General features: G+C 71.2%; 46 protein-coding genes and 1 pseudogene (1 of these 47 running past the window's edge). 37 read left to right on the top strand and 10 right to left on the bottom strand.

From position 1 onward, the window contains the following. From ABZY57_RS11575 to ABZY57_RS11550, 6 genes are all read left to right on the top strand, one after another. Positions 1-262: the 3' end of a DegT/DnrJ/EryC1/StrS aminotransferase family protein gene (locus ABZY57_RS11575; protein ID WP_356510631.1), read on the top strand. 875 nt of this gene lie to the left of the window's left edge; only the last 262 of its 1,137 coding nucleotides appear in the window; its start codon lies beyond the left edge, outside the window; the stop codon is at positions 260-262. 128 nt (positions 263-390) lie between these two features. Beyond that, complete coding sequence (locus tag ABZY57_RS11570) at positions 391-2,400, top strand: FAD/NAD(P)-binding protein (protein WP_356510629.1); 2,010 nt, start codon at positions 391-393, stop codon at positions 2,398-2,400. After that, a complete protein-coding gene (gene pcaB / locus ABZY57_RS11565) occupies positions 2,397-3,854 on the top strand; it encodes a 3-carboxy-cis,cis-muconate cycloisomerase (RefSeq protein WP_356510627.1) in 1,458 nt (485 codons plus the stop codon). Before ABZY57_RS11570 ends, pcaB begins: the two co-directional genes overlap by 4 nt. Before the next feature lie 294 nt (positions 3,855-4,148). After that, entirely contained in the window at positions 4,149-5,279 is a 1,131-nt protein-coding gene (locus ABZY57_RS11560) for a type III polyketide synthase (RefSeq protein ID WP_356510648.1), read from the top strand. Between the two features lie 29 nt (positions 5,280-5,308). Further along, on the top strand, positions 5,309-6,274 hold the full coding sequence (locus ABZY57_RS11555; protein WP_356510625.1) for a class I SAM-dependent methyltransferase: 966 nt from the start codon (positions 5,309-5,311) through the stop codon (positions 6,272-6,274). Positions 6,275-6,674: 400 nt separating this feature from the next. Further along, entirely contained in the window at positions 6,675-7,712 is a 1,038-nt protein-coding gene (locus ABZY57_RS11550) for an AfsR/SARP family transcriptional regulator (protein ID WP_356510624.1), read from the top strand. 26 nt (positions 7,713-7,738) lie between these two features. On the opposite strand, the gene ABZY57_RS11545 is transcribed toward ABZY57_RS11550, so the two are convergent. Then, complete coding sequence (locus ABZY57_RS11545) at positions 7,739-9,655, bottom strand: FtsX-like permease family protein (RefSeq protein WP_356510623.1); 1,917 nt, start codon at positions 9,653-9,655, stop codon at positions 7,739-7,741. Between the two features lie 108 nt (positions 9,656-9,763). Here ABZY57_RS11545 and ABZY57_RS11540 point away from each other — a divergent pair, with 108 nt between their 5' ends. Further along, positions 9,764-11,074, top strand: a complete 1,311-nt coding sequence (locus tag ABZY57_RS11540; RefSeq protein ID WP_356510621.1) for a sensor domain-containing protein — start codon at positions 9,764-9,766, stop codon at positions 11,072-11,074. A 32-nt stretch (positions 11,075-11,106) separates the two neighbouring features. Then, the gene (locus ABZY57_RS11535; protein WP_356510646.1) at positions 11,107-11,748 is read left to right on the top strand and encodes a response regulator transcription factor; all 642 of its coding nucleotides are present in this window, start codon (positions 11,107-11,109) and stop codon (positions 11,746-11,748) included. A gap of 83 nt (positions 11,749-11,831) precedes the next feature. Here ABZY57_RS11535 and ABZY57_RS11530 read toward each other — a convergent pair whose 3' ends face one another. Next, positions 11,832-12,875, bottom strand: a complete 1,044-nt coding sequence (locus tag ABZY57_RS11530) for an SMP-30/gluconolactonase/LRE family protein (RefSeq protein ID WP_356510619.1) — start codon at positions 12,873-12,875, stop codon at positions 11,832-11,834. 77 nt (positions 12,876-12,952) lie between these two features. Here ABZY57_RS11530 and ABZY57_RS11525 point away from each other — a divergent pair, with 77 nt between their 5' ends. From ABZY57_RS11525 to ABZY57_RS11510, 4 genes are all read left to right on the top strand, one after another. Then, complete coding sequence (locus ABZY57_RS11525) at positions 12,953-13,390, top strand: MarR family transcriptional regulator (RefSeq protein WP_356510617.1); 438 nt, start codon at positions 12,953-12,955, stop codon at positions 13,388-13,390. A gap of 131 nt (positions 13,391-13,521) precedes the next feature. After that, positions 13,522-14,853, top strand: coding sequence for an alpha/beta hydrolase-fold protein (locus ABZY57_RS11520; protein WP_356510615.1), 1,332 nt, complete (start codon positions 13,522-13,524; stop codon positions 14,851-14,853). A 333-nt stretch (positions 14,854-15,186) separates the two neighbouring features. Further along, on the top strand, positions 15,187-16,242 hold the full coding sequence (locus ABZY57_RS11515) for an alpha/beta hydrolase-fold protein (RefSeq protein ID WP_356510643.1): 1,056 nt from the start codon (positions 15,187-15,189) through the stop codon (positions 16,240-16,242). Then, a complete protein-coding gene (locus tag ABZY57_RS11510; RefSeq protein ID WP_356510613.1) occupies positions 16,158-17,048 on the top strand; it encodes a trypsin-like peptidase domain-containing protein in 891 nt (296 codons plus the stop codon). The genes ABZY57_RS11515 and ABZY57_RS11510 overlap by 85 nt, the downstream gene beginning before the upstream one ends. Positions 17,049-17,096: 48 nt before the next feature. Here ABZY57_RS11510 and ABZY57_RS11505 read toward each other — a convergent pair whose 3' ends face one another. Together ABZY57_RS11505 and ABZY57_RS11500 are read right to left on the bottom strand one after the other, a co-directional pair. Then, positions 17,097-17,987, bottom strand: coding sequence for an EamA family transporter (locus tag ABZY57_RS11505; RefSeq protein WP_356510611.1), 891 nt, complete (start codon positions 17,985-17,987; stop codon positions 17,097-17,099). 93 nt (positions 17,988-18,080) lie between these two features. Continuing rightward, the gene (locus ABZY57_RS11500) at positions 18,081-19,199 is read right to left on the bottom strand and encodes a threonine synthase (protein ID WP_356510609.1); all 1,119 of its coding nucleotides are present in this window, start codon (positions 19,197-19,199) and stop codon (positions 18,081-18,083) included. Positions 19,200-19,419: 220 nt separating this feature from the next. Here ABZY57_RS11500 and ABZY57_RS11495 point away from each other — a divergent pair, with 220 nt between their 5' ends. The 8 genes from ABZY57_RS11495 to ABZY57_RS11460 all read left to right on the top strand — a co-directional run bounded on the left by ABZY57_RS11495 (position 19,420) and on the right by ABZY57_RS11460 (position 29,270). Beyond that, positions 19,420-20,994: a S8 family peptidase gene (locus ABZY57_RS11495; protein ID WP_356510607.1), complete on the top strand. Its 1,575-nt coding sequence runs from the start codon at positions 19,420-19,422 to the stop codon at positions 20,992-20,994. A gap of 105 nt (positions 20,995-21,099) precedes the next feature. Further along, positions 21,100-22,239, top strand: a complete 1,140-nt coding sequence (locus tag ABZY57_RS11490) for a DUF4190 domain-containing protein (protein ID WP_356510605.1) — start codon at positions 21,100-21,102, stop codon at positions 22,237-22,239. Between the two features lie 150 nt (positions 22,240-22,389). Then, entirely contained in the window at positions 22,390-23,142 is a 753-nt protein-coding gene (locus ABZY57_RS11485) for a GntR family transcriptional regulator (protein ID WP_356510603.1), read from the top strand. Between the two features lie 172 nt (positions 23,143-23,314). Continuing rightward, positions 23,315-25,000: a hypothetical protein gene (locus tag ABZY57_RS11480; RefSeq protein ID WP_356510601.1), complete on the top strand. Its 1,686-nt coding sequence runs from the start codon at positions 23,315-23,317 to the stop codon at positions 24,998-25,000. Between the two features lie 160 nt (positions 25,001-25,160). After that, positions 25,161-25,364, top strand: coding sequence for an SPOR domain-containing protein (locus tag ABZY57_RS11475; protein ID WP_254382854.1), 204 nt, complete (start codon positions 25,161-25,163; stop codon positions 25,362-25,364). Between the two features lie 42 nt (positions 25,365-25,406). Next, the gene (locus ABZY57_RS11470; RefSeq protein WP_356510598.1) at positions 25,407-25,889 is read left to right on the top strand and encodes a (deoxy)nucleoside triphosphate pyrophosphohydrolase; all 483 of its coding nucleotides are present in this window, start codon (positions 25,407-25,409) and stop codon (positions 25,887-25,889) included. 166 nt (positions 25,890-26,055) lie between these two features. Then, complete coding sequence (locus tag ABZY57_RS11465) at positions 26,056-26,484, top strand: ATP-binding protein (RefSeq protein WP_356510596.1); 429 nt, start codon at positions 26,056-26,058, stop codon at positions 26,482-26,484. Positions 26,485-26,669: 185 nt separating this feature from the next. Continuing rightward, positions 26,670-29,270 (top strand): SpoIIE family protein phosphatase, encoded by a 2,601-nt coding sequence (locus ABZY57_RS11460; RefSeq protein WP_356510641.1) that lies wholly within the window; start codon positions 26,670-26,672, stop codon positions 29,268-29,270. 48 nt (positions 29,271-29,318) lie between these two features. Here ABZY57_RS11460 and ABZY57_RS11455 read toward each other — a convergent pair whose 3' ends face one another. The 6 genes from ABZY57_RS11455 to ABZY57_RS11430 all read right to left on the bottom strand — a co-directional run bounded on the left by ABZY57_RS11455 (position 29,319) and on the right by ABZY57_RS11430 (position 36,957). Beyond that, a complete protein-coding gene (locus tag ABZY57_RS11455) occupies positions 29,319-30,038 on the bottom strand; it encodes a PspA/IM30 family protein (protein WP_356510594.1) in 720 nt (239 codons plus the stop codon). A 75-nt stretch (positions 30,039-30,113) separates the two neighbouring features. Further along, positions 30,114-32,198 (bottom strand): TPM domain-containing protein, encoded by a 2,085-nt coding sequence (locus ABZY57_RS11450; RefSeq protein ID WP_356510639.1) that lies wholly within the window; start codon positions 32,196-32,198, stop codon positions 30,114-30,116. 898 nt (positions 32,199-33,096) lie between these two features. Then, positions 33,097-33,870, bottom strand: coding sequence for a succinate dehydrogenase/fumarate reductase iron-sulfur subunit (locus tag ABZY57_RS11445; RefSeq protein WP_356510592.1), 774 nt, complete (start codon positions 33,868-33,870; stop codon positions 33,097-33,099). Next, complete coding sequence (locus ABZY57_RS11440) at positions 33,867-35,795, bottom strand: fumarate reductase/succinate dehydrogenase flavoprotein subunit (RefSeq protein WP_356510590.1); 1,929 nt, start codon at positions 35,793-35,795, stop codon at positions 33,867-33,869. Before ABZY57_RS11440 ends, ABZY57_RS11445 begins: the two co-directional genes overlap by 4 nt. A 1-nt stretch (position 35,796) precedes the next feature. Next, positions 35,797-36,621 carry a hypothetical protein gene (locus tag ABZY57_RS11435; protein ID WP_356510588.1) on the bottom strand — a complete coding sequence of 275 codons (825 nt, stop codon included), beginning with the start codon at positions 36,619-36,621 and terminating at the stop codon, positions 35,797-35,799. Positions 36,622-36,717: 96 nt separating this feature from the next. Further along, a complete protein-coding gene (locus ABZY57_RS11430) occupies positions 36,718-36,957 on the bottom strand; it encodes a hypothetical protein (protein ID WP_356510586.1) in 240 nt (79 codons plus the stop codon). Positions 36,958-37,319: 362 nt separating this feature from the next. Between ABZY57_RS11430 and ABZY57_RS11425 the strand changes: the two genes are divergently transcribed. The 17 genes and pseudogenes from ABZY57_RS11425 to ABZY57_RS11345 form a co-directional block, all read left to right on the top strand. Next, entirely contained in the window at positions 37,320-39,665 is a 2,346-nt protein-coding gene (locus ABZY57_RS11425) for an ABC transporter family substrate-binding protein (RefSeq protein WP_356510585.1), read from the top strand. Between the two features lie 318 nt (positions 39,666-39,983). After that, positions 39,984-41,888: a translational GTPase TypA gene (typA, locus tag ABZY57_RS11420; RefSeq protein ID WP_356510583.1), complete on the top strand. Its 1,905-nt coding sequence runs from the start codon at positions 39,984-39,986 to the stop codon at positions 41,886-41,888. A 440-nt stretch (positions 41,889-42,328) separates the two neighbouring features. Next, positions 42,329-43,963, top strand: a complete 1,635-nt coding sequence (locus ABZY57_RS11415) for an ABC transporter substrate-binding protein (RefSeq protein WP_356510581.1) — start codon at positions 42,329-42,331, stop codon at positions 43,961-43,963. 174 nt (positions 43,964-44,137) lie between these two features. Then, positions 44,138-45,070: an ABC transporter permease gene (locus tag ABZY57_RS11410; RefSeq protein WP_356510637.1), complete on the top strand. Its 933-nt coding sequence runs from the start codon at positions 44,138-44,140 to the stop codon at positions 45,068-45,070. After that, entirely contained in the window at positions 45,063-46,010 is a 948-nt protein-coding gene (locus ABZY57_RS11405) for an ABC transporter permease (RefSeq protein WP_356510579.1), read from the top strand. Before ABZY57_RS11410 ends, ABZY57_RS11405 begins: the two co-directional genes overlap by 8 nt. Positions 46,011-46,021: 11 nt before the next feature. After that, complete coding sequence (locus ABZY57_RS11400) at positions 46,022-47,077, top strand: ABC transporter ATP-binding protein (protein WP_356510577.1); 1,056 nt, start codon at positions 46,022-46,024, stop codon at positions 47,075-47,077. Continuing rightward, on the top strand, positions 47,070-48,119 hold the full coding sequence (locus ABZY57_RS11395) for a dipeptide ABC transporter ATP-binding protein (protein WP_356510575.1): 1,050 nt from the start codon (positions 47,070-47,072) through the stop codon (positions 48,117-48,119). The genes ABZY57_RS11400 and ABZY57_RS11395 overlap by 8 nt, the downstream gene beginning before the upstream one ends. Before the next feature lie 127 nt (positions 48,120-48,246). Continuing rightward, positions 48,247-49,197 (top strand): GNAT family N-acetyltransferase, encoded by a 951-nt coding sequence (locus ABZY57_RS11390; protein WP_356510573.1) that lies wholly within the window; start codon positions 48,247-48,249, stop codon positions 49,195-49,197. Between the two features lie 108 nt (positions 49,198-49,305). Continuing rightward, a complete protein-coding gene (locus ABZY57_RS11385; RefSeq protein ID WP_356510571.1) occupies positions 49,306-50,934 on the top strand; it encodes an ABC transporter substrate-binding protein in 1,629 nt (542 codons plus the stop codon). 31 nt (positions 50,935-50,965) lie between these two features. Then, the gene (locus ABZY57_RS11380; RefSeq protein ID WP_356510569.1) at positions 50,966-51,889 is read left to right on the top strand and encodes an ABC transporter permease; all 924 of its coding nucleotides are present in this window, start codon (positions 50,966-50,968) and stop codon (positions 51,887-51,889) included. Beyond that, complete coding sequence (locus ABZY57_RS11375; RefSeq protein ID WP_356510567.1) at positions 51,882-52,889, top strand: ABC transporter permease; 1,008 nt, start codon at positions 51,882-51,884, stop codon at positions 52,887-52,889. Before ABZY57_RS11380 ends, ABZY57_RS11375 begins: the two co-directional genes overlap by 8 nt. A gap of 12 nt (positions 52,890-52,901) precedes the next feature. Continuing rightward, the gene (locus ABZY57_RS11370; protein ID WP_356510565.1) at positions 52,902-53,876 is read left to right on the top strand and encodes an ABC transporter ATP-binding protein; all 975 of its coding nucleotides are present in this window, start codon (positions 52,902-52,904) and stop codon (positions 53,874-53,876) included. After that, the gene (locus ABZY57_RS11365; RefSeq protein ID WP_356510563.1) at positions 53,869-54,918 is read left to right on the top strand and encodes a dipeptide ABC transporter ATP-binding protein; all 1,050 of its coding nucleotides are present in this window, start codon (positions 53,869-53,871) and stop codon (positions 54,916-54,918) included. Before ABZY57_RS11370 ends, ABZY57_RS11365 begins: the two co-directional genes overlap by 8 nt. Positions 54,919-55,276: 358 nt before the next feature. Then, entirely contained in the window at positions 55,277-55,471 is a 195-nt protein-coding gene (locus ABZY57_RS11360; RefSeq protein ID WP_250741735.1) for a hypothetical protein, read from the top strand. A gap of 91 nt (positions 55,472-55,562) precedes the next feature. Next, on the top strand, positions 55,563-56,471 hold the full coding sequence (mshB, locus tag ABZY57_RS11355; RefSeq protein WP_356510561.1) for an N-acetyl-1-D-myo-inositol-2-amino-2-deoxy-alpha-D-glucopyranoside deacetylase: 909 nt from the start codon (positions 55,563-55,565) through the stop codon (positions 56,469-56,471). Further along, positions 56,468-56,851 carry a DUF6113 family protein gene (locus tag ABZY57_RS11350; protein WP_356510559.1) on the top strand — a complete coding sequence of 128 codons (384 nt, stop codon included), beginning with the start codon at positions 56,468-56,470 and terminating at the stop codon, positions 56,849-56,851. The genes mshB and ABZY57_RS11350 overlap by 4 nt, the downstream gene beginning before the upstream one ends. A 390-nt stretch (positions 56,852-57,241) precedes the next feature. Next, a pseudogene (locus ABZY57_RS11345) lies at positions 57,242-57,671 on the top strand (hypothetical protein); the annotation flags it as partial.

Raw genomic sequence — 57,671 nt, 5'->3', positions numbered from 1 at the left:
CTACATGGTCACCCTCGACCCGCGGGTGGACCGCGCCGGCCTCGCCGCCGCGCTGCGCGCCCAGGACATCGGCTGCGGCCACGGCACCTGGGCGACCCACGTGCAGCCCGTGTACCAGTCCAAGCGCAAATGCCCTGTCTCGGCCGATCTCTTCCAGCGCAACCTGGCCATCCCGATGCACGCCGAGCTGAGCGAGGCCCAGGTCGAGCGGGTCGTGAGCGTCCTGCGGACCGAGCTGCGCACCCACGCGCGCGGCCGCTGAACCCCGGGCGCGGCAGCAGGACTCGGCTGCTGCCGCGCCGCCTCGTGAAGCGCGTCCCCCCTCTGCGACGCCCGCGCCTCTCCCCGTACGTCCCTGACCGAGCCGGAACCTGTGTTTGAGGAGTGTTGGTGCTTACGGTCTCCCTTGTCGGCGCGGGGCCGCGCGGTTTCGCGGTCCTGGAGCGGCTCTGTGCCAACGAGCGCAAATCCCCGTCCCACCACGCGGTGACCGTGCACGTCGTCGAGCCGCACGCACCGGGCCCCGGAAGGGTGTGGCGCACCGAGCAGCCGCGCCAGCTGCTCATGAACACCGTGGCCTCGCAGGTCACCGTCTACACCGACCACAGCGTGCTGATGGACGGCCCCGTCGAGGAGGGCCCCAGCCTGTACGAGTGGGCGGCCGACCTCGCCCGCAGCGCCGAAGAGCCCGCGGTACGGGACCGGTTCCCCGCCGAGGCGCTGGCCGAGGCCCGCCGGCTGGGCCCGGACGACTACCCCACCCGCGCCTTCTACGGCGCCTACCTCGAGGACGCCTTCCGCGTGGTGACCGCGGCCGCGCCCGAGCACGTCACCATCGTCGAGCACCGCACCCGCGCCGTGGCCCTGACCGACGAGGCCGGACACGGCGGTCCGCAGACCCTGGAGCTGGCGGACGGCACACGGCTCACCGGCCTGGACGCCGTCGTCCTCTCCCTGGGCCACGTGCCCGCCAGGCCCACCCCGGGCGAGAGCGCGCTCGCGGAGGCCGCCGCCGCGCACGGGCTGACCTACATAGCCCCATCGAACCCCGCGGACGTGGACCTGTCCGTGGTGGCGCCGGGCGAGACGGTCTTCGTCCGCGGCCTCGGGCTGAACTGCTTCGACGTCCTCGCACTGCTCACCGAGGGCCGCGGCGGCTCCTTCGCGCGCGAGGGCGACGTGCTGCGCTACCTGCCCTCGGGCCGGGAGCCGAAGATCGTCGCGGGCTCCCGGCGCGGAGTGCCGTACCACGCACGCGGAGAGAACCAGAAGGGCCCGTACGAGCGCCACGAGCCACGGCTGCTCACCCCGCAGGCCATCGACCGGATGCACCGGCGCGCGGCGGACGGCGAACGGCTGCACTTCCTCACCGACCTGTGGCCGCTGATAGCCAAGGAGGTGGAGGGCGTCTACTACGGCGCCCTGCTCGCGGCCCGGGGACGGGAGCGGCAGCGTGAATCCTTCGTCGAGCACTACCTGGCCGCGCCGGACGCCGAGTCCGAGGGCCGGCTGCTGGACTCCGCCGGCATCGCCCCGGAGGACCGCTGGGACTGGGAGACACTGGCCCGGCCCTACCGCGGCCACGACCTGGGCGACCGCGCCGGCCACCGGGCCTGGCTCCTCGGCCACCTGGCCGAGGACGTGCGCCAGGCCAGGGCCGGCAACGTGCACGGCCCGCTGAAGTCCGCCCTGGACGTCCTGCGCGACCTGCGCAACGAGATACGCCTGGCCGTCGACCACGGAAAGCTGGAGGGCGCCTCCTACCGGGACGACCTGCAGAGCTGGTACACCCCGCTCAACGCGTTCCTGTCCATCGGGCCGCCCGCCTCGCGCATCGAGGAACTGATCGCACTGATCGAGGCGGGGGTCGTGGAGGTCCTCGGCCCCGGCGTGCGGCTGCACGCCCCGTCCGCGGAGCCGTCCCCGTCCGCGGGCGCCCGCGACGGCGCGGACCGGGCCGTCTTCACGGTCACCTCCGACCTCGTTCCCGGCCCCCCGGTCGCGGCCACGGCCCTCATCGAGGCCCGGCTGCCGGAGCCCGACCTGCCGCGCACGGCGGACCCGCTGCTGCGGGACCTGCTGGAGAGCGGGCAGGCCGCCCGCCACCGCATCGAGGGCGCCTGCGGCATCGCGTACGAGACCAAGGGCCTGGCCGTGACCGAGCGCCCCTACCGGCTGGTCGACGCCGAAGGCCGGGCACACCCGCGCCGGTTCGCCTACGGCGTGCCCACCGAGGCGGTGCACTGGGTGACCGCAGCCGGGAGCCGCCCCGGGGTCAACTCCATGACGCTCGGCGACGCGGACGCCATCGCCTGCGCCGTACTCGCCCTGTCCGCCCACGCCGGTCCGCCCGGAGGGCACCGGCACGCCCCCACCGAACCCGTCGAGGTGAACGCATGACAGCCGACGACCGAGCGGGCGCGCCGGGCACGGCGCCGGCCGGGGCCGGGTACGGCCCCGACGCCGGACTGCTGTCCCCGGTCCGGGCCGGCACGCCCGCCGAGGCCGCCACCTCCGACCAGGCCTGGCTGCAGGCCATGCTCGACGCCGAAGCGGCCCTCGCCCGCGCCCAGGCCGAGGCCGGCACCGTGCCCGCCGAGGCGGCCGCCGTCATCAGCCGCGTGGCGCGGGCCGAACTGCTGGACGTGCGCGCGCTCGCGCTGGTCGCGCGGGAGACCGCGAACCCGGTGGTCGGACTGGTCCGGGAACTCACCCGGCTGGTCGCAGTGGAGTCGCCGGAAGCCGCCGAGTTCGTCCACCACGGCTCCACCAGCCAGGACGTCTTCGACACCGGCGCCATGCTGGTCGCCGACCGCACACTGCGGCTGATCCGCGCGGACCTGGAACGGTCCGCCGAGGCCCTGGCGGTCCTCGCCGCCCGGCACCGCGACACCGCCATGGCGGGCCGCACCCTCGCCCTGCACGCCGTACCCACCACCTTCGGCCTGAAGGCGGCCGGCTGGCGCAGGCTCCTGCTGGACGCCCGGGACCGGGTGGCCGCCGTACTCGACGGAGGCCTGCCGGTATCGCTGGGCGGGGCCGCCGGCACCCTGGCCGGATACCTGGAGTTCGCCGAGCCCGGAGCGGGCCACGCCTACGTGGACCGGCTCCTGGACGCCTACGCGGCCGAGACCGGCCTGGCCCGCCCCCCGCTGCCGTGGCACGCGCTGCGCACCCCGATGGCCGACCTCGCCGCCGCCCTGGCCTTCGTCACGGGCGCCCTGGGCAAGATCGCCGTGGACGTGCAGTCGCTGACCCGGACCGAGGTCGGTGAGGTCGGCGAACCCGCCGTGGAAGGGCGCGGCGCGTCCTCGGCGATGCCGCACAAGCGCAACCCCGTCCTGGCCACCCTGATCCGCAGCGCCGCACTCCAAGTGCCGGTGATCGCAGCCGGGGTGACGCAGTGTCTGGTCTGTGAGGACGAGCGCTCGGCCGGAGTGTGGCACGCCGAGTGGCAGCTGCTGCGCGAGTGCCTGCGGCTGGCCGGCGGCGCCGCGCACACCGCCGTGGAACTGACCGAGGGGCTGGTCGTACGGCCCGAACGGATGCGGGAGAACCTGATGCTGACAGGAAGCCAAGTGGTCTCGGAGCGCATGTCCGCCGTCCTGGCCCCCCGCCTCGGCAAGGCCGAGGCGAAGGAGCTGCTGACCCGGGCCTCGGCCGAGGCGGACCGCACCGGCGGCTCGCTGGCCGCCGTCCTGGGCGCGCTGCCCAAGGTGAGGCGGCACCTGACGGATGCCCAGATCATCCGGCTGCTGGACCCGGAGCGGTACACCGGTGCCGCATCGGCCCTGGTGGACCGGGAGCTGGCCGACGCGGGCGGAGCTCCGCAGGCGCAGGCGCAGGCGCAGTAGCGGGAGCGGACAGGGCGGCGCCGGGATTCCCGGCGTCGCGAGGAGCCCCGGCCGGGGGCGGACGACCTTGAGGGTCGCCGTCCCCGGCCGGGGCTCCGTCGTTTCCGGGTCCCGCAGACGGCGAGTTTCGGCCAACTTGACCGCGGGCCGATCCGCCCCAATCCGCGCGGTGAAAGGCCTCGGTGAACGGCAAGTCACCGCCAAGCCAGTAGCAAGCGCCATACGCGATGTTGGGGAACGTACACGCTGTGAGGGCAGCAGAAATTCTCTACATCAGAGAGATAGATGCCAGGTATGCCAATTCTATGTAAGCCTTCGGTGAGCGTGCCGGAACACATCATCACGATGGAAGACACTCTGGCATTCGCCAGGGAAGCACACGCGGGCAAGCCGCAGCTTCCGCTGGCCCTTCGACTGATAGAGAACACGGGGGTGCGGAAGCGGCACCTGGTCCAGCCGATCGAGAAGACGCTGCGCCACCCCGGATTCCAGGAACGCAACCGCATCTACGAGATCGAATCGAAGAAGCGGTGCCCGGAAGTCATAGAAAAGGCCCTGGAGAATGCGGGCCTGGTGGCGACGGACATCGACGCGATCATCTACGTCTCGTGCACCGGGTTCATGATGCCCTCGCTCACCGCGTGGCTGATCAACGAGATGGGGTTCCGCTACGACACGCGACAGCTCCCCATCGCGCAGCTCGGTTGCGCGGCGGGTGGCGCGGCGATCAACCGCGCCCACGACTTCTGCGTGGCGCACCCCGAGAGCAACGTCCTGATCGTCTCCTGCGAGCTGTGCTCGCTGTGCTACCAGCCCGATGCCGACGATGTCGGTTCCCTGCTGTCGGACGGGCTGTTCGGTGACGCGGTCGCGGCCGCGGTGGTGCGGGGCAGCGGCGGCGCCGGCGTCCTGCTGGAGCGCAACGCCTCTTACCTCATTCCGAACACCGAGGACTGGATCTCGTACTCCGTCCGCGACACCGGATTCCATTTCCAGCTCGACCGGCGGGTCCCCGGGACGATGGAACCGATCGCTCCGGTGCTGGGCGATCTGGCCGCGCTCCACGGCTGGGACATCGGTGATCTGGATTTCTACATCATCCACGCCGGCGGCCCCCGCATTCTGGACGACCTCGCCAAGTTCCTCAACGTGGACCGGACGGTCTTCCGTCACAGCTGGTCCACGCTGACCGAATACGGGAACATCGCCAGCGCCGTCGTCTTCGACGCCCTTCGCCGGCAGTTCGAAGAAGCCGAGCGCCTGACGACGGGATCCACCGGTGTGATCGCCGGATTCGGTCCCGGAATCACCGCCGAAATGGTCCTGGGGAGCTGGGTTCCGGCCGCCCCGCAGCACACGGAAGCGAAGCCGGCCACCCTGTCGGTGCCGCGTCAGCTCTCGGGAAGCATGGTGGGGACGGCATGACGGACAGCCAGCCGACGTCTGATCGGATCATGCAGCTCATCACGGGGTACTGGGCGACCGGCATCCTGGGTACGGCGGCGAACTACTCCCTGTTCACGCACCTGGAGGACGGCGCCAACTCCGCCGCCCACCTGGCCGACCTCGCCGGGATCTCGGAGCGGGGCGCGCAGGCGCTCCTCGACGGTCTGGTCAGCATCGGCCTGGTCGAGGTGGACGCGAACGGCTACCGCAACACCGCCGAGGCGTCCGCCTTCCTGGTGGAGGGACGGGCCGAGTCGCTGAGCGGGTTCGCCAAGCTCAAGATGGGCCACCTGGCCAGTCTTTCGGTGCTGCCCGAGGTCGTCCGCGCCGGCGGCCCGCTGGCCGACGCGGTCGTGGAGGTGGCCGACAACCCGCACTGGGAGAACCTCGTCCAGGCCATCGCCGCGCAGTCGGTTCCCGTCGCCAAGATCGCCGCCGAGACGCTGCGGCTGTCGGAGGCCGGGGAGATCTCCATCCTCGACATCGGCGGCGGCTCGGGCATCTGTTCGGGCATCTGGCTGGAATTGAACCCCGAGGCGCGCTCCACCCAGCTCGACTGGGAGCCGATCAACTCGATCGCCCGCCGGCTGCTCGGGGAGCGGGGCGTGGGCGATCGCATGAGCTACATCGACGGGGACTTCCACACCACCGGATTCGGGGACTCCGCGCACGATGTCGTGATGTACTCCAACATCGCGCATCAGGAAGGGCCGGAGGAGAACATCGAGATCTTCGCCAAGGCCCGGGGCGCCCTGAAGCCCGGCGGCACACTGGTCGTCTCCGACTACATCGTCGAGGACGACCGCAGCGGCCCCGCCTTCGCGCTCACCTTCGCCTCGGAAATGCTGCTCAAGAGCAGGCACGGAGGCACCTGGCGCCGGGCCGATTACCACGCCTGGCTCACCAAGGCCGGCTTCGGTGAAATCACCTTCCAGACCACGCCTTCGCCGACCACGCTGATCTTCGCGCGGTAGTCGACGGGTCCTATTTGCGGAGCGCCGGACGGAGGGGAAGCAGAATGAACCCGCCCCGGCGCTCCGAGCATGATCACTGACGAGCGGAACGTCACCGCACGCAGGAGCGCGGCATTCCGAACGTTGCCCGGATCTACCTTTTCGGGCATACGGCTTCCGGCTGGCCAAAGTTCAACTGCCAAGATTTTCAACGAGGGTTGTCATTCTTGATCGCCATGCTGGATCCTTCCTGGTGTAGAGGTGACGACTCTCGTCATCCGGCTCAGGCCGGGGCGTACGCATCTTTCGGGGGAGCTTGATGAGTACAGAGGCAGTGAACGAAGAAATTGATTTCGGTGTGTTGACCGCGGACCTCAGGGGCGGCGGTAGACGTGGTACGGACATTGTGGTCGGACAGCGTTTGGGAGGCAGTAGCAGGAGCACGCGGAGCGTCGCCGAGCTGGAGCGGGAAGTACGGGAACTCCGGCAGGCGAACGAGACCTTGAAGATGTACTTCACGATGGCGCTGGAGCTCGATCTCCAGTCGCCGCCACCGGCCGCCGTCTTCGAGATGGCCCGCGAGCGGACTGGAGCGCACGCCGTCGCGCCCCAGCCGCCCGCTCCGCAGTCGCACGGCGGTGTCCGGTGGGCGCAGGAGGATCCCGAGGAGGCCAGGGACCTACCGCCCGCCAAGGTGGAGTTCCGGGTGCTGGGCCCGATCGAGGCGACCATCGGCGGTCGGTACGTGGACCTCGGGGCGACGAAGCAGCGGGCCGCACTCACCCTGCTGGTCAGCCAGGTGGGCCAGCCCGTCTCGGTCGACGTCCTGGTGGAAGCGCTGTGGGACGGTCAGCCGCCGCAGTCGGCGATCTCCTCGTTGCACGCCTACATCGCCAACCTGCGGCGGGTGCTGGAGCCCGACCGCGCGCCGCGCAAGCCGGCGAAGGTACTGCGCACCCGGGGCCGCGGCTATTTACTCGACAGCAGCGTCGTCGACGTCGACGCGCACCGGTTCGGCAAGTGCGCGACCGCCGGTTGGCAGGCACTGGACCGGTGTGACCCGCAGCGGGCCCTGGAGGAGTTCGAGGCCGGGCTGGCCCTGTGGCGCGGGGAGGCGTACGCGGAGGTCTCCGATGCCACCCACGTGTCGCCCGAGGTCGTGCGCCTGGAAGAACTGCGCCTCTCGGTGGTCGAGGGCCGCTGTGCGGCCCTGATCGCCGTGGGCGCCCACGAAGTGGCCGTCTCGGAACTGGCGGGCTTCACGCAGGCCCACCCGCTCCGCGAATACGGCTGCGAACTCTTCAGCCTGGCCCTGTACCGGGCCGGACGCCAGGCCGACGCGCTCTCGGTGCTGCGGTTGCACCAGCGGCGCATGGCCGAGGACCTGGGCATCTCGTCGAGCCCCGCGCTCCAGCGCCTGGAGGTCGAGATCCTGCGCCAGGCCCCGACCCTGGACTGAGCCGGGTCCGCCAGGCCGCCGGGACCTCAGCCCGAGGCCGACCCGGCGCCGACAGCGGGCACTTCACCCGACCGCGCCCTGCGCCGCCCCGTCCGGCGGCGCAGGGCGCGGGCCGCCGGCAGCAGGGTGCACAGGACGCAGAGCGCGGCGCAGACACCGGCGACCGCTCCCATCGGGAGCCAGGGGACGACCACAGGCGAGTCGACGCCGAGGACCGCGAGGGCGGCGCGCATGCCCGCCAGGTTGACCGCGGTGACCGCCGTCCCCAGGAGGGCGCCGACCGCCGCCGCCAGAAGGGACTCGGCCGTCGTCACCGCGAGCACCTGGCCGCGGGTGGCCCCGGCCAGCCGGAGCAGGCGCAGGTCGCCGGCCCGGTCCGAGGTGGCCATCAGCAGGGTGTTGGCGAGCGCTATCGCCGTGTAGACCAGGGCGATGCCCAGTACCAGGACGTAGCCGAGCACCGTGAAGCGGTTCGTGCGCGGGTGCGTCGCCGTCAGCCACTCCTCCTTGGTGTGGGCCGTGGCCCCGTAGCGGGCCGCCGCCTCACGGACCGCCGCATCCGCGGACGCGGGCGCCCTGACCTCCATGCGGGAGACGTTGGCGCCGGGCGCGTTGCGCGGGGTCACGTAGGCCCCGTTGTCGCCCGTACCCGTCCGCATCACGGCCACGATCCGCAGCCGGGCCGCGGTGCCGTCCGCACGCCACAGCGGTACCGAGTCCCCGACCCGGTGCTGCCACCACTCCTGCGTGACGATGATGCCGCCGTCGTCCAGGTCGGCGACCGAGCCCGCCACCACCGGCAGCCGCGAGACCTCGGCCAGCGCCGCCGGGTCGACCGCGAAGGCCTCCGTCGACACCTTCACGAACCCCTCCTCCAGCACCGTCAGCCGGGTGTCGGCCACCGCGAGGGCGCTCGCACCCGGTATGCCGGCCAACCCCCGTCCTGCCGCCGGGTTCGGCAGCCGCCCGCCGGTCAGCACGTAGTCCGCGCCGGTCCGGGCACGGGCCTCCACCGCCTTGGCCTCCTTCAGGGTCCAGGCCGAGCCCAGCAGTGATCCGGTCAGCGCGACCATCACCAGCACCGGCGCCGCCACCGCGGCCGTCCGGCGGATCCCGGCGGCGGCGTTCGCCCGCACCAGCCGGCCCGCATAGGAGGTCAGCCGGACCGGGACCCACATCAGCAGCCGTACGACGGGCCGTACGAGCACCGGTGCCAGCAGTCCGCACGCGCAGATCAGCAGCATCGGCTGCCAGGTGTACGTCTTGCGCTTGAGCAGCGAGCCCGGGTCCGACCCGAGCCGCCACCCCACGAAGGCGACCGCGCACAGCAGCAGCCCGACCCCGGCCGCCCAGCGCCCCGGCGTCATGGGCCGCTCGTCGGTCACGGCCTCGCGCAGCGCCTCCAGCGGACCGACCCGGCCCGCCCGCCGGGAAGCCGCGTACGCCCCCGACCATGCGACCAGCAGTCCCGTCCAGAAGGCTGCGTGGAGCGGCCAGGTCTGGTCCCCGATCGCGTACCCGGCGGGCGCCAGCCCCTGCGCCACCGTCCAGCGGGCCATCAGCGGGGCGCCCTCCCGGCCCAGGACGAGCCCGGCCGCGGATCCGGCCAGCCCGACGGCCGCCGCCTCCGTCATCACCAGCCGCCGCAACTGCCCGGGCGTCGACCCGGCCAGCCGCAGCAGCCCCAGCTCGCGCCGCCGCGTGGCCACGGCGTACGAGAAGGTCGACGCCACCACGAACGCCGCCACGAAGGAGCTCACCCCGCCCGCGGTGCCCAGCATCGAGTTGAGGCCCACCACCTCGACCCCGGAGGGCAGCGACGCCGACGCCGCGAGCCCCAGACCCATGACGCTCATCAGCGCGACCCCCAGGGCCACCGCGACGAACGTTCCCACTTGTGTCGGCCAGCGCCGCCGCAGCGACCTCAACGCGATTCTCAGCATGGCTCCAGCCAACCGCCGGCGCGGCGCCCGGTCAGCGGGGCAGGGGCGAGTCCCGAGGGTATGGCCAGCCCTACCGCGCCGGCGCCGCCCGCCGCCTACCGTGAACGCATGCCGCCTTCCCTCCCCGGCCCGGTCGCCCCCGGCCGGTACCTGCGCACCGCCCGGCCGTGGCGCGCCGCCGCCTACCTGCTCACCGGCGGCATCACCGGTGTCCTCGCGTTCACGGTGCTGACCCTGCTCGCCGTCACCGGGACGGTGCTCGCCGTGGTCCTCGTCGGGCTGCCGCTGCTGGCCGCGCTCGCCCTGGCCGGAGTACCGTTCGCGGCCGTCGAGCGCCGCCGGCTGCGGCTCCTCGACCCCGGCTCCGCACCCCTGCCGGACCCGCACCGCGACCCGGACCGTACGGGGCTCAGGGCGTGGGGCGCCACCCGCTTCCGCGAGCAGGCGACCTGGCGGGAACTGGGGTACGCGTTCCTCGCCGCGACCGTCCTGTGGCCGCTGGAACTGGTCGCGGTCGGCACGGCGCTCTTCCTGCCCGCGGACCTCATCGCGACCCCCGTCCTGCTCGCCCTCGACGGCGAACAGGTCAACCCCCTCAAGATCCACGGCATCACCGGCTACCCGGAGGCGCTGCTGTGCGCCGCCGCCGGACTGCTCCTCCTCCCGTTCTTCCTCTACGGGCTCGGCGTGCTCGCGGGGGCCCGCGCGGCCCTGGCCCGGCTGATGCTCGGCCCCGGTCCGGGCGACCTGGCCGTCAAGGTCACCGAGCTGACCAGCTCCCGGGCCCGGCTGGCGGCCGCCTTCGACGCCGAGCGGCGGCGCATCGAACGGGACCTGCACGACGGCGCGCAGCAGCGGCTCGTCGCCCTGTCCATGACCCTGGGCCTGGCCCGGCTCGACGCCCCGCCGGGCAGCGCGCTCGCCGGGCAGCTGGCCGCCGCGCACGCCGAGGCCGGGCAGGCGCTGACCTCGCTGCGCGAACTCGTCCACGGCATCCACCCGCAGGTGCTCAGCGACCGGGGCCTGCCCGACGCCGTCGCCGACATCGCCGACCGCTCACCGATCCCGGTCGACACCGACTTCCTTCTCCCCGGCCGGCTGCCCGAACAGGCCGAGTCCGCCGGGTACTTCTTCGTCAGCGAGGCGCTCGCCAACGCGGCCAAGCACAGCGGGGCGGGCCGGATCACCGTCACCGGCCGGCACGACGGAACCCGCCTCACCCTGGAGGTGGCCGACGACGGCCGGGGCGGCGCGGACGCGGGGCGGGGGAGCGGACTCACCGGGCTCGCCGACCGGATGTCCGTCGTGGACGGCAGACTGACCCTGACCAGTCCTCCTGGAGGCCCGACCCTGCTGCGTGTGGAGATCCCTTGCGTTCCGAAGGCACCGAAGGCACCGAAAGCCCCGAAGGAGCCGTAGGCGCTCCGGAACCGGTCGGCCCGCCGGCGGGCCTGCGCGTGGTCCTCGCCGAGGACTCCGTGCTGCTCCGCGAGGGCCTCGTCGGGCTGCTCGCCCGCTTCGGCCACCGCACGGTGGCCGCCGTCGGCGACGCCGCCGCGCTCGAAGCGGCCGTCGCCGCGCACCGGCCGGACATCGTCGTCACCGACGTGCGGATGCCCCCGGACCATACCGACGAGGGTCTGCGGGCGGCCGTGCGGCTGCGCGAGACCCGCCCGGACCTGCCCGTCCTGGTCCTCTCCCAGTACGTACAGCGGTCGTACGCCGCCGAGTTGCTCGACTCCGGCGACGGGACGGCCGTCGGGTACCTGCTCAAGGACCGCGTCGGGCAGGTGGAGGAGTTCCTCGACGCGGTCGCGCGGGTGGCGGCGGGCGGGACCGTGGTCGATCCCGAGGTGGTGCGCCGGCTCATCAGCCGCCGGCGCGACCCCCTGGAGCGGCTGACGGCCCGCGAGCGGGAGGTCCTCGCCCTGGTGGCCGAGGGGCATTCCAACGCCGAGGTGTCCCGCCGGCTCACCGTCTCCGAGGCGGCGGTGGGCAAGCACATCGGGAACATCCTGATGAAGCTCGACCTGCCCCCGGCGCAGGAGTCCCACCGCCGGGTTCTCGCCGTCCTGGCCTACCTGCGGGGCTGACGGGACTGCCGGCGGGACCCGCCGACCGGAGACCGCCGACCGGAGACCGCCGACCGGGACCGCCGACGGGACCTGCCCGCGGATCAGAACCCGCGGACCGAGGCGACGGTGAACTCGACCGGCGCGCCGGTCGAGGGCAGCACCCCGCCGTCCTTGTCGAACTGGGACCGCACCACGAGCGTCCGCCCCGGCACCCGGACCAGCGTGGTCGGGATCTGGAGCGAGGGGTCCGTGACGGTGCGGACCAGGCGGGCCCGGGTGCCGTCGGCCGACACCTGCCAGCGGCTCAGGGTGTTCCGCGTGTTCTGGGCCGCGCGCAGGACCCCGCCGGGCGCGAGGTCGAGGCCGTCGGCGGTCTTCAGGTCCCCGCCGGTCAGCGCCACGCGGGAGACCGCGCCGGAGACCGGGTCGATGCGGTACAGATCGCCGGCCGTCATGTCGACCGTGAGCAGGAACCGCCCGGCGGGGTCCGCGGTGATGCCGTTGAGGCTGAAGCTGCCCGCCGGGGAGGGGGCGAGGTGCCCGCTCAGGTCGTACGCGGGCAGCAACGGGCCCGTTCCGGCGGCCAGTTGCTCCGGGGTGACCCGGTAGACCACCGCGCGGACGCTGTCGGTGAGGTAGGCGGTGCCGTCCGGGGTGACGGCCAGGTCGTTGAGGAAGCGCGGCGCGCTCCCGGGGATCTCGAAGTGGGCCGTACGGGCCCCCGACCGGGTGTCGTAGACCGAGACGCCCGACGTGGAGTCGGTCACCCAGAGCCGCCCGTGCCCGTCGACCCGCAGTCCGTTCGCGGTGTGGCGCCCGTCGGTGCCCGGCGGCAGGAAGACCTCCGCCGCGCGCCCGCCGGAGCGGGCCCGGTAGACGGCGCCGTTCGCGTAGGAGCCGACGTAGACCGTGCCGGTGCGGGGGTCGGCGGCTATGCCCTCCGGGAAGACCTTCTCGCCGGGCAGGGTGAAGGCCGTGGAGATGCCCGTACGGGACCCCTGGCCGCCGTGGGCGTCGGCGCCGGAGGCCGTGGCGCCCGAGGCCGTGGCGGCGGGGGCCGCGCCGAGGGTCATGACGGCGGCCAGGGTGAGCGCGGCGGCGGGCGGGAGCTTCTTCTTCGGCTTCCTCGTCGGCTTCTTCGTCATTGGATGACCTCTTCTCTCTGGATGAGCACGAATCTAAGTTAGAGCTCTAATGCATGCAAGGGCTTTATGATGCGGAGATGACCTCCATGCCCGCCGAGGAGCGCATCGGCTCCCACATCAAGCGCGCCGAACAGGCGCTCCTCGGGGCCAAGAACACGGCGGTGAAGCCGGCCGCAGTAACGGTTCCGCAGTACGCGGCGCTGCTCTGGCTCTCCGAGAAGCCCGGCGTCTCCGCCGCCTCGCTCGCCCGCCTGTGCGGGGTGACGCCGCCGACCATGAACACCGTGCTGAAGAACCTCTCGGAGCGCGGCCTCATCGAACGGACCCCGCACGAACTGCACCGCAACGTCCTGGAGACCCGGCTCACCGAGGAGGGGCGCTCCGTGATGGAGCTGGCCGACGCGGGGGCGGTGGCGGTGGAGCGGGCGCTCGCCGCGGAGTTCAGCGGCGAGGAGCGGGAGCTGCTGATCGCACTGCTCGGGCGGTGCGCGGGGGTCCTCGACGCGCTGAAGTGAGCTGCCCGGGATTCGGATCATGATTTTGCGCTGATTTGGAACTTTCCGGGGGATTCACACATCAGGACTAGGGGGATCCCAGTCCCTTCTGTCCCACCGGGGGGCAGTCATGACCGTTCGGAGCGAAGTTCGTGCACCAGGACCCGCAGCGCCCGCGGCCCGATGACCAGCCGTACCAGTCCCACCCGCCGTACCCGGCCTACCAGCAGGGGCAGTACGGGCAGGGCCAGTACCAGCAGGGCCAGTACCAGCAGGGGCAGTACCTGCAGGAGCAGGACCAGCAGGGGGCACACCGGCCCGATGGCAGCCAGGCCCACGCCCATGAGGCCTACGTCCCCCCGCACATACCCGGGCCCCCCGGCGGCCCCGGTGCGCAGGAACCCCCGCGGCGCCCCCGCCGCTCCCGCCGCGTGCTGTGGACCAGCGTGGCCATGGCCTGCGTCCTCGTCCTCGGCGGCGGTGGCTTCGCCGCCTGGAAGCTGGACTGGTTCTCCGGCAACGGCTCCTCGGTGAGCTTCGGCACGACCCCGCCCGCCGACGCCGGGGCGGCGCAGGGGAGCCCGGGCGAGGCCCCCGCGAGCCCGCCCGCGCCGAGCGGCGACCCGGACGTGCAGCCGGCCACGGGTCCGAGCGCCCCGTTCAAGCAGACCGCCAAGCTCGACGACGGCACGATCATCGCGAAGACCCGCCTCAAGGGCGCCAAGTCCGGCTTCGAGGGCGACGTCTGGGTGTGGACGCCGAAGGAGTACGGCGAACCGAAGTACGCCAAGAGCGGCTTCCCGGTGCTCATCGCGCTCCCCGGCGGCAACGGCTTCCCGAACAACTACTGGGCCGACCGCAGCCTCGGCCTCCAGAAGGCCATCACCGAGGGCGTCCGCGCCGGCACCAGCCATCCCTTCATCCTGATCATGCCGGTGCTCAACCCGGACGCGAAGTACTACTACGACGGCTCCGACATCCCCGGGCAGCCCAAGATGGGCACGTGGATCGCCGAGGACGTCCCGGACTTCACCCGCGCCAACTTCCGTACGTACAAGTCCCGTGACGGCTGGGCCTTCATGGGCTCCTCCTCCGGTGCCTTCGTCGGCATGAAGCAGGTCCTGCAACACCCGGACAAGTTCAAGGCCGTGATCGCCAGCGGCGGCGAGATCGTCCCCGACTCCCCGTTCTGGAAGGGCCACCAGGCGGAGATGGACGCGAACAACCCCGAGAAGCTCGCCCAGAAGCTGATCGACGCGGGCGGTCCCGAGGTCTACATCAACTTCCAGATCGGGACCAAGGAGAGCGGCAAGGAGCGCATGACGCAGTTCCGGGAGAAGTACGCCAGGGGCCCGGTCAAGATGACCATCCGGGACATCCAGAACGGCGAGCACAACGGCTGGCACTACGTGCGCGGCATGAAGGAAGGCTCGCTGGAGTGGGTCAGCAAGGTGCTGAAGGGGCCGAAGCCCGAGGCGGGCTGACCGCGATCGGACGCACCCGCGCGGGGGAGCGGCCGGCGCGCGCACGGCCTACGGCACGCGTCCCCGGCGTGGTCCTCGCCACGCCCACCCCGTCCCAGGCAACCCATCCGGTCGTTCATACCTCTGTTATGGATGTAAGGGGGGACCAAACGGTCCAACCCGCGCCCCCAGAGGGCGCCGGAGAAGGAACGGGAACGATCCGTGCACCAAGACCTGCAGGGTGAAGCCGCCGCCACGACCGAGGGCGCCGGTGCGACGACCGCGCACCCGGCCGCCGGGACCGGGACCGGGGCCGGCGCCGCCGCGGCCGGGGGCCGCCGCCCCGAGCGCCGGCTGCGCCTGATCCTGATCAGCGGCGGGCTCGGGCTCGCCCTCGTGGCGGGCGGCGGGGCGGCCGCGTACCACTACGGCCTCTTCTCGGACATAGGCGACCCCGTTTCCTTCGGGAAGCCCCAGCAGGCGACCTCCACCGCCGCCCACGCCGCGCCCGGCGTGCTCATGCCGACCGGGCCGAAGGCCTCGTTCGTCCGGACCTCCCGGCTGCCGGACGGCACCCAGATCGCCAAGACCACCCTGACGGGGAAGAAGTCCGGGTTCACGGGCGACGTGTGGGTGTGGGTGCCGAAGGAGTACGACGACCCGGCGTACGCCGACAGCGCCTTCCCGGTCCTGATCTCCCTGCCCGGCGGCCGCGGGTACCCCACGAACTACTGGGGGACGGGCCCCGGCCTCGGCCTCCAGCAGGCCGTGAGCGACGGGGTGAAGTCCGGCAAGAGCCTGCCCTTCGTCCTGGTCATGCCGGTGATCAACGCCGACACCAAGCACCACTTCGACGGCTCCGACATCCCCGGCCGGCCCAGGATGGGCACCTGGATGGTCGAAGACGTCCCGGATTTCACGAAGGCCAATTTCCGGACCTTCACCGCCCGCGACGGCTGGGCCTTCATGGGCTCCTCGTCGGGTGGTTTCGGAGCCTTCAAGCACGTCCTGAAGTACCCCGACCGCTTCAAGGCGGCCATCGCGAGCGGGGTCGACTTCGTCCCCGATTCCCCGCTGTGGAAGGGAAACACGCAGGCCATGGACGAGAACAACCCCGAGAAGCTCGCCGCGAAGCTGATCGCGGCGGGCGGCCCGGACGTCTACGTGAACTTCCAGATCGGCACCGCGGAAACCGGCCGGGAGAAGGCCGAGCGGTTCATGAAGGACTACGGCAAGGGCCCCGTGCACACCAGGCTGCAGGTGATCCAGGATGGTGAGCACAACGGGAAGTCGTACGTACGCGGGATGAGGGAGGGCGCGCTGGAGTGGATCAGCAAGGTGATGTCCGCACCCACCCCGAAGCCCCGGCCGGCCCCGAGCGGCGGCGCGAGCGGCGCCGCCTCGCGGTGAGCCCCGGCCTCAAGGGGATCGGGATCGGCTCGGCCGCCCTCGTGGCGGCCGCCGCACTGCTCGCCGTGGTGTTCGCCAAGGACCCCGGCGGCTACGAGGACCGCGCAGCGCTCGCCTTCCCCACCGTCGGCGTCCTCATGGCCGACGGCGAGCACTGGTGCACGGCCAGCGTCGTCGACAGCCCGCAGGGCAATGTCGTCGCCACCGCCGCGCACTGCGTGGCCCCGGCCGGCGAGGACGGCAAGCCGGGCGAGGCCGCGCACGACGGACTGGCCATCGGCGAGCTGTCCTTCGCCCCCGCCTTCTCCGGAGAGGGAGCCGGGCAGCAGCCCCTCGGGCTGTGGAAGGTGCGTTCCGTCCAGGTCGACGAGCGCTGGACCAAGTGGGGCGAGGACACCGCCGACTTCGCCTTCCTCAGCGTCGAACCGGACGCGGAGGGGCGCAGCCTGCAGGAGGTCGTCGGACGCGGGGAGGCACCGAAGCCCGTCTGGACCTCCGGCTACGAGCGGGAGGTGACCGTCGTCGGCTATCCGGAGTCGGAGCACAACCCCGAGAACAAGCCCGTCGCCTGTACGACGCAGAGCCGGCACGACGAGGACGACCCCGCCATGCTCTACATCAGCTGCTCGGGTTTCTGGACGGGTACGAGCGGCAGCCCGTGGATCGCCGACCGCGGCGGGCCCGGGCGGCCCGGGCAGCTCATCGGGGTGCTGAGCGGCGGGGAGACCGACGTGGACTCCACGGCCGCGCTGTTCGACGACCGGGCGAAGGCCCTCTACGAGCGGGCGGCCGAGGACACGGGCTGAGGGGCGGCCGGGCGGTCCCGCAGGCCGGGGGCCGATGCCGCGGAGCCCTCAGCCGCGGCGCTCCGTGCTCACGATCACGCACACCGCCGCCACGACGATCGCACCACCGAGCAGGATCGGCCAGGTCAGCGCCTCGTCGAGGATGAGCCAGCCCAGGGCGACGGCCACGACCGGATTGACGTAGGCGTACGTGGCCACCAGCGAGAGCGGGGCCGCGCGCAGCAGCCACACGTACGCGGTGAAGGCGACGAGCGAGCCGAACAGCACGAGGTAGACCAGGGCCAGCCAGGACGCGGTGGAGTACGAGGTGAGGTCCAGCCCGCGGTGTTCGCCGCGGCACAGGCCGACGAGGATCCCGCCGGTCCCGCCGGCGAGCATCTGGTACGCGCTGCCGGTGAAGGGGTTCGCGGGCAGGGTCAGCTTCGCCGCCGAGAAGGAGCCGAGCGCCCAGAGCACCGAGCCGGTCAGCACCAGGAGCACCCCGCCGAGCCCGATCTCGCCGCCGAGCCCCGGGCTCGTCAGGACGGCGAGCCCGCCGAGGCCCAGCAGGACCCCGGCCAGGGTGCGCAGCGAGGGGCGGTCGCCGGAGCCGGCGCGCAGGACGACCAACCACATCGGTACGGCGGCCACCAGGAGGGCGGCGAGCCCGGAGGGGATCGTGGTCTCGGCGAGGACGACGAGGCCGTTGCCGCCGAGGATCAGCAGCAGCCCGACCAGCACGGCGGAGCGCAGCTGGGCACGGGTGGCCTTGAGCGCGGCCGGGCCGTCGCGCCAGGCGACGAGGCCGGCCAGGAGGAGGCCGGCGGTGATGAAGCGGGCCCCGGCGGAGAGGAACGGGGGCATGGTCTCGACGACGATCCGGATGCCGAGGTAGGTCGAACCCCAGACGACGTACACGAGGGCGAGGGCGATCCAGACACGGGTCGTTGGGGTGCGCATGACGCGGAGCCTATGTCGTTGGCCTCTGCATCCATCGGGGGGTCCCCGGACCGGGGCGCTCCGCTCCCGCCGGCGTCCGGCGCGCCGCCCCGGTCAGGCCCCCGGCGCGGCCAGTCCCGTCTTGGCGCCCGCGCCGCAGAGCGGGACGACCGCGGTGCGGCCCTGGAGGGGGTCGTCGGGGGCGGTGGGGCCGACCGCGGCCCAGCAGGCGGCGGCCGTGGGTTCCACGAAGAGGCCGCGCCGGGCCAGGTCGAGCTGGGCCGCGCGGACGCTGTGGTCGGTGACGGTCAGGAAGGTTCCGCCGGACTTGCGGACGGCAGCCAGGATCTGGCGGGCGCGCGGCGGAGCCGGGATGGCGATCCCCTCGGCCAGCGTGGGGAGTTGGGGGACCGGGTCGGCGTTCTCGGCGCCCGCGTGGAAGGCGGAGGCCAGCGGGGCGACGGCCGCCGACTGGACGGCGATCAGGGTCGGCGGGCGGACCCCGCGCAGGGCCAGCTCCTCCACCGCGAGCGCGGCCCCGAGCAGCAGGGTGCCGTTGCCGACCGGGACGACGATCACCTCGGGCAGGTGGCCGCCCATCGCCTCCCAGATCTCGTAGACGTAGGTCTTGGTGCCGTGCAGGAAGTACGGGTTGAAGACGTGGCTGGCGTAGAACACCCCCGGCAGGTCTGCCGCTTCGCGGGCCGCCGTCGCCGCCGCCTCGCGGCCGCCCGGCACCACCGTCACCGCCGCGCCGTGCGCGCGCATCTGCTCCGTCTTCTTCGCCGAGGTGCCCTCCGGCACGAAGACCTCGCAGTCCAGTCCGGCCCGCGCGCAGTAGGCCGCGAAGGCCGTACCGGCGTTGCCGCTGCTGTCCGCCACCACCCGCTCCGGGCCCAGCCTGCGCGCCAGTTCCACGAGCATCACCGCGCCGCGGTCCTTGAACGACAGCGTGGGCATGAGGAAGTCGAGCTTGGCCTGGACCCGCTCCGACAGCGGCACCAGCGGGGTGTTCCCCTCCGCCAGCGTGACGGCGGCCCCGGTGAGCGGCAGTGCGGAGCCGTAGCGCCAGAGGGAGTGGGGGCCGGCCGCGGGATCCAGCACGGCGTCCGGATCTGGGGCGAAGTCGAGGTCCCACGGACCGCCGCAGACCGGGCAGCACCAGGGGGCCGTCCGCGCCTCGGCGTGGGTGGCGTCTTCGGCGCAGACGTAGCCGGGTAGTGCGCGCGTCATGTGCGGTGAGCCTTTGCTCGTTCATGGCCGAGGTATGGCACGGATGTTACGCGTTCGTTGTCCTCTTGTGGTGGAGCGACTCCGTGGGTCAACCTTTCGTCAGCGGCGCATCGTTGGGCCGAATTGCTTGTCATGTGCATGCCTAAAAGCCATGCCCTGGCGGCAGGTCCGACGGCTGCGCACCCCCCGCAGCGCACCACCTATGAGGAGGACCCCTCACATGTCCGCGACGCGTCACACCCGCCGGAAGATCACCGGTATCGGAGCGACCGCCACACTGGCCCTCGCCCTCGGCGCCGCCCTCGCGTTACCCGCCTCGGCGGCCCCGCTCGCCCCGCAGGGCGTCATCGAGAACGCCGGCGCGGAGGGCACCATCTCCGGCAGCTACATCGTGACCCTGAACGACTCCGCCGCACGCTCCACCGCCGACAGCGGAAAGGCCGTGGCCAAGCGGTACGGCGCGAGGATCGACCGGACCTACAGCGCGGCCCTCAACGGCTACTCCGTCGAGGTCTCCGAGGCGCAGGCCAAGAAGCTCGCCGCCGACCCCGCGGTCAAGTCCGTCGTGCAGAACCGGGTGTTCACCGTCGACGCCACCCAGCCCAACCCGCCCTCCTGGGGCCTGGACCGGATCGACCAGGCGGCGCTCCCGCTGAACCAGAGCTACACCTACCCGGACAAGGCCGGCGAGGGTGTGACGGCGTACATCATCGACACGGGCGTCCGTAAGACGCACCAGGACTTCGGCGGCCGCGCCTCGGACGGTTACGACGCCATCGACAACGACAACACCGCCCAGGACGGACACGGCCACGGCACGCACGTCGCCGGCACGGTCGCGGGCACCGCCTACGGCGTGGCCAAGAAGGCGAAGATCGTCGGCGTCCGCGTGCTCAACAACCAGGGCTCGGGCACGACGGCCCAGGTCGTCGCCGGCATCGACTGGGTGACCCAGAACGCCGTCAAGCCGGCCGTGGCGAACATGTCGCTCGGCGGCAGCGCGGACTCCGCGCTCGACACCGCCGTGCGCAACTCCATAGCCAGCGGCATCACCTACGCCGTCGCGGCGGGCAACGAGACGGCCAACGCCTCCACCAAGTCCCCGGCGCGCGTCGCCGAGGCGATCACGGTGGGCGCCACCACCAACACGGACGCCAAGGCCAGCTACTCCAACTTCGGCACCGTCCTGGACCTCTTCGCGCCGGGCTCCTCGATCACCTCCTCGTGGGGTACGGGCGACACGGCCACCAACACCATCTCGGGTACGTCGATGGCCTCTCCGCACGTCGCGGGCGCGGCCGCCCTCTACCTCGCGGACAACCCGGGCAGCACCCCGGCCCAGATCTCCGCGGGCCTCGTCGCCGCCGCGACCCCGAACGTGGTCACCAGCCCCGGCACCGGCTCCCCGAACCGCCTGCTCCGCGTGGGCACCGGTACCACCCCGCCCAACCCGGGCACCCGCTTCGAGAACCTGAACGACTACGCGATCACCGACAACTCCACCGTCGACTCGCCGATCACCGTCAGCGGGATCTCCGGCAACGCCCCGGCCACGCTGAGCGTCTCGGTCGACATCAAGCACACCTACATCGGTGACCTGAAGGTCGACCTCGTCGCCCCCGACGGCACCCTGTACAACCTGCACAACCGCAGCGGCGGCAGTGCGGACAACATCATCAAGTCCGTCACGGTCAACGCCTCCTCCGAGGTCGCCAACGGAGTGTGGAAGCTCCGCGTCAACGACAACGCCAACATCGACACCGGCAAGATCGACTCCTGGGCGCTCCAGTTCTGACCCTGACGAGGTCGGGCACGCGATGAGCCCGGCGGGGGCGACCGTTTCGACGGCCGCCCCCGCTGCGTACCATTCGCGCAATCGTTCGCCCGCTTCTGGAGCCCCGTGAGCACGCAGCCCCCGCCGCCCCCGCACCTCTGGCCCGCCCCGCCCCCGCAGGGGTACGGGTACGGGCCGCCCCCGCTCAACGGCTTCGCGCTCGCCTCCCTGCTCGTCGGGCTGCTCTGCTTCCCACCGCTGGGCATCGTCTTCGGGGTCGTGGCACTCGTTCAGGTCGCGAAGAAGGGCGAGCGGGGCAAGGCGCTCGCCGTCTGCGGGCTGACGGTGTCGGTCCTGCTGTCCGGCGTCCTGGTCCTCGGCGTCGAGCGGGCCGCGGACACCCTCTTCGAGCGGGCCCGGGCGTCGGGCGCGGCCGAGCCCTACGAGGACGTCGAGGGCGAGCTGACCGACTTCGCCGAGCTGGGCGTCGGAAGCTGCTTCAACGTCCCCGGCGGGGACCTGCTCGCCGAGGACCCCTTCGTGTACCGGATCGCCTGTACGGAGGTCCACGACGCCGAGGTCACCCTCGCGCACGCGCTGAGCGGGTCCCGCTTCCCCGGCGAGGAGGAGCTGAAGGAGTCGACGGCCGAGGAATGCTGGCGTGCCCAGGACGCGTACGCCATGGACACCTGGGCGCTGCCGTCGTACGCGGAGATGTTCTACTTCGCGCCCTCGCGCGCGACGTGGCGGGACGGGGACCGGCGGCTCGTGTGCGTGATCGGCACGGCGGAGCAGGAACACCGGGGCAGTCTGCGCAAGGATGCGGGAATGCTGGAACCGGACCAGGTGGCCTTCCTGCGTGCGATGAACGAGGCCGATCTGGCACTGGGCCACGCGCCCGACGCGGGCGTGGACGAGGCGTTGGAGGAGTACCGGGCCTGGGCGCGGGAGATGGACGGGGTGCTGGCCGCGGAGGCGCGGATGCTGGACGCGGCGAAGGCGCGGCCGAAGGTGGCCGGGCCGGCGGGAGTGCAGCACGAGCGGGTGGAGGCGGCGCGGCGGCAGTGGCGGCGGGCCTCGGAGGCCACGACCGGGGACGGGTTCGCGAAGGCCTGGGACCGGGCGCTCGCGGAGCTGCCCGTCGAGACGGAGAAGACGCTGCGCGGGGCGTACGGCCTGTCGACGACGGTGCCGGAGTGGCTGGAGGAGGCGCAGGGCGACGGTTCGGGCGCGCCGGGCAGGGCGCCGTCCGTGGAGCAGGCGTAGCTGCCGGTGCGGGCGGCGGTGTTGCCCGTGTGACGGGTGGGTTTGAGTGACCTGGCTTCATCACTTCGGGTGAAACTCTGGCCCTTGCTTGCGATGGACAACCGTCGGTTGCCAGGGTGTAGCTGTCTGTCAACCTGATGGGAGTGGCCTGTGACTTTCGGCGAGCAGCCGGCCTATCTGCGCGTCGCCGGGGATCTGCGACGGAAGATCGTCGATGGGTCCCTGCCTCCGCACGCCCGGCTCCCTTCGCAGGCCCGGATCCGTGAGGAATACGGGGTCTCCGACACGGTGGCCCTGGAGGCGCGCAAGGTCCTCATGGCGGAGGGCCTGGTCGAGGGCCGGTCCGGATCCGGCACGTACGTACGCGAACAACCGGTCCCGCGGCGCGTCGCCCGCTCCGGCTACCGCACCGGCGGGGTCTCGACCCCCTTCCGGCAGGAGCAGGCGGAGGCGGGCGCGCGCGGCACCTGGGACTCCAGCAGCGAGCAGGCCGCCGCCCCGGCGGACATCGCGAAACGGCTCGGCATCGAACCGGGCGAGCGGGTGATGCGGACGCGGTACGTCTACCGCGACGCGGGCGAGGCGATGATGCTGTCCACCTCCTGGGAGCCGCTCGCCGTGACCGGCCGGAGCCCGGTGATGCTGCCGGAGGAGGGCCCGCTGGGCGGTTCCGGGGTGGTGGACCGGATGGCCGCGATCGACGTGGTCGTGGACAACGTGGTCGAGGAGGTCGGCGCGCGGCCGGGCCTGGCGGAGGAGAACATGCAGCTCGGCGGGGTGCCGGGGCATGTGGTGCTGGTGATCGGGCGCACGTACTTCGCGTCCGGCCGGGCGGTGGAGACGGCGGACGTCGTCATCCCGGCCGACCGCTACCGCCTGGCGTACCACCTGCCGGTGAGGTGACCTCGCTGCGGCGGTGAACCCTGCGGAGCCCCTGGCATCGGCGCCGCACCGGAACGCGGACAGGGGGTCGCGGGGGGTGTAACCCCGCTGTGACGGGCGGCCCGGGGGTGTAACCCCGGGGTAATGGCCAAGGGTGACGGGCCGTCACGCGGCGGGCCTACCTTCCGGCGGTATGACCGACACCGTCGCCCCCGCCCCCGCGGCGCAGCCACCCCGCAGGGAGTACGCCAAGCTCGCCGCCGACGAGAGCCGCGAGGACTACTCGCTCAGGTACGCGCCCCACTCCTTCCGCCGCTGGGGCCCCGGCACCGTCGCCGGCACCGCCCTCGGCGGCATCGCCTACCTCGCCGACTTCGCCATCGGCGCCTCCATCGTCTTCGCCTACGGCTTCACCAGCGGGGCCGCCGCGATCCTGGCGGCCGCCGCCGTCATCTTCCTGACCGGCATCCCCATCGCCCGCGCATGTGCCACGTACGGCCTGGACATGGACCTGGTCACCCGGGGCGCGGGGTTCGGGTACTTCGGCTCCACCCTCACCTCCCTCATCTACGCCTCCTTCACCTTCATCTTCTTCGCGCTCGAAGGCTCGATCATGGCGCAGGCCATGCACCAGGCCGTCGGACTGCCGGTGGAGATCGGGTACCTGATCACCACGCTCATCGTCATCCCGATCGTCTTCAAGGGGATGGGCGCCCTCGCCAAGGTGCAGGCCTGGACCCAGCCGATCTGGCTGATCGGGCTGGTCCTGCCCTTCCTCGTGCTGGCCTTCGAGGCTCCCGACGCCTGGGGCTCCTTCGCACACTTCGGCGGTACGGAAGGAGCGGGCTCCGGCTTCTCCTGGATCGGCTTCGGCTTCGGCACCGGCATCGCGCTCTCGCTCATCGCGCAGATCGGAGAGCAGGCCGACTACCTGCGGTTCATGCCCGCCAAGACCCCGGCCAACAGCCGCCGCTGGAACCTCGCCGTACTCGCCGCGGGCCCCGGCTGGGTGATCATCGGCGCCGCCAAGCAGCTCGGCGGGGCCTTCCTCGCCTTCGCCGCCCTGGAGGCCGTCGGCAAGACCCACGCGCTGGAGCCGATCGCCCCGCAGCTGGAGGCGCTGCGCCCCTGGCTCGGTGGTCTCGCGCTGCCCGTGGCGGCGCTGTTCGTCATCGTGTCCCAGATCAAGATCAACGTCACGAACGCCTACAGCGGCTCGCTGTCCTGGTCGAACTTCTTCTCCCGGGTCACCCACCGCCACCCCGGCCGCGTCTGGTACATCTTCCTCAACCTCGGCATCGCGCTGACGCTGATGGAGCTGAACATGTTCGCGATGCTCGGCAAGCTGCTGGGCTTCTACTCCAACGTCGGCATCGCCTGGATCGTCGCCGTCGCCGCCGACCTCGTGATCAACAAGCGGCTCGGGCTCAGCCCGCCGTACATCGAGTTCAAGCGGGCCTACCTGTACTCGGTCAATCCGGCCGGTTTCGGCTCGATGGTGATCGCTTCCACCGTCTCGATCCTCGCCTTCTTCGGCCTTTTCGGGACATACGCCGAGGCCTTCTCCACCTTCATCGCGGCCGGCCTCGCACTCGTCCTCTGTCCGTCGATCGCCTGGGCGACGCGGGGGAAGTACTACCTGGCCAGGCCGAACACGGTCAACGGCCCGGACGTGGTCGTGCAGGACGTCACCGCCACGCACCTCTGCTCCGTCTGCGAGTCGGCGTACGAGCTCCCGGACATCGCCGACTGCCCCGTCGTCTCCGGCGCGATCTGCTCGCTCTGTTGTTCCCTCGACGCGACCTGCGGGGACGTCTGCCGCACGGCGGACGCGGGCGGCGCCGTGATCCTGCCGCTGCCGACCGTGCGCGGGGTCTGAGCCGGCGCGCACGGCCCACTCGTACGCATGGCCGGATGCGTACGCCTGTGAGGTACCTCTTCGTGAAAAACCGTATCCGCTGAGTAAAGGTCGGGCGTAGGCTCGGGCATATGCGCAATGCGGTTTCCCGGGCAGGTACGTCGGCGGAGGGTGAAACGCGATGAACGACAGCGGTGCCCTGCTCCCGTGGCTGGTCATACGTGAGGACGACAACGGCAACCGCTACCGGGTGGGCCGGTACTCCACCCGGGCCGAGGCCCAGAAGGTCGCCGACAGCCTCGAAAGCAGAGGGCACAAGCAGCTCTACTGGATCGAGCGGCTCGGCCAGGACAGCACCGCCGGCCGGACCGGCACGAGGAACTGAGCGGTGCGGCGCACCCGTCGCCGCTGCCATAGGCTCCGTCCCATGACTGTACGAGTGGTCGTGGGCGGAGCCCTTTGTCATGAGGGGCGCCTGCTGGCCGCCCGCCGGAGCGCGCCCCCGGAGCTCGCCGGCCGCTGGGAGCTCCCCGGCGGCAAGGCGGAGCCGGGCGAGTCCGTACCCGAGGCGCTCGTGCGCGAGCTGCGCGAGGAGCTCGGCGTGGAGACCGAGGCGCTGGAGCGGATCCCGGGGGAGTGGGCGCTGAAGCCCGGCCTCGTCCTGCACGTGTGGACGGCCCGGCTGCTCTCGGGCGATCCGGTCCCGCTGGAGGACCACGACGAGCTGCGCTGGCTGCGACCCGAGGAGCTGGACTCGGTGGACTGGCTCGACCAGGACCGCCCGGCCGTCGCCGAGGCCGGCCGCCGGCTGAGCGCCGGCGCCGGTGTCGACGCGGGTGCGGGCGTCGACGCGGGTGCGGGCGCGGGTTCCGGCACGGGCGCCGCCGGCGGGGTGCGCGGGGGCGCGTGACGCGCACGCGCTAGGCCGTCTGCGCCACAGTGCGCCGGTCCGTGAAGGGCCGAGTGGTACGACGCCGTGAATATCGGGTATGTCGCTATTAATCCCTATCTCGTACCTGTCCACGAGGTTCTGTTCTCCCTGCGAACCGGACTGGGGTCGCCAGCCGGCCCGGGAAGTGATCGGCGTGATCGACACAGACGGTGAATGCGTCGAATGGGCCTTTCCCGCCGAACCGGGTGCCGTCCGCACTGCCCGCCACGCGGTGCGCGGCACCCTTCGCGACTGGGGGCTCGACTCCGTCGGAGACGTCACCGTACTGCTGGTCAGCGAGCTGGTCACCAACTCCCTGCGGTACGCCTCCGGGCCCATCGGAGTCCGTCTCGTGCGGCGCAATCCAGCCGCCCGGGACGCTCCCTCGGGTCCGGCGCTTCTCGTGGAGGTTTCGGATCCGCTTCCGGATCCACCCCGTGAGCGCACCGCCGCACCCGACGACGAGGGGGGCCGCGGACTCCACCTCGTGGCCGTCTCCGCGCAGCGCTGGGGGACCCGTCACGGGAAGTCGGGCAAGACCGTGTGGTTCGAATTGGCTCTTCCTGGTGAGTAACAAGGTGAGGGGCAGCCGACGATCACACGGCTTGGCTGGAAAACAACGGGATCTTTTTGTGATCGCGAAGGCCGTGTCGTAGAGCGCCGTGGTGCTGAATACTTCGGTCATGGCCGGTCCGGTTGCGGTGAGCTGGAGGGGACGGTCGCGTGAGCGAGATACCTGCACAGGCACATCAGGCCCGTGTGCCCGGGGAAGCGTCTGGGGAGACCTGGCGCGACTCCCTGTGGCACAGCAGCCCGCCTGGCTCGATATATGACTACATAAAGGTCGCTTCCTTCTCGATCGGGCCCGACGGGCTGATCGACCAATGGAGCCTGCGCGCCGAGGAACTCTTCGGGCTGACCGCGGCCGAGGCCGTCGGCCGTGACCCCGTCGACGCCTTCATGCCCCCGGAGCTGCGCGCCGGCGCCCACCGCAGGGTGGCCGAGATTCTCGACGGCAAGGAATGGACGGGCCTGATCCCCTTCCGGATCCCCGGCGGCGACGGTGCGCACGGGGTGGCCGAGATCTATGTGATGCCGACCCAGACCGAAACCGCCGAGCGGGCCGCGCTCTGCGTCGTGGTCGACGTACGCGCGCTGCGCCGGATCGAATCCGATCTGGCCGCCTCGCAGGCGATATTCGGTCAATCCCCCTTCGGGTTCCTGCTCTTCGGCACGGACCTCACCGTGCAGCGGGCCAACCGCCGCTTCGCGACCGTCTTCGGCGGCGCCGCCGAGGAACACCGCGGCCGCACCGTCCACGACTACCTGCCCGCGCATGAGGCCGACCGGATGGCCGAGGCGCTGCGCAGGGTCCTGGAAACCGGCGACTCGGTCAACGACCTCCAGATCACCGGCGCCGCCCCCGGCAGCCGGGACAACCGCCACTGGTCCATCAACCTCTACCGGGTCCACGGCGGCACCGGCCGCCCCATCGGGGTCGCCGGCATCGGCATCGACGTCACCCGCCGCCACCTCGCCGCCCGCGAGGCCGCCGGGGTCCGGCGCAACCTGGCCCTGCTGAACGAGGCCGGACACCGCATCGGCAACTCCCTCGACCTGGAGACCACCGCCCGCGAGCTCCTCGACGTCACCGTTCCGGGCTTCTGCGACCTGGCCTCCGTCGACCTCTACCAGGGGCTGCTGCTCGGCGACGACGACCGCCCCGCCCGCCCGCAGGGCCCCGGCGTGCCCAGCCTGCCCGGCCAGGGCCCGGGGCGCGCGCCCTCGGCGCCGCTGCGGCGGGTGGCCTTCTCCTCGGCCGTGTCGGACGCGCCGCTGTCCGGCCCGGGCGCGCTGGTCTCCGTAGGGGAGGTGCACCGGTACCCGGCCGGATCGCCGGGGGCGTTCGCCCTGCGCACGGCGCGGCCGCGGCTGGTGGAGGGCGGCGGACCCGAGTCCGGGGACCTCGTGCAGTCCACGCTCGTGGTCCCGCTGGTCGCCCACGACACGGTGGTCGGGCTCGCGCAGTTCTCCCGTACGAAGGGCAGCGAGCCCTTCGGCGAACGCGACCGGGCGGTCGCGGTGGAGCTCGCCGCGCGCGCCGCCGTCTGCATCGACAACGCGCGGCTCTACCGGCGCGAGCACGAGCGCGCGCTGATACTCCAGCGCAGCCTGCTGCCCCCCGGCGACCCGGAGGCCGCCGGACTCGACATCGCCTGCCGCTACCTGCCGGGCAACGCCGCCACCGAGGTCGGCGGCGACTGGTTCGACGTCATCGAGCTGCCCGGGCACCGCACGGCGCTGGTCGTCGGAGACGTCATGGGCCGCGGACTGCGGGCGGCCGTGGCCATGGGCGAACTGCGCACCGCGGTACGGACCCTCGCCCTGCTGGACCTGGAACCGGCGGAGGTGCTGACCGCGCTGGACGAGATCGCCCGGGGCCTCGGCGCTCCCGGCGGCTCCCAGCAGGCCTCCCGCGCGGCACTGCACTCCCGGGACGCCGACCGCTCCGAGGTGTACCTCGCGACGTGCGTCTACGCCGTCTACGACCCGGTGACCCGGCGCTGCACCATCGCCAACGCCGGCCACATGCCCCCCGTGCTGGTGGAGCCGGTGGAGGAGGGCGGTACGCCCCGCCCCGGACTGCTGCTGGAGATACCGACCGGCATGCCGCTGGGCGTGGGCGGGGAACCCTTCGAGGAGGTCGAGGTCGAACTCCCCGAGGGGGCCCTCCTCGCCCTGTACACCGACGGCCTCGTCGAATCCCGGACCCACCCGCTGGAGGAGGGCCTGCGGGGTCTGCGGGACGCGCTGGCCGATCCCGCGCGCCCCCTGGAGGAGGTCTGCGACCACGTCCTGAACACCCTGGACACCCGGCACGGCGAGGACGACATCGCGCTGCTGATGGCCCGGGTCCAGGGCCTACCGGTGGACGCGGTCGGCGACTGGCAGCTCCCGCGCGAGGCCCGTTCGGTGGGCCGGGCGCGCGAGCTGGCCCGGGCGAAGCTGCCCGCGTGGGGCCTGGAGGGACTGCTCGACACCACGGAACTGCTGGTGAGCGAGCTCGTCACGAACGCCCTGCGCTACGGCGAGGGCGAGATCCGGCTGCGCCTCCTGCTGGACCGGACCCTCGTCTGCGAGGTCTGGGACGCCAACCTGGTCCAGCCCCGCCGCCGCCGGGCGCGGGACACCGACGAGGGCGGCCGCGGGCTCCAACTGGTCGGGCTGCTCTCCGCGGGCTGGGGCACCCGCCGCACCCATCGGGGCAAGACGGTCTGGTTCGAACTCCCGCTCCCGGGCGCGGTGGCGGAGTCGGTGACGGAACTGTCGGCGGAGCAACTGCTGAGCATGTACGGGTGAGCGGGACCGGGCCGCCCCCGGAAGGACGGCCCGCCCCGCGCCCGGCCCTCAGGCGGCCTTGCCGGCCTTCAGGGCGGCCAGGCGGGCCTCGATCTCCGAGGTCTTGCCGAGGTCGTCCAGGGACTCGAACTGGGCGTCCAGGGAGGAGGCGGCCAGTTCCTGCTTGCCCAGGGCCATGGCCTCCTCGCGGCGGACCTTCTCCTCGAAGCGGTTGATGTCGCTGGTGGGGTCCATCACGTCGATGTTCTTGACCGCGTCCATCATCGTGTTCTGGGCCTGCGCGGTCTTGGCCCGCGAGACCAGCTCGTCGCGCTTCGCCGTCAGCTCCGTCAGCTTGGTCTTCATCGAGTCCAGGCCCGACTTCAGCTTGTCGACCACCTCGGTCTGGGCGGCGATCGTCGGCGCGGCCGTCTTCGCCTCCTTCTCCGACTGCATCTGGCGGCCGAGGGCGACCTTCGCGAGGTTGTCGAACTTGTCCGCGTCGGCGGCGGATCCGCAAGCGCGCAGCTCGTCCGCCTTCTTGCTCGCCGCGAGGGCCTTGCCGCCCCACTCGGCCGCCGCCTCCACGTCCTCCGTGTGGTCCGCCTCCAGCATCCGCAGATTGCCGATGGTGGTGGCGACGGCCTGCTCCGCCTCGGAGATGTTGTTCGTGTAGTCGCGGATCAGCTGGTCCAGCATCTTCTGCGGGTCCTCCGCCTGGTCCAGCAGGGAGTTGATGTTGGCCTTGGCGAGCTGGGTGACGCGGCCGAGGATGCTCTGCTTGCTCATGTGCTCTGTCTCCTTGGGAACGGGGGGAGGGGGAGGGGCAGGTGCGGGGTGCGGGGGCCAAGGGGAGTGCGGGGGTCAGAAGCGGCCGCCGCCGCCCATGCGGCCGCGGGTGCTGCCGCCGCCGAAGGAGCCGGGGCCGCGTCCGCCGCCCCCGCCGAAGCCCCCGCCTCCGCCTCCGCCGAAGCCGCCTCCGCCGCGGCCGCCGCCCAGGATCTCGCCGAGGATGATCCCGCCGAGCACAGCGCCGCCCATGCCGCCGCCCTGCTGCCGGCCGCCGCCGTACGGGTTCTGGTAGCCCCGTACGTCCTGTTCGGCCAGCTGCTGCGCCTGGCGCGCGAGGGAGTCCGCCTGCTGGGCCTCGGCGAGCGCGCCCGCCGGGTCCGAGCCCGCCAGGGAGGTGGACCGCTCCAGGTGGCGCTGGGCCTCCGCCAGCCGGGTGCGGGCCTGGCTGCCGATCGCGCCCCGGCTGGTGGTGATGTAGTCCGTGGCCGCGCCGATCGCGCTGCGGGCCGTGAGCAGGGCCTGCTCGAGCAGGGCCGCGGCCCGCTGGCGGCCCGACTCCCGCTCGCGGGCCCCGGCCAGCGCCTCGTCGAGGGCCGCGTCGGCCTCCTCCACGCGGCGCAGCGCGTCCAGCGGGTCGTACCGGCCGGCGCCCTGCTCCTGGCGTACGTCGGCCAGTACGGCCTCCGCCCGGCTGATCCGGCCGCGCAGATCGGCGGTCGAGGAGCCCTCGGTGGTGCCGGTCAGCAGCCCGCGCGCGTCGGCGAGGTCCGTGTCCGTCTCGTTCACCGCGCCCGGCAGCTTCCCGGCCGCCTGCGCCAGCTCCTGCGCGCGCCGCTCCACCGCGTCGACCAGGGTCGCCGCCTGGTCCACGGCGCCCTCGGCCGCCCGGATGTGCACGGCGGCCTTGCCGTTGTCCCCGGTGTCGATCGCGGCGCGTGCCTCACCGAGGCTGGTCGTCGCGAACAGCAGCCGGTCCTTGGCCTGTTCGGGGTTGGAGGTCACCGGCGCCGCCGCGGAGTCCGCGTACTGGCGGCCGAGCGCCGTGAGGGTGGCCTCCGCCGTGGTCGTACGGCCCGTCAGGGCGCGGAAGTGGGCCTCCACGGTCGCGAGGGCCTGCGGTGCGTTCTTCTCCAGGTCCCGCAGCCGGTCGAAGTCCGCCGACTCCGCGTCGAGCCCCCGGCTCGCCTCCGTACAGCGGGCCACGATCTCGTCGAGCATCCGGCGGCGGGTGGCGTCGTCCTCCGGGTAGGCGTCGTCGAGCTGCTGGCGCAGCCGGAACGCGGCCGTCAGCTCGCTCTTCCCGAACTCCACCGCCTGCGTGAAGGCCGCGACGGCCTCCTCGCCGAACTGCGCGGTGGCGAAGCCGAGTTCCTCGGTGCTCGTGCGGATCGCGTCGTCGGTCTCCACCAGCAGGGCCTTGGCCCTGGTGTCCAGCTCCGGCAGGGCGAGCGGGGCGGGGCCCTGTCCGGACCAGCCGGTGGTCTTCGCGCCGCCGCTTCCGCCGCCCGCCTGCTTGCGCTTGCGGCGGGTGTACGCGTACGCCCCGAGGGCGCCGGCCGCGCCGACCGCGACCACCGGGAGGACGAAGTCCCCGGCGCCGCTCTCTCCGCCGCTCGCCGCGGCGCCTCCGGGGTCGGCCTCGCCGGGGACGATGACCGGCGCCGGTACGGGCCGGCCGCCCAGGACGGCGTCGTAGCCGTTGGCGGCGCCGATCGCGGCGCCCGCCCAGTCGTTCTGCTTGAGGGCCGGCTCGATGGCGGTCTGCGCGACCTCCGCGAGCTGCTCCTTGGTGAATCCGGAGTCGACGTCGGCCGAATAGGCGTACTGCCGGGCCCCGGTGGCGATGGCCAGCAGGACGTCGTTCTGGCCGAGACCGTTCTTCTGGGCGGTGGCGTCGGCCCAGCTCTGCGCGGACCGGTCGGAGAAGTCGCGCACGTACGTGACGAACAGCTGGATCTTCCGGTCGGCGTACAGCTTGTCCAGGGCGGCGGTGACCTCGGCCGTGCGGTCGCCCAGGGCTCCCACGCGGTCGGTGATCTGCCCCTGCTGGGACAGGGTGACGGGATCGTCGGCCCGGGCTGCCGGGGCGGTGGCCGTCGCCCAGCCGGTGAGCGCGAGGAGCGCGGCGGCGAGGGCGAGGCCGGTCCGGACGGGTATCGCGGCGGTGGCGCGTCGCTGGCGTCTCTTCGTCCTGCTTCTCGGCGGAGTCACATTTGGGAGGGTATGGGCCGATTCGTAGCCCCGCACCCGGAGCCGTCCGCTCGACAGGTGCAGCGCCTGGAGCTCCAGGCCGTGGGAGAGCACCAGGCAATCGCCCGCGGCCACCAGGGAACGGGTGGCCTCCGGGAACGATCGCTGCCACAGGACCGCTCCCGAGGACGCCAGCAGTGCGGTCAGTTCGCCCCCCGCCTCGTGCACCAGCACCGGCCCGGCGGCGCGCAGGGTGCCCTGCCGCGGCAGGTCCCGCCGCCAGCGCACCCGCCCGCTGCCCGGCTCACGGGCCAGCAGCCGCTGCTCCGGCGAGCCCTCGCGCCGTACGGCCACGTACACCGTGGCGGCGTCCGCGACGCAGGACACCTGCACCCGCCCGGCGCCGGGCAGCGGCGCCGCGGCCACGCCCTCGCCGGCGAAGGCGGTCCAGCGCGCCCGGCCCCCGTCGGCCCGTACGCAACCCGTCTCGGGGCCCGACAGCCACACCACGCCGTCCCCGGCGGCATACAGGGAGTCGGGCCGGCTCCCCTGGCGCCACCGGCGCCCGTCCGCGTCCGTCAGCCGGGGAGCCGGGGCCCGCTCGGGCAGGACGGTCACCCCGTTCGGCGGCGTGGTCCCCGGATCGCCGGCCGCCTCGGCCGGCCAGGGCGAACCGGCCGTGGCGACGCACTCCCGGGCGATGGCGGCGAGCCGGTGGGCACGCTGCGCCGGATCGGGCAGTGCCCGCGCCCGGTCCGGCGCTTTCAGCCTTGGCATGCAGGATCGTCAGGAACACCCCCCAACCGGCATCCTTGATCGACTTGTTGAGCCCGGCTTGTCCTGCCAAGTGAACGATGGGGGGCGGTTATTGATCCGAACGGCGCCGGATCTTGCTTCCCAGCCACACCAGCGGGTCGTACTTGCGGTCCACGGCCCGCTCCTTCAGCGGGATCAGGGCGTTGTCGGTGATCTTGATGCCCTCGGGGCAGACCTCCGTGCAGCACTTGGTGATGTTGCAGTAGCCGAGCCCGTGCTCCTCCTGCGCCGTGCGCTTGCGGTCGAGCCCCGCCTCGGCCGCCGCGTCCAGCGGGTGCATGTCCAGCTCCGCCACCCGCATCAGGAAGCGCGGACCGGCGAAGACCGCCTTGTTCTCCTCGTGGTCGCGCACCACGTGACAGGTGTCCTGGCACAGGAAGCACTCGATGCACTTGCGGAACTCCTGCGAGCGCTCCACATCGATCTGCTGCATCCGGTACTCGCCGGGCGCCACCCCGGCGGGCGGTACGAAGGCGGGCACCTCGCGCGCCTTCTGGTAGTTGAAGGACACGTCCGTCACCAGGTCGCGGACGACCGGGAAGGCCCGCAGCGGGGTCACGGTGATCGTCTCCTCGCGGGAGAAGGTCGACATGCGCGTCATGCACATCAGCCGCGGCCGCCCGTTGACCTCGGCGCTGCACGAACCGCACTTGCCCGCCTTGCAGTTCCACCGCACCGCGAGGTCGGACGCCTGGGTGGCCTGGAGCCGGTGGACGATGTCCAGGACCACCTCCCCGTCGTGCACCTCCACGGTGAAGTCGCGCAGTTCGCCGCCCTCCGCGTCGCCCCGCCAGATCCGGAACGCGGCATCGTAGGTGCTCATTCGTACAGCTCCTCTTCGGCGAGGTACTTGACCAGCTCTTCCTTCTCGAAGAGCGCGAGCAGGTCGGATCGGATGGGATCGGTGCGCACCCGGGTCAGCTCGATCCGGTCCGCCGCCGGATCCGAGGGAGCGGGGTCGACGGGCCGGCACAGCAGGTTCACCGGCCGCCAGGACCGCTCCATCGCCGGGCAGTCCTCGCGGGTGTGCCCGCCCCGGCTCTCGGTGCGCTCCAGGGCCGCGCGGGCCACGCATTCGCTGACGAGCAGCATGTTGCGCAGGTCCAGGGCCAGGTGCCAGCCCGGGTTGAACTGCCGGTGCCCCTCGACCCCGGCCCGGGAGGCCCGTACGCGCAGGGCCGCGAGCTTCTCCAGGGCCTGGGCCATCTCGCCCTCGCGGCGGATGATCCCGACGAGGTCGTTCATGGCCGTCTGGAGCTCCTGGTGGAGGGTGTACGGGTTCTCCGCGCCCTCGGCGGCGTGGAACGGGGCCAGCGCCTCCGCGGCCGCCGCGTCGATCTGCGCCTGGGACACCTCGGGCCGCCCGCCGACGGCCGGGGCGTCCCGCGCCGCGTACTCGGCGGCGTGCAGCCCGGCCCTGCGGCCGAAGACCAGCAGGTCGGAGAGGGAGTTCCCGCCGAGCCGGTTCGAGCCGTGCATCCCGCCCGCGACCTCACCGGCGGCGAACAGGCCCGGCACCCCGAGGGTGGCGGCCGTATCGGATTCGACCGCGATGCCGCCCATCACGTAGTGGCAGGTCGGGCCGACCTCCATGGGCTCGGCGGTGATGTCCACGTCCGCCAGCTCCTTGAACTGGTGGTACATGGACGGCAGCCGCCGCTTGATCTTCTCGGCCGGCATCCGGGTGGACACGTCGAGGAACACCCCGCCGTGCGGGGATCCGCGCCCGGCCTTGACCTCGGAGTTGATGGCGCGGGCCACCTCGTCGCGGGGGAGCAGCTCGGGCGGCCGCCGGTTGTGGTCCGGGTCCTCGTACCAGCGGTCGCCCTCCTCCTCGGACTGCGCGTACTTCTCCTTGAAGACGTCCGGGATGTAATCGAACATGAACCGCTTGCCCTCGCTGTTGCGCAGCACCCCGCCGTCCCCGCGCACCGACTCGGTGACGAGGATCCCCTTCACCGAGGGCGGCCAGACCATGCCGGTCGGGTGGAACTGCACGAACTCCATGTTCAGCAGCGGGGCCCCGGCGAGCAGCGCCAGCGCGTGGCCGTCGCCGGTGTACTCCCACGAGTTCGACGTGGTCTTGAAGGACTTCCCGATCCCGCCCGTGGCCAGCACCACCGCCGGCGCCTCCAGGACGAAGAACCGCCCGGTCTCGCGCTCGTAGCAGAAGGTCCCGGAGACCCGCTCCCCGCCCTTGAGGGTGCTGTCCTTCAGAACGCGGGTGACCGTGCACTCCTGGAAGACCTTGAGCCGGGCCTCGTAGTCCCCGTACTCCTTGAAGTCCTCCTGCTGGAGCTGGACGATCTTCTGCTGGAGGGTGCGGATCAGCTCCAGCCCGGTCCGGTCGCCGACGTGCGCGAGCCGCGGGTACTCGTGCCCGCCGAAGTTGCGCTGCGAGATCTTCCCGTCGGGGGTGCGGTCGAAGAGCGCGCCCCAGGTCTCCAGCTCCCAGACCCGGTCCGGAGCCTCCTTGGCGTGCAGCTCCGCCATCCGCCACTGGTTCAGGAACTTGCCGCCGCGCATCGTGTCGCGGAAGTGCACCTGCCAGTTGTCGCCCTCGTTGACATTGCCCATGGAGGCGGCGATCCCGCCCTCCGCCATCACGGTGTGGGCCTTGCCGAAGAGGGATTTGCAGATCACCGCCGTACGGGCGCCCCGCTCGCGCGCCTCGATCGCGGCCCGCAGCCCGGCGCCGCCCGCGCCGACCACGACCACGTCCCACTGCTGCCGTTCCACTTGGGCCATCTCAGAAGATCCTCGGGTCGGTGAAGGCGCCGCTGGCCAGCAGGTACACGTAGAAGTCGCACAGGGCCACGCTGATCAGCGAGGCCCACGCCAGCTGCATGTGACGGGTGTTGAGGCGGCTGATCCAGCCCCACAGGCGGTAGCGGACCGGGTGTGCGGAGAAGTGCTTCAGGCGGCCGCCCATGATGTGCCGACAGGAGTGGCAGGACAGGGTGTACGCCCAGATCAGCCCGATGTTGAGCAGGAACAGCAGCGTTCCCAGGCCCATGTGGCCCCACGCGTAGTTCTCGTCGCGGAAGGTCAGCACGGTGTCGTAGGTGAGGATGCCCGCGACGGGCAGCGCCGCGTAGAAGAAGTAGCGGTGCACGTTCTGGAAGATCAGCGGGAAACGGGTCTCCCCGCTGTACGAGGCGTGCGGCTCGGCGACCGCGCAGGCGGGCGGCGAGGCCCAGAAGCCCCGGTAGTAGGCCTTGCGGTAGTAGTAGCAGGTCAGCCGGAAACCGAGCGGGAAGACCAGGATGAGCAGCGCGGGGGAAAGCCCCCACCAGCTGCCGAACAGGTCGAGGTTCGGGCCGCCGCGCATCTCCTGGCAGTTCTCCGCGAGACACGGGGAGTAGAAGGGGGAGACGTACGGGGCCGCGTAGTAGTCGGCGTTGGCGAAGGCCCGCCACGTCGAGTAGACGATGAAGGCGAGCAGCCCGGCCGCGGTGCCGGCGGGGGCGAGCCACCACCGGTCGGTCCGCAGGTGCCGGGCCGCGATCGCGGCCCGCGAGGCGTCGTGGACGCCGCCGGGCCGCTGTGGGGATGGTTGGGTGCCTGTGGCCAAGGGGGACTCCGGGTGGAGTGATGAGGGGTGGCCCGGGGGACCCGGTCTCCGTCGCTGCGGGTGACCGGGTCCGGTGGGGTGTGCGCGGAGCGTAGGTCAGGGAGCGCGGCGATCGCGGGCGCCGAGACCCTCGTCGTCGGCGTCCGTCCACAGGGAGCTGTCGTACGGGGTGTCCGGTACCTCGACGACACCGACCATCGCGCCCTCGCCGGGGGCCCGGGAGGCGCCCGGCGCCTGCCGTTCGGTGTTCTTGACGTCCCGCTCCAGCCGCTCCACCGAGCGGACCAGTTCGTTCAGGTTGCGCCGTACGGCGGTCAAGTCGTCTTGCAGGGACATGATTTGCCCTCACTTCCGCTGGGTGCGGTGGCAGCGCTCATGTGCGCCTGCGAGTGTCGCGCCTCCCGTCCCCGGTTGTGAAGGGACGTGCAGCGATTGTGGGCGCGCAGGCGCGAACTGTGCGCCCCTCCCTGCCCCCATTTTCATCCCTCTTACGGGGGAACGCCCGCCCGGAAAGCAAGCCGGATTGGTCCGCACGGGTGGGGTTCGCGGCGTGGCGAGGGTCGGCTGCGGTGGGTGCGGCGGGGTGTCGATTTCAGTGGGTTTCGGCACCCAGTGTGATCAGCTCCATATACCGCCGAACGTGATCAGAACATCCCCTTTCACGGCTCCCCCCACGCCCCGTCCCGGAGGTACCACCCATGTCCCAGAGAAGGCGCAGGTCCTTGGCGCTCCTGACCTCGGGAGTTCTTGCACTGCCGCTGCTCGCGGGCTGCGGCGCGGGTGATGACGAGGGCGGCCCGGCCGCCGCCGGGCAGGACATCGCGGCCACCGCCCGCGACAAGGTCGCCGACGGCGGGATGCTGCGCTGGGCCGTGGACTCCATGCCGGCCACCCTCAACGCCTTCCAGGCAGATGCGGACGCCACCACCAGCCGGATTGCCGGGGCGGTACTGCCCCAGCTGTTCGTGCTGGACGGCAAGGGGCGGCCGGTGGCCAATCCCGACTACCTGGAGAAGGCCCAGGTCGTCGAGCGGGAGCCCAAGCAGGTGGTCCTGTACAAGCTCAACCAGCAGGCGGTCTGGAGCGACGGCCGGGAGATCGGCGCCGCCGACTTCGTCGCCCAGTGGCGGGCCCTGAACGGCAAGGACTCCTCGTACTGGACGGCGCGCAACGCCGGCTACGACCGGATCGAGAAGATCGAGCGCGGCAAGACGGACCTGGAGGTCAAGGTCACCTTCGTCAGGCCGTACGCCGACTGGCGCTCCCTCTTCAGCCCCCTTTACCCCAAGCAGGTCACCGGCACCCCGGAGAGCTTCAACGAGGGAGCCCGGGGCGCCCTGAAGGTCACCGCGGGCCCCTTCGGGCTGGGAGCCCTCGACAAGAAGACCGGTACGGCCTCGCTGACCCGCAATCCGCGCTGGTGGGGCAGCCCCGCCAAGCTCGACACCCTGGTCCTGACCGCGGTGCCCCGCTCCGAACGCCCGGCCGCGCTGGCCGCCGGCAAGCTCGACCTCGCGGAGATCGACCGCACCGGGGCCGACCGGATCGCCCTGGCCCGCCGCGCGGCGGCCAAGGCCGACGGGGCCCACGGCCCCGCCGCCTCGGTGACACCCGCCCAGGCCACCTTGTCGTGGGCGCTCGCCTTCGGACTGGACGAGGACAAGGCCAAGGAGGCGCAGGCCATCCGCCAGAAGCACGCGGAGGCGGTCAAGCGGTACGCCGAGGAGCAGACCGCCCTGCGCGGTTTCACCGTCCGCAAGTCCCTGGAGCCCGCCTACACCCAGCTCGCGATGAACGGCGCGAGCGGCCCGCTCGCCGACGAGCGGGTACGCCGCGCCGTGGCCCGCGCCCTGGACCGCCAGGCGCTCGCCGACATCGTCCTGAAGCCGCTGGGCCTGCCGGCGAAGCCGGTCGGCAGCCACCTCGCGCTGGCCGGGCAGCAGGCGTACGCCGACAACAGCGACGCCCTCGGCGGCCAGGACACCCAGGCCGCGCAGGCCCTGCTCGCGGACGCCGGGTGGCGCCGCGGCGGCAAGATCACCGAGCCGGCGGGCGCGAAGGCGGGCTCGGAGGCCGCGAAGGAGACGGACGACTCCAAGACTCCCGCGGTACCGGCCTCGGGCCCGGGCACCGGCAACGACGGCCTCTACATCGTCGGCCAGGACGACGAGCGCAACGGCGACGAGCGCAACGGCGACGGGCAGCCCGGACGGGACGGGGAGATCGTCGACGCCGACGCGTTCGCCGAGGACGGGCAGGGGCGCCGGGACGAGCTCTCCCCGGTGCTGGCCCCGGCCCCGTTCGCGGCCCTCCAGGAGCAGCACCTGCGCACCCAGGCCGAGGCCCAGGCGGACGCCGTCGACGACGGCAAGCGCAGCCCGGCCCTGGACGCCGAAGCCGTCGCCGAAGCGGACCAGGCCCGGGCGAGCACCGCCCCGGCCCCCGCCAAGCAGGCCGTACGCACCTCCGGCAACATGCTCGCCAAGGACGGCAAGCCGCTCAGCCTGCGCTTCGTCCTGCCGGCCGGCCCCGGTTCGGAGGCGCTGCGCACGGTCGGCGAGCGGATCGCGCAGATGCTCCAGAAGGTCGGCGTGCAGACCGAGCTGACCAAGGTGGCGGACGAGAGCTTCTTCAAGGACCACATCGCCTCGGGCCAGTACGACCTGGCGCTCTACTCGTGGCCCGCGACCGCCTACCCGGCCACCGACGCCCGGCCCATCTTCGCCAAGCCGGAGCCGGCCGCCGACGGCTCGCTGCTGGTCGAACAGAACTACACCCGGGTCGGCACCGACCACATCGACCAGCTCTTCGACCAGGCGCTCGGCGAGCTGGACGAGGCGGCCGCCCGAGACCTGATGCGCAAGGCGGACGCCCGGATCTGGGCGACGGCCGGCTCCATCCCGCTCTACCAGCGCCCCGAGCTGGTGGCGGTGAAGCCCGGTCTCACCAACGCGGGCGCCTTCGGCCTCGGTGCCCCGCGCTACCAGGACATCGGCTGGAAGAAGCCGGCCGCGGCGAAGGAGAAGAACGAGAAGAAGAAGTGATGACGAAGGGGTGCATCCGGGGTTGATTCGAAGGTCTCAAGCTCAGATGTGACTCAAGTCCCTTGCCCGCCGGATCACCGGCGGGCAGGGTCGTACACACCCGTTGACCCGCGTGTTTACAGGCACCATCCACGGCTGAGTCCCCCCACCCAGGACCCGGCCGCGCTCAGTCGTCCGGCCTCTTGACAGACCCCCCGGCAGGCGGTTCCCGCCAGCCGACGTACGATGGGGTAAGGCCGTGGCAGGTTTTCCGCCCGGTCGAGGCGCGCGTGCCGGACCGTACGCGTCGCCATCCACGATCCCGGGAGAAGCGCCGAAGTGCCCACGCGCCACGACATCCGTAACGTCGCCATCGTCGCCCACGTCGACCATGGCAAGACGACCATCGTCGATGCCATGCTCAAGCAGGCCGGTGCCTTCGCCGCCCACCAGCACCTCGACGACCGCATGATGGACTCGAACGACCTGGAGCGTGAGAAGGGCATCACGATCCTCGCCAAGAACACGGCGGTGAAGTACCACCCGAAGGACGGGTCGGCCCCGATCACGATCAACATCATCGACACCCCCGGCCACGCCGACTTCGGTGGTGAGGTCGAGCGCGGTCTGTCGATGGTGGACGCCGTCGTTCTGCTGGTGGACGCCTCCGAGGGTCCGCTGCCCCAGACCCGCTTCGTCCTGCGCAAGGCCCTGCAGGCGAAGATGCCGGTCATCCTCTGCATCAACAAGACGGACCGTCCGGACTCCCGGATCGACGAGGTCGTCAACGAGACGTACGACCTCTTCCTCGACCTGGACGCCGACGAGGAGCAGATCGAGTTCCCGATCGTCTACGCCTGTGGCCGTGACGGCGTCGCCTCGCTGACCAAGCCGGAGGACGGCACCGTCCCCGCGGACAGCGACAGCCTGGAGCCCTTCTTCTCCACCATCCTGGCCCACGTGCCGGCCCCGGTGTACGACGACGAGGCGCCCCTGCAGGCCCACGTCACCAACCTGGACGCCGACAACTTCCTCGGCCGCATCGCGCTCGTCCGCGTCGAGCAGGGCGAGCTCCGCAAGGGCCAGACCGTCGCGTGGATCAAGCGTGACGGCACCATCTCCAACGTCCGCATCACCGAGCTGATGATGACCGAGGCGCTCACCCGCAAGCCGGCCGAGGTGGCGGGCCCGGGCGACATCTGCGCGGTGGCCGGTTTCCCCGACATCATGATCGGCGAGACCCTGGCCGACCCGGAGAACCCGATCGCGCTCCCGCTGATCTCGGTCGACGAGCCGGCGATCTCCATGACCATCGGTACGAACACCTCCCCGATGGTCGGCCGCGGCGGCAGCGGCAAGGGCGCGGACGCCAAGTCCGCGGTCAAGGACCGCAAGGTCACCGCCCGCCAGGTCAAGGACCGTCTGGACCGCGAGCTGGTCGGTAACGTCTCGCTCCGCGTCCTCGACACCGAGCGTCCCGACGCCTGGGAGGTCCAGGGCCGTGGTGAGCTCGCGCTCGCCATCCTGGTCGAGCAGATGCGCCGCGAGGGCTTCGAGCTGACCATCGGCAAGCCGCAGGTCGTCACGCAGCTGGTCGACGGCAAGGTGCACGAGCCGGTCGAGCGCATGACGATCGACGTCCCCGAGGAGCACATGGGCGCGGTCACGCAGCTCATGGGCGTCCGCAAGGGCCGTATGGACAACATGTCGAACCACGGCTCCGGCTGGGTCCGCATGGAGTTCGTCGTCCCGTCGCGCGGCCTCATCGGCTTCCGTACCGAGTTCCTCACCGGTACGCGCGGCACCGGCATCGCCCACTCGATCCACGAGGGCCACGAGCCGTGGTTCGGCCCGCTGGTGACCCGTAACAACGGTTCGCTGGTCGCCGACCGCGCCGGTTCGGTCACGCCGTTCGCGATGATCAACCTGCAGGAGCGTGGTGTCCTGTTCACCGAGCCCGGCACCGAGGTGTACGAGGGCATGATCGTCGGCGAGAACTCGCGCTCCGACGACATGGACGTGAACATCACCAAGGAGAAGAAGCTCACCAACATGCGTGCGGCTTCCGCGGACAACACCGAGAACGTGGTGCCCCCGCGCAGGCTCTCCCTGGAGCAGTCCCTGGAGTTCTGCCGCGACGACGAATGCGTCGAGGTGACCCCCGAGGCCGTCCGCATCCGCAAGGTCGTCCTGGACCAGAAGGACCGCTCGCGCACCGCGTCGCGCGCCAAGTCCGGCAAGTAGTCGCGTAGGACCTAGGTCACACTTGGGTCCCGCCCGTTACGGGCTTTTGTGAACAGCCCCCTTCGTCACGTACACCGTGACGAAGGGGGCTGTTCGCTTTTGTCAAGCGGATTGTTTCGGTCCGGTGTCCGCATACCGACCGTGACACTCCGGAAGAAGAGCTAACAGTCCGTTTCGTTCATGTCTGTCTCCTATCCGTTTGTCCGGATTTCGGGTTTTAGCCGTAGTGCGATGTTGTGAAAACGAGACCACTTAAGTGTGGTTTACGGTCAGGCAGTCCCTGAGGATGGCTCCATTGAGCTCGGGTCAATGGGTCACACGCTGTGGGGAGCGTCGACTCACGAGCACACTCGGGACACCGGTCCTATCGCCGTCAGGGGTGTCGGCGAAGCACACCTGTGTCCTTCACATCAGACAGTGGACTCATGAGGAGGAAACCCATGCGCGGTGCCAAGAGCGCCAAGTGGGTAGCGGGCGCGATTGTCGTCGCCCTGGCAGCAACTGCCTGTGGCGGCGGTGGCGGGAAGACCGCGGCCAAGGGTGAAGTTGACCCGAACGGCATCTTCTCGATCGAGGTGGGCGAGCCGGAGAAGCTCCTGCACCCGGCCGACACGATGGAGTCCAACGGCTCGATCGCCATGTCGGGTCTGTTCTCCCAGCTGGTCGACTACGACGCCGACGGCAAGCTCGTCATGGTGAACGCCGAGTCGGTCAACACCACGGACAGCAAGCTCTGGACCGTCAAGCTCAAGCCGGGCTGGACCTTCCACGACGGCACCAAGGTGACCGCCGAGTCCTACGTCAAGGCGTGGAACTGGGCCGCGAACATCAACAACAAGCAGGGCAACGCGTCCTGGTTCTCCGACATCAAGGGCTTCGAGGCTCTTCACCCCGAGGCCGAGGGCGCCAAGCCCACCGCCGAGGCGCTCGAAGGCCTGAAGATCGTCGACGAGAACACCTTCACCATCGAGCTCGCCAGCGCGGTGCCGTACTTCGGCTACAAGCTCGGCTACGAGGTCTTCTCCCCGCTCGCCGCCTCGTTCTACGCGGACCCCGCGGCTGCCGGTGAGAAGCCGGTCGGCAACGGCCCGTACAAGTTCAAGTCGTGGGAGCACAAGAAGCAGATCGAGCTCACGCGCTTCGACGACTACAAGGGCGAAGACAAGGCGAAGAACGGCGGTGTGATTCTCAAGAACTACACCGGCGTCGAGGCCGCGTACGAGGACCTGAAGGCCGGAAACCTCGACGTCCTGCGTCAGATCGGCCCGAAGGACCTCCCGGTCTACCGTGCCGACCTCGGTGACCGCGCCGTGGACCAGGCGTACTCCGCCATCCAGACGCTGGCCATCGCGTACTACGCCGACCAGTGGAAGACCCCGGCGAAGGTCAACCCGAAGGTCATCCAGGGCCTGTCGATGGCGATCGACCGCGAGACCATCACCAAGACCGTGCTCCAGGGCACCCGTGAGCCGGCGACCGGCTGGGTCGCCAAGGGCGTCCTCGGCTACACGCCGACCGGCTCCGGTGACGTCACCAAGTTCGACCCGGCGAAGGCCAAGGCCCTCATCGCCGAGGGTGGCGGCGTCCCGAACAACGAGATCTTCATCCAGTTCAACTCGGATGGCGGTCACAAGGAATGGGTCGAGGCTGTCTGCAACAGCATCACCCAGGCCACGCAGGTCAAGTGCACCGGCGACGCCAAGCCGGACTTCCAGGCCGACCTCCAGGCCCGCAAGTCCAAGCAGGTCAAGTCGATCTACCGCTCCGGCTGGGTCCTCGACTACCCGGTGAACGCCAACTTCATCAGCGACCTGTTCCGTACGGGCGCCAGCGGCAACCAGGGTGGCTTCTCCAGCCCCGAGCTCGACGCCAAGATCGCCGCGGCGGACAGCGCCGCGACGCTCGACGAGGCCGTGAAGGCCTACCAGGGCATCGAGAAGGAACTCGTCAACTACATGCCTTCCATCCCGCTCTGGTACTACAAGGTCAACGCGGGCTTCTCCGAGAAGGTCCAGAACGTGAAGTACGCCCAGGACGGCGACCCGATCCTCGACCTGGTCGAGGTCAAGAAGTAAGTCCTACCGCGTAATTCCTTTCGACGGATGTGGGCCGGCGGGGAGCCGGCCCACATCCGGGCCTACATGCAGCGCCCGGGGGGCCCTTTCGCGACGCAGTGACGATCCCGTCACGCGCGTGCGTGGCGAAAGGGCCCGTCCGGCTGCGCCTGCCGCATCTTCTACGGAGGCATGATGGGGCGCTATGTCGCACGACGACTGCTCCAGATGATCCCGGTCTTCTTCGGGACGACCCTGCTCATCTTCTTTATGGTCTACAGCCTGCCCGGCGACCCCGTGGCCGGACTCTTCGGAGACAAGGGCACGGACCCCGCCACGCTCGCCGCACTCCGGCACGAGCACGGCCTGGACAAGCACATCCTCGTCCAGTACTGGGACTACATCTCCGGGATCCTGTTCCACTTCGACTTCGGAACGCAGATCCGCAGTGGCCGCGAGGTCACCGAAGTGATCGGTGACGCCTTCCCGGTCACGCTCCGGCTGGCCTTCCTGGCCTTCGCCATCGAGATCCTTCTCGGCCTGACCCTCGGGATCGTCGCCGGCCTCAAGGCCGGCAAGCTCGTGGACAACATGGTCCTGATCCTCACCCTGCTGATCATCTCCATGCCGGTCTTCGTCCTCGGCTTCATCGTCAAGGCGGTGTTCGCCTTCCAGCTCGGCTGGATCGAACCCACCGTCAGCAACGAGGAGACCTGGGGCGAGCTGGTCGCACCGGCCATCGTCCTGGGATCGCTCTCGCTCGCCTACGTGGCCCGCCTGACCCGCACCTCGATGGCCGAGAACCTGCGCGCCGACTACGTGCGCACCGCCGTGGCCAAGGGTCTTCCCAAGCGCCGCGTCATCGGTGTGCACCTGATGCGCAACTCGATGATCCCCGTGGTGACCTTCCTGGGTACCGACATCGGCGCCCTCATGGGCGGAGCGGTCGTCACCGAGGGCCTGTTCAACGTCAAGGGCGTCGGTGGTCTGATCTACGACTCGGTCATCCGCCGCGAAGGCCTGACCGTGGTCGGTGTCGTCACCGTCCTCGTCGTCGTCTACCTCATAGCCAGCCTGCTCGTCGACCTCCTCTACGCGGTCATGGACCCGAGGATCCGGTATGCCTGACATGACCAAGACCGAAGCCGTGACGCCCGAGGAGACCTCGGCGGCCGTCGCCCCGGTGGACCCGGTGAAGGCCGAGAAGGCACGCAGCCTCTGGGGCGACGCCTGGGCCGACCTGCGGCGCAACCCGTACTTCATCGTCTCCTCGGTGCTGATCCTCACCCTGCTGACGATCGCCGCCTTCCCGAGCTGGTTCACCAGTGCCGACCCCACCAAGGGCGACCTGGTCCACCACTTCCTCCAGCACCCCGAGCTGTCCAAGGTCGGTTCGCCCGAGTGGCTCGGATACGACGGCCAGGGCCGCAGCGTCTACGCGCGCCTCATCTACGGCACCCGGGCCTCGATCATCGTGGCCGTCGCGGTCACCGCGATCGTCACCGTCGTCGGCGGCATCACGGGCATGATCTCGGGCTACTTCGGCGGTATGACGGACGCGATCATGTCGCGCGTCACCGACATCTTCTTCGGCATCCCGTTCCTGCTCGGCGCGATGGTCGTCCTCCAGGCCTTCACCGACCGCACGGTGTGGACGGTCGTCTTCGCCCTGGCCTTCCTCGGCTGGACGCAGATCAACCGCGTCATGCGCGGCGCGGTGATCACCGTGAAGCAGGCCGACTACGTGCACGCCGCCAAAGCCCTCGGCGCCGGCACCACGCGGATCCTGTTCCGGCACATCCTGCCGAACGCCATGGCGCCGGTGATCGTGGTCTCCACGATCGCGCTCGGCGGGTACATCGCGGCCGAGGCGACCCTGTCCTACCTGGGCCTGGGCCTCGCCTCCCCGAACATCTCGTGGGGCGTGGACATCTCCACCGGTTCCGCGCAGATCCGAGTGGCGCAGTACATCCTGCTGTACCCCTCGATCATCCTCAGCATCACCGTCCTCGCCTTCATCATGCTCGGCGAAGCGGTCCGCAACGCCCTCGACCCCAAGCTGCGCTGAGGAGGGCGTAAGTGATCACCATGGACAACACCTCCAGCCTCCCCTCCCCGCGTGCCGGGGACCCGCAGACGCCGCTCCTCGAAGTGCGCGACCTGCACGTCGAGTTCCACACCCGCGACGGTGTGGCCAAGGCAGTCAACGGCGTCAACTACAGCGTGAGCGCCGGCGAGACCCTCGCCGTCCTCGGCGAGTCCGGCTCCGGCAAGTCCGTGACGGCCCAGGCCATCATGGGCATTCTCGACATGCCCCCCGGCAAGATCCCGCAGGGCGAGATCCTCTTCCGCGGCCAGGACATGCTCAAGATGAGCTTCGAGGAGCGGCGCAAGCTGCGCGGCCGGAAGATCGCCATGATCTTCCAGGACGCCCTGTCCTCCCTGAACCCGGTGCTCACCGTCGGCTACCAGCTGGGCGAGATGTTCCGCGTCCACGAGGGCCTGTCGAAGAAGGAGGCCCGGCTCAAGGCCATCGAACTGATGGAGAAGGTCAAGATCCCGGCGGCGAAGGAGCGGGTCGACGACTACCCGCACCACTTCTCCGGCGGTATGCGCCAGCGCATCATGATCGCCATGGCGATCGCGCTGGAGCCCGACCTGATCATCGCGGACGAGCCGACCACGGCCCTGGACGTCACCGTCCAGGCCCAGGTCATGGACCTGCTCGCCGAGCTCCAGCGCGAGCTCAACATGGGCCTGATCCTGATCACCCACGACCTCGGCGTGGTCGCCGACGTCGCGGACAAGATCGCCGTCATGTACGCCGGCCGGATCGTCGAGACCGCTCCGGTCCACGAGATCTACAAGCGCCCGGCGCACCCGTACACCCGGGGCCTGCTGGACTCGATCCCGCGCCTGGACCAGAAGGGCCAGGAGCTCTTCGCGATCAAGGGCCTGCCGCCGAACCTGCTGCGCCTGCCCACCGGCTGCTCGTTCAGCCCGCGCTGCGTCGCCGCGCAGGACATCTGCCGGTCGGAGGTCCCCACCCTCCAGCCCGTCAGCGAGCAGGACGGCACCGAACTGGCCGGCCGTCACAGCGCGTGCCACTTCTGGAAGGAGCAGCTCCATGGCTGAGCTCACCAACGCCCCCGTGCGCGAGCCGATCCTCCAGGTCCGCGGTCTCGTCAAGCACTTCCCGCTGACCCAGGGAATCCTGTTCAAGAAGCAGGTCGGCGCGGTCAAGGCGGTCGACGGGATCTCCTTCGACCTGTACCAGGGCGAGACCCTCGGCATCGTCGGCGAGTCCGGCTGTGGCAAGTCCACCGTCGCCAAGCTGCTGATGAACCTGGAACGCGCCACCGCCGGCGAGGTCTTCTACAAGGGCCAGGACATCACCAAGCTGTCCGGCCGCGCCCTGAAGGCCGTGCGCCGCAACATCCAGATGGTGTTCCAGGACCCGTACACCTCGCTGAACCCGCGCATGACGGTCGGCGACATCATCGGCGAGACCTACGACATCCACCCCGAGGTGGCCCCCAAGGGCGACCGGCGCCGCAAGGTGCAGGAGCTCCTGGACGTCGTCGGTCTGAACCCGGAGTACATCAACCGGTACCCGCACCAGTTCTCCGGCGGCCAGCGCCAGCGCATCGGCATCGCCCGCGGCCTCGCGCTCAACCCGGAGATCATCATCTGCGACGAGCCGGTCTCCGCGCTCGACGTGTCGGTGCAGGCCCAGGTCATCAACCTGATGGAGAAGCTGCAGGAGGAGTTCAACCTCTCCTACATCTTCATCGCGCACGACCTGTCGATCGTCCGGCACATCTCGGACCGCGTCGGTGTCATGTACCTCGGCAAGATGGCCGAGATCGGCACCGACGAGCAGATCTACGAGCACCCGACCCACCCGTACACGCAGGCGCTGCTCTCCGCGGTGCCGGTGCCGGACCCGGCCGCCCGCGAGGGCCGCGAGCGGATCATCCTCACCGGTGACGTCCCCTCGCCGGCCAACCCGCCGTCGGGCTGCCGCTTCCGCACCCGCTGCTGGAAGGCCGAGGAGAAGTGCTCCGTTGAGGAGCCGCTGCTCGCCATCCCGGAGCGCTTCCAGGGAGTCAAGTCGCTGGCCTCGCACGAGTCGGCCTGCCACTTCGCGGAGGAGAAGGCCGTCCTGGCCGTCTGACCTCCCGCAGCGACACCACAGGGCGCCCGTCACCGGATCTCTCCGGCGGCGGGCGCTCCGTCGTCCCGCCGTCCGCCCGCCCGGCCCGTCCGCCGGCTGACGCCGCCCCGACCGCCACCGTGGTCTGATGGCCCGCATGCTCACCGTACGGCCCGCCGGGCCCTCCGACGCCGGGGACATCTGCGGGCTCCTCAACGCCATCGACCGGATCGAGATCGGCCGTCCGGAGACCGACCTCGGCGCCGTCGCGGCGGATCTGCACCACCCCGACGTCGACTTGGAAGCCGACTCCTTCCTCGCCTTCCAGAACGGCCGGCTCCTCGGCTACGCCCTCGTGTGGGCCGACTCCGGCCCCGGCCGCGTCGACTGCCACTTCCGGGTCCTGCCGGGGCGCGGCGCGGCCGCCGCCCGGCTGCTGGACCTGGTGGAGGCCCGGTCCAGGGAGCTGGCCGCCGGGGCCCCGCACGCCTTCCTGTGGCTCTCGCCGAGCGGCGGGCGCACCCTCGACCCCGGACTGCTGCCCGGCCGCGGCTACCGCACGGTGCGCCGCCACCGGGTGCTGACCCGCGTCCTGGGCCCGGCCGACGTGGCGCCGGTACCGCCGGCCGGGCTCACCCTTCGCCCCTGCGACGGCGGCGAGAGCGAGCGCCGGCGCGCCCACGCCCTGATCGAGGAGACCTTCGCGGACCACTTCGGGCACGTGGAGCGCCCGTACGAGCCCTGGCTCGACCACATCGACGGCCGCGGCCTGGACTGGTCGCTGGTGTGGATCGCCGGCCTGCCCGCGCTGGGCGACGTAGGGGTCCTGCTCACCCGCGACGACCGCACCAGCATGGGCTGGCTCAGCCACCTCGGCGTCCGCGCGGAGGCCCGCGGCCGGGGCGTCGGCACCTTCCTGCTGCGCCACGGCTTCGCCGCCTACGCCGCCCGCGGCCGCGCCACCGTCGGCCTCGGCGTGGACACGGGCAACACCACCGGGGCGCTCGCGCTGTACGAGGCGCACGGCATGACCCTCCACCATGCGGTGGACACCTGGGAGCTGACGCTGTGGCGGTCGGCCGTGCACTCGCAGGGGTGACAGCCGGGCGGCGCGAGGGTGCAATCGGTCCAACGAGGAGTGTGCGGGACCATACATAGGGTGACATTGGGCCCTAAGTGAGTCTTGGGATCCAGTAGGAGGCACTCCATGCGCGGAGCCACCCACGCCAAGTGGGCCGCATGCGCGGCGGCCGTCGCCCTCGCGGCGACCGCATGCGGCGGCGGAAGCGACAGCGGCGGAGGCGGCGAAGCGGGGATCGTCAGCTCCTCGTGGGGTGACCCGCAGAACCCGCTGGAACCCGCCAACACCAACGAGGTCCAGGGCGGCAAGGTCCTCGACATGATCTTCCGGGGGCTCAAGCGGTACGACCCCGAGACCGGCGAGGCGAACAACTTCCTCGCCGAGAAGATCGAGACCACCGACAGCCAGAACTTCACGATCACGCTGAAGGACGGGCTGAAGTTCAGCAACGACGAGCCGGTCACCGCGCAGTCCTTCGTGGACGCCTGGAACTACGGCGCAGACGTCACCAAGAAGCAGAACAACGCGCCCTTCTTCTCCGACATCGTCGGCTACGCGGACGTCCACCCCGAGAAGGGCGACCCCAAGGCCAAGACCATGTCCGGCCTGGTCGTCAAGGACCCCAAGACCTTCACGGTCGCCCTCAAGGAGAAGTTCTCCACCTGGCCCGAGACCCTCGGCTACCAGGCGTTCTCCCCGTTGCCCAAGGCCTTCTTCACCGACCACGACGCCTGGCTGAAGAAGCCCATCGGCAACGGTCCGTACACGGTGGACTCGTACACCAAGGGCACGGGCATGAAGCTGCGCAAGTGGGACGCCTACCCGCTGGAGGACAAGGCGGTCAACGGCGGAGTGGACCTGAAGGTCTACACCGACAACAACACCGCCTACACCGACCTGATCTCCGGCAACCTCGACCTGGTCGACGACATCCCGGCGCAGCAGCTGAAGAACGTCGCGAACGACCTCGGCGACCGCTACATCAACCAGCCGGCCCTGATCATCCAGACCCTCACCTTCCCGCTGTACGACCCGCAGTGGAGCAAGGAGGGCATGGAGAAGGTCCGCCGCGGCATCTCCATGGCGATCAACCGTGACGAGATCACCAAGCAGATCTTCCACGAGACCCGCACCCCGGCCAAGGACTGGACCTCGCCGGCCCTCGGCGAAAAGGGCGGCTTCTCCGCCACCGCCTGCGGTGAGGCCTGTTCCTTCAACCCCACCGAGGCCAAGAAGCTCATCCAGGAGGGCGGCGGACTGCCCGGCGGCAAGGTCACCCTGACGTCCAACGTGGACACCGGCTCGCACCGCGACTGGATGGACGCCGTCTGCAACAGCATCAACAACACGCTGGGGGAGGGGCCGGTCTGCACCGTCAACCCCATCGGCACCTTCGCCGACTTCAGGAACCAGCAGAGCAGTTACAAGCTGACCGGCCCCTTCCGCTCCGGCTGGCAGGCCGACTACCCGCTGATCCAGAACTTCCTGGAGCCGCTGTACTACACCGGCGCCTCCTCGAACTACGGCAAGTTCAGCAACCCGGAGTTCGACAAGCTCATCGACGAGGCCAACCGGGAGAGCGACGCCGCCAAGGCGACGGCCACCTTCCAGGAGTCGCAGAAGATCCTCGCCGCCCAGATGCCGTCCATCCCCCTCTGGTACCAGAACGGCAGCGCGGGCCACTCGGAGCGCATCTCCGACGTGAAGCTCAACCAGTTCAGCGTCCCGGTGTACGACCAGATCAAGGTCAGCTGACCCCTCTCGCGGATCGAACCTGGAGCAGTCCATGGGACGTTATGTGATCCGGCGACTGCTCCAGATGATCCCCGTGTTCATCGGCAGCACGTTCCTGATCTTCTTCATGGTGTACGCCCTCGGAGACCCGGTCGCCGCCCTCTTCGGCGACAAGGCCCCCGACCCCGCCACCGCCGCGCGCATCCGCAAGGACCTCTACCTCGACCAGCCCCTGTGGAAGCAGTACCTGCACTACATGGGCCAGATCTTCCAGGGCGACTTCGGCACCGCCTTCAACGGTCAGGAGGTCACCGAGCTCATGGCCTCGGCCTTCCCGGTGACCCTGCGCCTGACCATCGTCGCGATCGCCATCGAGATCGTCGTCGGCATCACCCTCGGCGTGATCAGCGGACTGAGGCGCGGCAAGTCCATCGACACCAGCGTGCTGGTGCTCACCCTCGTCGTCATCTCCGTGCCCACCTTCGTGACGGGCTACCTGCTGCAGTACCTCTTCGGCGTCAAATGGGGCTGGGTCCGGCCCACCGTCTCCCCGGACGCCCCCTTCAGCGAGCTGATCCTGCCCGGCATCGTGCTCGCACTGGTCTCCCTCGCCTACGTCACCCGCCTCACCCGGACCTCCATCGCCGAGAACGTCAAGGCCGACTACGTCCGCACCGCCGTGGCCAAGGGCCTGCCCCGGCGCCGGGTCGTCACCCGCCACCTGCTGCGCAACTCGCTGATCCCCGTGGTCACCTTCATCGGCACCGACATCGGCGCCCTGATGGGCGGAGCCATCGTCACCGAGCGGATCTTCAACATCCACGGCGTCGGCTACCAGCTCTACCAGGGCATCCTGCGCAACAACTCCCCGACGGTGGTCGGCTTCGTGACCATCCTCGTGATCGTGTTCCTGCTGGCGAACCTGCTCGTCGACCTGCTCTACGCGGTCCTGGACCCGAGGATCCGTTATGCCTGAGCCCGATCCCGAGCGCCGCGCCTACGATCCGCTGGGCCCCGGCCCCCACGAGGCCATCGCCCCCACAGGCCAGGGAGGGGTCATGGATCTCGCCCTGGAGGAAGCCGAGTCGCTGGAGAAGGACCTCGGGGGAGGCCCCGCAGGCCCCCAGGAGAAGCCCCGCTCCCTGTGGTCCGACGCCTGGCACCAGCTGCGCCGCAACCCCGTCTTCCTCGTCTCCACGCTGCTGATCCTCTTCCTCGTGGTCATCTCCATCTGGCCCCAGCTCATCGCGAGCGGCGACCCGCTCCAGTGCGACCTGTCCAAATCGCAGCAGGGCTCCGCCCCCGGCCACCCCTTCGGCTACGACACCCAGGGCTGCGACGTCTACACCCGTACCGTCTACGGCGCCCGCGCCTCCATCACCGTCGGCATCTGCGCCACCCTCGGCGCGGCCCTCCTCGGCTCCGCGCTCGGCGGGCTCGCCGGGTTCTTCGGCGGCTGGGGCGACGCGATGCTCTCCCGGGTCGCCGACATCTTCTTCGGCATCCCCGTGGTCCTCGGCGGCCTGGTCTTCCTGTCCGTGGTCACCAGCACCACCGTCTGGCCCGTCGTCGGCTTCATCGTGCTGCTCGGCTGGCCCCAACTGGCCCGCATCGCCCGCGGCTCGGTCATCACCGCCAAACAGCACGACTACGTCCAGGCCGCGCGGGCGCTCGGCGCCGGCAACGGCCGGATGCTGCTGCGGCACGTGGCGCCCAACGCCATCGCACCCGTCATCGTCGTCGCCACCATCGCGCTCGGCACCTACATCGCCCTGGAAGCCACCCTGTCCTTCCTCGGTGTGGGCCTGCGCCCGCCGACGGTCTCCTGGGGCATCGACATCTCCAACGCCGCCTCCCAGATCCGCAACGCCCCGCACATGCTGCTCTACCCGGCGGGCGCGCTCAGCCTGACCGTGCTCGCGTTCATCATGCTCGGCGACGCGGTGCGCGACGCCCTCGACCCCAAGCTGCGCTGAGGAGCCCCGCACATGCTGCTCGAAGTGCGCGATCTGCACGTGGAATTCAAGACGCGGGACGGAGTCGCCAAGGCCGTCAACGGGGTCGACTACTCCGTCGCCGAGGGCGAGACCCTCGCCGTGCTCGGCGAGTCCGGCTCCGGCAAGTCGGTCACCGCCCAGGCCGTCATGGGCATCCTCGACATGCCGCCGGGCCGCATCGCGGGCGGCGAGATCCTCTTCAAGGGCAAAGACCTGCTGAAGATGAAGGAGGAGGAGCGCAGGAAGATCCGCGGCGCCGAGATGGCCATGATCTTCCAGGACGCCCTGTCCTCCCTCAACCCGGTCCTGAGCGTCGGCGCGCAGCTCGGCGAGATGTACGAGGTCCACCGCGGGATGTCCCGCAAGGACGCCCGGGCCAAGGCGGTCGAGCTGATGGACCGGGTGAAGATCCCGGCGGCGCGCGAGCGGGTGGGGGACTACCCGCACCAGTTCTCCGGCGGCATGCGCCAGCGCATCATGATCGCCATGGCGTTGGCCCTGGAACCCTCGCTCATCATCGCGGACGAGCCGACCACGGCCCTGGACGTCACCGTCCAGGCCCAGGTCATGGACCTGCTCGCCGAGCTCCAGCGCGAGCTCAACATGGGCCTGATCCTGATCACCCACGACCTCGGCGTGGTCGCCGACGTCGCGGACAAGATCGCCGTCATGTACGCCGGCCGGATCGTCGAGGCGGCCCCCGTCCACGAGATCTACAAGCGCCCCGCGCACCCGTACACCCGCGGCCTGCTGGACTCGATCCCGCGCCTGGACCAGAAGGGCCAGGAGCTGTACGCCATCAAGGGCCTGCCGCCCAACCTGCTCGCCATCCCGCCCGGCTGCGCCTTCAACCCGCGCTGCCCGATGGCCCGGGCCGTCTGCCGCACCGACGTACCGCCGCTGGCCGAGGTCGGACCCGACCGCTCCAGCGCGTGCTTCTTCTGGAAGGAGTGCCTCGGTGGCTGAGCCCATCCTCGTGGTGGAGGACCTGGTCAAGCACTACCCGCTGACCCAGGGCATCCTCTTCAAGAAGCACGTCGGCGCCGTCAAGGCCGTCGACGGGGTCTCCTTCGACCTGCGGGCCGGCGAAACCCTCGGCATCGTCGGGGAGTCGGGCTGCGGCAAGTCCACGGTCGCCAAGATGCTGGTCAACCTCGAGCGCCCGACGGCCGGCGCGATCACGTACAAGGGCGAGGACCTCGCCAAGCTCTCCGCCAGGGCCCTCAAGTCCGTGCGCCGCAACATCCAGATGGTGTTCCAGGACCCCTACACCTCCCTGAACCCGCGCATGACCGTCGGCGACATCATCGGCGAGCCCTACGAGATCCACCCCGAGGTGGCCCCCAAGGGCGACCGCCGCCGCAAGGTCCAGGAGCTCCTGGACGTCGTCGGCCTCAACCCGGAGTACATCAACCGGTACCCGCACCAGTTCTCCGGCGGCCAGCGCCAGCGCATCGGCATCGCCCGCGGCCTCGCCCTCCAGCCCGAGATCATCGTCGCCGACGAGCCCGTCTCCGCCCTCGACGTCTCCGTACAGGCACAGGTGGTCAACCTCCTGGAGCGGCTCCAGGACGAGTTCAACCTCTCCTACGTGTTCATCGCGCACGACCTCTCGATCGTCCGGCACATCTCCGACCGGGTCGGCGTCATGTACCTGGGCCGGATCGTCGAGATCGGCACCGACACCCAGATCTACGACCACCCCACCCACCCGTACACCCAGGCGCTGCTCTCCGCCGTCCCGGTCCCCGACCCGGCGGCCCGCGCGGGCCGGGAGCGGATCATCCTCTCCGGCGACGTGCCCTCCCCGGCCAAGCCGCCGTCGGGCTGCCGCTTCCGCACCCGCTGCTGGAAGGCCGAGGCGCGCTGCGCGTCGCAGGTCCCGCTCCTGGAGATCCCGGCCTTCCTCCCGGGCGGGCCGGCGGCCCACCCCTCGGCCTGCCATTTCGCATCCGAGCGGGCCGTCCTTCCGCCGGGCCCGCCGCCGGGATCACCGACCAAGGAGTGAGCTGAGGGCCCCCGGCACCGCTCATTTCTCGCCACAGCTGTGAACGGACCCGGTTTCCTCACAACTCGGTTTACATGCAGGCAACTTGACCGTTTCTGTCCCGAGATCTGGGCCGGGCAGCCTGGATCCCGTGCGGCCGTGCGGGTGCCGACAGCCGGCCGGGGAGGCGTACAGCCTCCCCGGCCGGTACTCCTGTGACCCCGGACGTGCGCGGCGTGCGCCCCTCGTGCTGCCGGAATCGATCGATGTGGTGGTACGGATAGTTATGATCCGTAGCGCACGGTGGGTATGACTCTGCCGAGCACCGAGTTGCGAGTACGCGAACCCGATGTCCGCTCGACGTGGAGGTGAAACAGCCGTGGCACTATCGATCTCGGCCGTGGTGCTGCTGGCAGTCGTCGTCTTCCTGCTGGTCCGGCGTTCGGGCCTGAAGGCGGGTCACGCAGTGGTCTGTGTACTGCTCGGCTTCTATCTGGCGAGCTCGACCGTGGCTCCGACGCTCTCCCAGCTCACCAACAACGTGGCGAGCATGATCAGCGGCCTCAAGTTCTAGGGCGCTGCGTTTCTTCCGGCTGACCGGGACGCCGTGTGGGGTTCCGGGTGGCAGGTCCGCCGTTCCTCGCCACGGTCGTAGGGTGGCCCTCATGAACGGTCTTCCCGCCCGTCGGCTCCTGCTCGTGCACGCGCACCCGGACGACGAGTCGATCAACAACGGCGTCACCATGGCCAAGTACGCGGCCGAGGGCGTCCATGTCGCGTTGGTGACCTGCACCCTCGGCGAGGAGGGTGAGGTCATCCCGCCCGGACTCGCCCACCTGACGGCCGACCGCGACGACGCCCTCGGCGCCCACCGCATCGGCGAGCTCGCCGCCGCCATGCGCGAACTGGGCGTCGCCGACCACCGCTTCCTCGGCGGCCCCGGCCGCTTCCGCGACTCCGGGATGATGGGCGCCGAACAGAACCGCCGGCCCGGCGCCTTCTGGTCCGCCGACGTGGACGAGGCCGCGGGGTACCTCGTAGAGGTGATCCGCGAGCTGCGTCCCCAGGTCCTCGTCACCTACGACCCGAACGGCGGCTACGGCCACCCCGACCACATCCAGGCCCACCGCGTCGCCACCCGCGCCGCCGAACTGGCCGCGGAGCCCACGTACCGCCGCGACCTCGGCGCACCGCACGCCATCGAGAAGTTCTACTGGAACCGCGTCCCGCGCTCGGTCGTCGAGGAGGGCTTCGCCCGGCTGCGCGAGGCGGGGAGCGAGGTGCCCTTCCCGGCGCCGGCCGCGCCGGAGGACGTGCCGGGCGTGGTGGCCGACGAGCGGATCACCGCCGAGATCGGCGGCGACGAGGCCGCCGAGCAGGCGTTCGTGGCCGCCAAGAGCGCCGCGATGCGGGCCCATGCCACCCAGATCGCGGTGGACGGCCCCTTCTTCGCGCTCTCCAACGACCTTGCGCAGCCGCTGTTCACCCACGAGTACTACGAGTTGGCCGCCGGCCGGCCGGGCGTCCCGGCGGGCGAGCGCGAGCGTGACCTCTTCGCGGGGGTGCGGGCATGACCGGCACCTGGAGCGGGGGGCGGATCGCCGTCCTGCTGGGCCTGTTGGTGGCGGGGGCGCTGACCGGCCTGGCCGGCTGGCTCGTCGTCGACCTGTGGTTCCCGGGCGGACTGGCGCTCGCGCTCCTCGCGCTCTTCGGACTGTTCCTCGGCGGCCGGATCGCGCTGGGCACCGGCATCGGGGTGGGAGCCGCCGTCGGTGGCTGGTTCCTCGCCTACGTGATGCTCGGTGTGCCCCGGCCGGAGGGGGACTTCTTGCTCGGTTCGTCCGGAATCGGCATGTACGCCTACCTTTTGGGTGGAGCGGTACTCGCTGTGATGTGCGCCACGATGAGCTTCCCGAAGGACCGGCCGCTTTCGGCCGCCGGGAAAGCCAGGTGACGCGGCGTCGGCCGCGCGCGACGCCTTGACGAGCGGCTCGGCCGGTGTGTGCGCGGACCCTCCGCAGCCGGACGACAGGGGCTCAGGGGGTGCGCGCACGGGGCGCGCAGGAGATCAAGGGGAACCCTTCGCTCCCGGTGGCCGGGTGCGCGCGGGCGGCGGCCAGTATGGTGGACCGGCCGCCGAGCTGCCCGCGCACGCTATGACGGGCGGCGGAGCCGATCGGGAGAACCTGCCTTGAGTCGTGAAACTGACAGTCCGTCCTCCGGGCCCAACGGGCTCGGCGCAGCGGCCCACCCCCCGGGTGCGCCGCCGTATGGATCAGGCCAGAATCCGACCACGACAGTGCCCCCCGGTCCGGGCGCGGCGACCATCCCGGAGGAGAGTTCAGTGACCGCACCGCCCGCGAAGCCGTCCACACCCGATTCCGACGGGCCGAAGACGGAGACCCAGCTGACGACCCGGATCCGGATCAACATCCCGGGTTCGAGGCCGATTCCGCCCGTGGTCGTACGCCAGACCATGCCCGAAGCCGAGGCCGGGCAGGCGCCCGAGCCCGCGGCCGCCCCGGCGCCCGCGCCCGAGCAGGCTCCGGTGGAGGACTCGACCAGCAACTGGTTCGCCCCGCGCAAGGCGGGCACCGCACCCGCCCCGACGCCCGCCCCGGCGCCGGCCCAGGCCGGCGGTCCGCGCTACGACGGGCCCGCGCAGCAGGGCTTCGCCCAGGGCCCCGCCGGGCAGCACCCCGGTGCCCCGATGGGCCCCGGCCCCGGCGGCCCCGGCGCCGGTCAGAACGCCGGCTACCCCGCACCACCCGCCG

The sequence above is a fragment of the Streptomyces sp. NPDC006450 genome, assembly GCF_040612195.1.
In the GTDB taxonomy this organism is placed as follows: Bacteria; Actinomycetota; Actinomycetes; order Streptomycetales; family Streptomycetaceae; genus Streptomyces.
Note: the sequence above shows the minus strand (reverse complement) of the source record. Positions and strands in the feature narration are given on the sequence as shown.

Excerpts from the sequence above, each read along its gene's own strand:
- pcaB (WP_356510627.1), top strand. The coding sequence starts at position 2,397 with ATGACAGCCGACGACCGAGCGGGCGCGCCGGGCACGGCGCCGGCCGGG.
- ABZY57_RS11560 (WP_356510648.1), top strand. The coding sequence starts at position 4,149 with ATGCCAATTCTATGTAAGCCTTCGGTGAGCGTGCCGGAACACATCATC.
- ABZY57_RS11555 (WP_356510625.1), top strand. The coding sequence starts at position 5,309 with ATGCAGCTCATCACGGGGTACTGGGCGACCGGCATCCTGGGTACGGCG.
- ABZY57_RS11545 (WP_356510623.1), bottom strand. The coding sequence starts at position 9,655 with ATGCTGAGAATCGCGTTGAGGTCGCTGCGGCGGCGCTGGCCGACACAA.
- ABZY57_RS11540 (WP_356510621.1), top strand. The coding sequence starts at position 9,764 with ATGCCGCCTTCCCTCCCCGGCCCGGTCGCCCCCGGCCGGTACCTGCGC.
- ABZY57_RS11530 (WP_356510619.1), bottom strand. The coding sequence starts at position 12,875 with ATGACGAAGAAGCCGACGAGGAAGCCGAAGAAGAAGCTCCCGCCCGCC.
- ABZY57_RS11525 (WP_356510617.1), top strand. The coding sequence starts at position 12,953 with ATGACCTCCATGCCCGCCGAGGAGCGCATCGGCTCCCACATCAAGCGC.
- ABZY57_RS11505 (WP_356510611.1), bottom strand. The coding sequence starts at position 17,987 with ATGCGCACCCCAACGACCCGTGTCTGGATCGCCCTCGCCCTCGTGTAC.
- ABZY57_RS11500 (WP_356510609.1), bottom strand. The coding sequence starts at position 19,199 with ATGACGCGCGCACTACCCGGCTACGTCTGCGCCGAAGACGCCACCCAC.
- ABZY57_RS11495 (WP_356510607.1), top strand. The coding sequence starts at position 19,420 with ATGTCCGCGACGCGTCACACCCGCCGGAAGATCACCGGTATCGGAGCG.
- ABZY57_RS11480 (WP_356510601.1), top strand. The coding sequence starts at position 23,315 with ATGACCGACACCGTCGCCCCCGCCCCCGCGGCGCAGCCACCCCGCAGG.
- ABZY57_RS11475 (WP_254382854.1), top strand. The coding sequence starts at position 25,161 with ATGAACGACAGCGGTGCCCTGCTCCCGTGGCTGGTCATACGTGAGGAC.
- ABZY57_RS11470 (WP_356510598.1), top strand. The coding sequence starts at position 25,407 with ATGACTGTACGAGTGGTCGTGGGCGGAGCCCTTTGTCATGAGGGGCGC.
- ABZY57_RS11455 (WP_356510594.1), bottom strand. The coding sequence starts at position 30,038 with ATGAGCAAGCAGAGCATCCTCGGCCGCGTCACCCAGCTCGCCAAGGCC.
- ABZY57_RS11445 (WP_356510592.1), bottom strand. The coding sequence starts at position 33,870 with ATGAGCACCTACGATGCCGCGTTCCGGATCTGGCGGGGCGACGCGGAG.
- ABZY57_RS11440 (WP_356510590.1), bottom strand. The coding sequence starts at position 35,795 with ATGGCCCAAGTGGAACGGCAGCAGTGGGACGTGGTCGTGGTCGGCGCG.
- ABZY57_RS11430 (WP_356510586.1), bottom strand. The coding sequence starts at position 36,957 with ATGTCCCTGCAAGACGACTTGACCGCCGTACGGCGCAACCTGAACGAA.
- ABZY57_RS11425 (WP_356510585.1), top strand. The coding sequence starts at position 37,320 with ATGTCCCAGAGAAGGCGCAGGTCCTTGGCGCTCCTGACCTCGGGAGTT.
- ABZY57_RS11415 (WP_356510581.1), top strand. The coding sequence starts at position 42,329 with ATGCGCGGTGCCAAGAGCGCCAAGTGGGTAGCGGGCGCGATTGTCGTC.
- ABZY57_RS11410 (WP_356510637.1), top strand. The coding sequence starts at position 44,138 with ATGGGGCGCTATGTCGCACGACGACTGCTCCAGATGATCCCGGTCTTC.
- ABZY57_RS11405 (WP_356510579.1), top strand. The coding sequence starts at position 45,063 with ATGCCTGACATGACCAAGACCGAAGCCGTGACGCCCGAGGAGACCTCG.
- ABZY57_RS11395 (WP_356510575.1), top strand. The coding sequence starts at position 47,070 with ATGGCTGAGCTCACCAACGCCCCCGTGCGCGAGCCGATCCTCCAGGTC.
- ABZY57_RS11390 (WP_356510573.1), top strand. The coding sequence starts at position 48,247 with ATGGCCCGCATGCTCACCGTACGGCCCGCCGGGCCCTCCGACGCCGGG.
- ABZY57_RS11385 (WP_356510571.1), top strand. The coding sequence starts at position 49,306 with ATGCGCGGAGCCACCCACGCCAAGTGGGCCGCATGCGCGGCGGCCGTC.
- ABZY57_RS11380 (WP_356510569.1), top strand. The coding sequence starts at position 50,966 with ATGGGACGTTATGTGATCCGGCGACTGCTCCAGATGATCCCCGTGTTC.
- ABZY57_RS11375 (WP_356510567.1), top strand. The coding sequence starts at position 51,882 with ATGCCTGAGCCCGATCCCGAGCGCCGCGCCTACGATCCGCTGGGCCCC.
- ABZY57_RS11370 (WP_356510565.1), top strand. The coding sequence starts at position 52,902 with ATGCTGCTCGAAGTGCGCGATCTGCACGTGGAATTCAAGACGCGGGAC.
- mshB (WP_356510561.1), top strand. The coding sequence starts at position 55,563 with ATGAACGGTCTTCCCGCCCGTCGGCTCCTGCTCGTGCACGCGCACCCG.
- ABZY57_RS11350 (WP_356510559.1), top strand. The coding sequence starts at position 56,468 with ATGACCGGCACCTGGAGCGGGGGGCGGATCGCCGTCCTGCTGGGCCTG.